This is a genomic window from Arthrobacter sp. LjRoot14, from assembly GCF_964253905.1.
In the GTDB taxonomy this organism is placed as follows: Bacteria; Actinomycetota; Actinomycetes; order Actinomycetales; family Micrococcaceae; genus Arthrobacter.
This window is the reverse complement of the sequence record NZ_CAXURL020000001.1, coordinates 4100319-4155988: the sequence shown is the minus strand read 5'-3', so window position 1 is coordinate 4155988 and position 55670 is coordinate 4100319. Positions and strand designations below refer to the sequence as shown.

At 65.6% G+C, this 55670-nt stretch carries 56 protein-coding genes (2 of these 56 cut by a window edge); 35 read left to right on the top strand and 21 right to left on the bottom strand.

Annotated elements, in window-relative coordinates; all coding sequences use genetic code 11:
- Positions 1–85 carry the 3' portion of a GOLPH3/VPS74 family protein gene (locus tag ACSQ12_RS18900; RefSeq protein WP_436066470.1) on the top strand. Its footprint begins 689 nt before the window's first position, so the window shows 85 of its 774 coding nt (coding positions 690–774); its start codon lies beyond the left edge, outside the window; the stop codon is at positions 83–85.
- A 50-nt stretch (positions 86–135) separates the two neighbouring features.
- Here ACSQ12_RS18900 and ACSQ12_RS18895 read toward each other — a convergent pair whose 3' ends face one another.
- Together ACSQ12_RS18895 and ACSQ12_RS18890 are read right to left on the bottom strand one after the other, a co-directional pair.
- The gene (locus ACSQ12_RS18895; protein WP_436066469.1) at positions 136–873 is read right to left on the bottom strand and encodes a VOC family protein; all 738 of its coding nucleotides are present in this window, start codon (positions 871–873) and stop codon (positions 136–138) included.
- Positions 874–918: 45 nt separating this feature from the next.
- On the bottom strand, positions 919–1458 hold the full coding sequence (locus ACSQ12_RS18890) for a TspO/MBR family protein (RefSeq protein ID WP_436066468.1): 540 nt from the start codon (positions 1456–1458) through the stop codon (positions 919–921).
- Between the two features lie 154 nt (positions 1459–1612).
- Between ACSQ12_RS18890 and ACSQ12_RS18885 the strand changes: the two genes are divergently transcribed.
- The 6 genes from ACSQ12_RS18885 to ACSQ12_RS18860 all read left to right on the top strand — a co-directional run bounded on the left by ACSQ12_RS18885 (position 1613) and on the right by ACSQ12_RS18860 (position 7042).
- Complete coding sequence (locus tag ACSQ12_RS18885) at positions 1613–1909, top strand: hypothetical protein (RefSeq protein ID WP_436066467.1); 297 nt, start codon at positions 1613–1615, stop codon at positions 1907–1909.
- A 182-nt stretch (positions 1910–2091) separates the two neighbouring features.
- Entirely contained in the window at positions 2092–3120 is a 1029-nt protein-coding gene (locus ACSQ12_RS18880; RefSeq protein ID WP_436066466.1) for a TerC family protein, read from the top strand.
- The gene (locus tag ACSQ12_RS18875) at positions 3117–3452 is read left to right on the top strand and encodes a helix-turn-helix transcriptional regulator (protein WP_436066465.1); all 336 of its coding nucleotides are present in this window, start codon (positions 3117–3119) and stop codon (positions 3450–3452) included. The genes ACSQ12_RS18880 and ACSQ12_RS18875 overlap by 4 nt, the downstream gene beginning before the upstream one ends.
- Positions 3453–3620: 168 nt before the next feature.
- On the top strand, positions 3621–4496 hold the full coding sequence (locus ACSQ12_RS18870; protein WP_436066464.1) for an aminoglycoside phosphotransferase family protein: 876 nt from the start codon (positions 3621–3623) through the stop codon (positions 4494–4496).
- A 72-nt stretch (positions 4497–4568) separates the two neighbouring features.
- Positions 4569–6125 carry a DUF222 domain-containing protein gene (locus ACSQ12_RS18865; protein WP_436066463.1) on the top strand — a complete coding sequence of 519 codons (1557 nt, stop codon included), beginning with the start codon at positions 4569–4571 and terminating at the stop codon, positions 6123–6125.
- A gap of 113 nt (positions 6126–6238) precedes the next feature.
- Positions 6239–7042 carry a hypothetical protein gene (locus ACSQ12_RS18860; protein ID WP_436066462.1) on the top strand — a complete coding sequence of 268 codons (804 nt, stop codon included), beginning with the start codon at positions 6239–6241 and terminating at the stop codon, positions 7040–7042.
- Positions 7043–7139: 97 nt separating this feature from the next.
- On the opposite strand, the gene ACSQ12_RS18855 is transcribed toward ACSQ12_RS18860, so the two are convergent.
- The gene (locus ACSQ12_RS18855; protein ID WP_436066461.1) at positions 7140–7451 is read right to left on the bottom strand and encodes a putative quinol monooxygenase; all 312 of its coding nucleotides are present in this window, start codon (positions 7449–7451) and stop codon (positions 7140–7142) included.
- Positions 7452–7460: 9 nt separating this feature from the next.
- Positions 7461–8495, bottom strand: a complete 1035-nt coding sequence (locus ACSQ12_RS18850) for a LacI family DNA-binding transcriptional regulator (protein ID WP_436066460.1) — start codon at positions 8493–8495, stop codon at positions 7461–7463.
- 248 nt (positions 8496–8743) lie between these two features.
- Between ACSQ12_RS18850 and ACSQ12_RS18845 the strand changes: the two genes are divergently transcribed.
- The 4 genes from ACSQ12_RS18845 to ACSQ12_RS18830 all read left to right on the top strand — a co-directional run bounded on the left by ACSQ12_RS18845 (position 8744) and on the right by ACSQ12_RS18830 (position 14138).
- Positions 8744–10096 (top strand): NAD(P)H-dependent oxidoreductase, encoded by a 1353-nt coding sequence (locus ACSQ12_RS18845; protein WP_436066459.1) that lies wholly within the window; start codon positions 8744–8746, stop codon positions 10094–10096.
- 93 nt (positions 10097–10189) lie between these two features.
- Positions 10190–11221, top strand: coding sequence for a DctP family TRAP transporter solute-binding subunit (locus ACSQ12_RS18840; protein WP_043484304.1), 1032 nt, complete (start codon positions 10190–10192; stop codon positions 11219–11221).
- Between the two features lie 84 nt (positions 11222–11305).
- Positions 11306–13225 carry a TRAP transporter large permease gene (locus ACSQ12_RS18835; protein WP_436066458.1) on the top strand — a complete coding sequence of 640 codons (1920 nt, stop codon included), beginning with the start codon at positions 11306–11308 and terminating at the stop codon, positions 13223–13225.
- Between the two features lie 34 nt (positions 13226–13259).
- Entirely contained in the window at positions 13260–14138 is an 879-nt protein-coding gene (locus ACSQ12_RS18830; RefSeq protein WP_436066457.1) for an NAD(P)-dependent oxidoreductase, read from the top strand.
- A gap of 92 nt (positions 14139–14230) precedes the next feature.
- Here ACSQ12_RS18830 and ACSQ12_RS18825 read toward each other — a convergent pair whose 3' ends face one another.
- The 3 genes from ACSQ12_RS18825 to ACSQ12_RS18815 all read right to left on the bottom strand — a co-directional run bounded on the left by ACSQ12_RS18825 (position 14231) and on the right by ACSQ12_RS18815 (position 17455).
- Positions 14231–14515, bottom strand: a complete 285-nt coding sequence (locus ACSQ12_RS18825) for a DUF427 domain-containing protein (protein WP_390251365.1) — start codon at positions 14513–14515, stop codon at positions 14231–14233.
- Between the two features lie 165 nt (positions 14516–14680).
- Positions 14681–15910 carry an amidohydrolase family protein gene (locus tag ACSQ12_RS18820; RefSeq protein WP_436066456.1) on the bottom strand — a complete coding sequence of 410 codons (1230 nt, stop codon included), beginning with the start codon at positions 15908–15910 and terminating at the stop codon, positions 14681–14683.
- A gap of 87 nt (positions 15911–15997) precedes the next feature.
- Positions 15998–17455 (bottom strand): DUF3100 domain-containing protein, encoded by a 1458-nt coding sequence (locus ACSQ12_RS18815; protein ID WP_436066455.1) that lies wholly within the window; start codon positions 17453–17455, stop codon positions 15998–16000.
- A 164-nt stretch (positions 17456–17619) separates the two neighbouring features.
- On the opposite strand from ACSQ12_RS18815, the gene ACSQ12_RS18810 reads away from it, so the two are divergent.
- The 4 genes from ACSQ12_RS18810 to ACSQ12_RS18795 all read left to right on the top strand — a co-directional run bounded on the left by ACSQ12_RS18810 (position 17620) and on the right by ACSQ12_RS18795 (position 22422).
- Positions 17620–19107, top strand: coding sequence for an amidohydrolase family protein (locus ACSQ12_RS18810; protein ID WP_436066454.1), 1488 nt, complete (start codon positions 17620–17622; stop codon positions 19105–19107).
- Between the two features lie 191 nt (positions 19108–19298).
- Positions 19299–20636, top strand: a complete 1338-nt coding sequence (locus tag ACSQ12_RS18805) for an amidohydrolase family protein (RefSeq protein WP_436066453.1) — start codon at positions 19299–19301, stop codon at positions 20634–20636.
- Between the two features lie 86 nt (positions 20637–20722).
- Positions 20723–21709, top strand: coding sequence for an ornithine cyclodeaminase family protein (locus tag ACSQ12_RS18800; protein ID WP_436066452.1), 987 nt, complete (start codon positions 20723–20725; stop codon positions 21707–21709).
- Positions 21710–21753: 44 nt separating this feature from the next.
- Positions 21754–22422: a GntR family transcriptional regulator gene (locus ACSQ12_RS18795; protein ID WP_436066451.1), complete on the top strand. Its 669-nt coding sequence runs from the start codon at positions 21754–21756 to the stop codon at positions 22420–22422.
- 151 nt (positions 22423–22573) lie between these two features.
- Here ACSQ12_RS18795 and ACSQ12_RS18790 read toward each other — a convergent pair whose 3' ends face one another.
- From ACSQ12_RS18790 to ACSQ12_RS18760, 7 genes are all read right to left on the bottom strand, one after another.
- Positions 22574–23947 carry a DUF3100 domain-containing protein gene (locus ACSQ12_RS18790; protein ID WP_209742313.1) on the bottom strand — a complete coding sequence of 458 codons (1374 nt, stop codon included), beginning with the start codon at positions 23945–23947 and terminating at the stop codon, positions 22574–22576.
- On the bottom strand, positions 23944–25170 hold the full coding sequence (locus ACSQ12_RS18785) for an amidohydrolase (RefSeq protein WP_436066450.1): 1227 nt from the start codon (positions 25168–25170) through the stop codon (positions 23944–23946). The genes ACSQ12_RS18790 and ACSQ12_RS18785 overlap by 4 nt, the downstream gene beginning before the upstream one ends.
- 28 nt (positions 25171–25198) lie before the next feature.
- Positions 25199–26746, bottom strand: a complete 1548-nt coding sequence (locus ACSQ12_RS18780) for an aldehyde dehydrogenase family protein (RefSeq protein ID WP_436066449.1) — start codon at positions 26744–26746, stop codon at positions 25199–25201.
- Between the two features lie 32 nt (positions 26747–26778).
- Positions 26779–27696: an NAD(P)-dependent oxidoreductase gene (locus ACSQ12_RS18775; protein WP_436066448.1), complete on the bottom strand. Its 918-nt coding sequence runs from the start codon at positions 27694–27696 to the stop codon at positions 26779–26781.
- A 58-nt stretch (positions 27697–27754) separates the two neighbouring features.
- On the bottom strand, positions 27755–28654 hold the full coding sequence (locus ACSQ12_RS18770) for a MurR/RpiR family transcriptional regulator (protein WP_436066447.1): 900 nt from the start codon (positions 28652–28654) through the stop codon (positions 27755–27757).
- A 236-nt stretch (positions 28655–28890) separates the two neighbouring features.
- Positions 28891–29136 (bottom strand): CDGSH iron-sulfur domain-containing protein, encoded by a 246-nt coding sequence (locus tag ACSQ12_RS18765; protein ID WP_209742318.1) that lies wholly within the window; start codon positions 29134–29136, stop codon positions 28891–28893.
- A gap of 20 nt (positions 29137–29156) precedes the next feature.
- Positions 29157–30212, bottom strand: a complete 1056-nt coding sequence (locus tag ACSQ12_RS18760; RefSeq protein ID WP_436066446.1) for an iron-containing redox enzyme family protein — start codon at positions 30210–30212, stop codon at positions 29157–29159.
- Between the two features lie 288 nt (positions 30213–30500).
- Between ACSQ12_RS18760 and ACSQ12_RS18755 the strand changes: the two genes are divergently transcribed.
- The gene (locus ACSQ12_RS18755) at positions 30501–31169 is read left to right on the top strand and encodes a GOLPH3/VPS74 family protein (protein ID WP_436066445.1); all 669 of its coding nucleotides are present in this window, start codon (positions 30501–30503) and stop codon (positions 31167–31169) included.
- A 69-nt stretch (positions 31170–31238) separates the two neighbouring features.
- Positions 31239–31655 (top strand): alpha/beta hydrolase, encoded by a 417-nt coding sequence (locus ACSQ12_RS18750; RefSeq protein ID WP_436066444.1) that lies wholly within the window; start codon positions 31239–31241, stop codon positions 31653–31655.
- A gap of 11 nt (positions 31656–31666) precedes the next feature.
- Here the strand turns inward: ACSQ12_RS18750 and ACSQ12_RS18745 are convergent, their stop codons facing one another.
- Together ACSQ12_RS18745 and ACSQ12_RS18740 are read right to left on the bottom strand one after the other, a co-directional pair.
- Positions 31667–32107, bottom strand: a complete 441-nt coding sequence (locus tag ACSQ12_RS18745; protein WP_436066443.1) for a hypothetical protein — start codon at positions 32105–32107, stop codon at positions 31667–31669.
- 382 nt (positions 32108–32489) lie between these two features.
- The gene (locus tag ACSQ12_RS18740; RefSeq protein ID WP_436066442.1) at positions 32490–33056 is read right to left on the bottom strand and encodes a hypothetical protein; all 567 of its coding nucleotides are present in this window, start codon (positions 33054–33056) and stop codon (positions 32490–32492) included.
- A gap of 261 nt (positions 33057–33317) precedes the next feature.
- Between ACSQ12_RS18740 and ACSQ12_RS18735 the strand changes: the two genes are divergently transcribed.
- Both ACSQ12_RS18735 and ACSQ12_RS18730 read left to right on the top strand, forming a co-directional pair.
- A complete protein-coding gene (locus ACSQ12_RS18735; protein WP_436066441.1) occupies positions 33318–34526 on the top strand; it encodes an aspartate transaminase in 1209 nt (402 codons plus the stop codon).
- 25 nt (positions 34527–34551) lie between these two features.
- Entirely contained in the window at positions 34552–35229 is a 678-nt protein-coding gene (locus ACSQ12_RS18730) for a 4-carboxy-4-hydroxy-2-oxoadipate aldolase/oxaloacetate decarboxylase (RefSeq protein WP_436066440.1), read from the top strand.
- Between the two features lie 151 nt (positions 35230–35380).
- Here the strand turns inward: ACSQ12_RS18730 and ACSQ12_RS18725 are convergent, their stop codons facing one another.
- Positions 35381–35611, bottom strand: coding sequence for a hypothetical protein (locus ACSQ12_RS18725; protein ID WP_436066439.1), 231 nt, complete (start codon positions 35609–35611; stop codon positions 35381–35383).
- 132 nt (positions 35612–35743) lie between these two features.
- Entirely contained in the window at positions 35744–36664 is a 921-nt protein-coding gene (gene nac / locus ACSQ12_RS18720; protein ID WP_436066438.1) for a nitrogen assimilation transcriptional regulator NAC, read from the bottom strand.
- A 319-nt stretch (positions 36665–36983) separates the two neighbouring features.
- Between nac and ACSQ12_RS18715 the strand changes: the two genes are divergently transcribed.
- The 13 genes from ACSQ12_RS18715 to ACSQ12_RS18655 all read left to right on the top strand — a co-directional run bounded on the left by ACSQ12_RS18715 (position 36984) and on the right by ACSQ12_RS18655 (position 50478).
- Positions 36984–38066, top strand: a complete 1083-nt coding sequence (locus ACSQ12_RS18715; RefSeq protein WP_436066437.1) for an ABC transporter substrate-binding protein — start codon at positions 36984–36986, stop codon at positions 38064–38066.
- 48 nt (positions 38067–38114) lie between these two features.
- Entirely contained in the window at positions 38115–39239 is a 1125-nt protein-coding gene (locus ACSQ12_RS18710; RefSeq protein ID WP_436066436.1) for an ABC transporter ATP-binding protein, read from the top strand.
- Entirely contained in the window at positions 39236–40156 is a 921-nt protein-coding gene (locus ACSQ12_RS18705; protein ID WP_436066435.1) for an ABC transporter permease, read from the top strand. The genes ACSQ12_RS18710 and ACSQ12_RS18705 overlap by 4 nt, the downstream gene beginning before the upstream one ends.
- A 2-nt stretch (positions 40157–40158) precedes the next feature.
- The gene (locus ACSQ12_RS18700; protein WP_052500618.1) at positions 40159–40974 is read left to right on the top strand and encodes an ABC transporter permease; all 816 of its coding nucleotides are present in this window, start codon (positions 40159–40161) and stop codon (positions 40972–40974) included.
- A gap of 135 nt (positions 40975–41109) precedes the next feature.
- Entirely contained in the window at positions 41110–41898 is a 789-nt protein-coding gene (locus tag ACSQ12_RS18695; RefSeq protein WP_436066434.1) for a LamB/YcsF family protein, read from the top strand.
- A 1-nt stretch (position 41899) separates the two neighbouring features.
- The gene (locus tag ACSQ12_RS18690; protein WP_043484276.1) at positions 41900–42625 is read left to right on the top strand and encodes a 5-oxoprolinase subunit B family protein; all 726 of its coding nucleotides are present in this window, start codon (positions 41900–41902) and stop codon (positions 42623–42625) included.
- Entirely contained in the window at positions 42622–43635 is a 1014-nt protein-coding gene (locus ACSQ12_RS18685) for a biotin-dependent carboxyltransferase family protein (protein ID WP_436066433.1), read from the top strand. The genes ACSQ12_RS18690 and ACSQ12_RS18685 overlap by 4 nt, the downstream gene beginning before the upstream one ends.
- 51 nt (positions 43636–43686) lie before the next feature.
- Positions 43687–45027 carry an MFS transporter gene (locus ACSQ12_RS18680; protein ID WP_043484272.1) on the top strand — a complete coding sequence of 447 codons (1341 nt, stop codon included), beginning with the start codon at positions 43687–43689 and terminating at the stop codon, positions 45025–45027.
- A gap of 70 nt (positions 45028–45097) precedes the next feature.
- Positions 45098–45847, top strand: a complete 750-nt coding sequence (locus ACSQ12_RS18675; protein WP_043484270.1) for an SDR family oxidoreductase — start codon at positions 45098–45100, stop codon at positions 45845–45847.
- Positions 45848–45893: 46 nt separating this feature from the next.
- Complete coding sequence (locus ACSQ12_RS18670; protein ID WP_436066432.1) at positions 45894–46838, top strand: 2-hydroxyacid dehydrogenase; 945 nt, start codon at positions 45894–45896, stop codon at positions 46836–46838.
- Positions 46835–47605: an SDR family oxidoreductase gene (locus ACSQ12_RS18665; protein ID WP_436066431.1), complete on the top strand. Its 771-nt coding sequence runs from the start codon at positions 46835–46837 to the stop codon at positions 47603–47605. The genes ACSQ12_RS18670 and ACSQ12_RS18665 overlap by 4 nt, the downstream gene beginning before the upstream one ends.
- The gene (locus ACSQ12_RS18660) at positions 47605–48681 is read left to right on the top strand and encodes an L-idonate 5-dehydrogenase (protein WP_436066430.1); all 1077 of its coding nucleotides are present in this window, start codon (positions 47605–47607) and stop codon (positions 48679–48681) included. The genes ACSQ12_RS18665 and ACSQ12_RS18660 overlap by 1 nt, the downstream gene beginning before the upstream one ends.
- Positions 48682–48903: 222 nt before the next feature.
- A complete protein-coding gene (locus tag ACSQ12_RS18655; RefSeq protein ID WP_436066429.1) occupies positions 48904–50478 on the top strand; it encodes an S-layer homology domain-containing protein in 1575 nt (524 codons plus the stop codon).
- A 21-nt stretch (positions 50479–50499) separates the two neighbouring features.
- Here ACSQ12_RS18655 and ACSQ12_RS18650 read toward each other — a convergent pair whose 3' ends face one another.
- The 3 genes from ACSQ12_RS18650 to ACSQ12_RS18640 all read right to left on the bottom strand — a co-directional run bounded on the left by ACSQ12_RS18650 (position 50500) and on the right by ACSQ12_RS18640 (position 52330).
- Positions 50500–50883, bottom strand: a complete 384-nt coding sequence (locus tag ACSQ12_RS18650) for an RNA-binding S4 domain-containing protein (protein ID WP_011693407.1) — start codon at positions 50881–50883, stop codon at positions 50500–50502.
- A gap of 60 nt (positions 50884–50943) precedes the next feature.
- Complete coding sequence (locus tag ACSQ12_RS18645) at positions 50944–51243, bottom strand: DUF4193 domain-containing protein (protein ID WP_209742338.1); 300 nt, start codon at positions 51241–51243, stop codon at positions 50944–50946.
- A 163-nt stretch (positions 51244–51406) separates the two neighbouring features.
- A complete protein-coding gene (locus ACSQ12_RS18640; protein WP_436066428.1) occupies positions 51407–52330 on the bottom strand; it encodes an AraC family transcriptional regulator in 924 nt (307 codons plus the stop codon).
- A 288-nt stretch (positions 52331–52618) separates the two neighbouring features.
- Between ACSQ12_RS18640 and ACSQ12_RS18635 the strand changes: the two genes are divergently transcribed.
- The 3 genes in view from ACSQ12_RS18635 to ACSQ12_RS18625 are tightly spaced (at most 26 nt apart) and all read left to right on the top strand, a layout consistent with a single transcriptional unit that may run on beyond the window.
- Positions 52619–53965 carry an ABC transporter substrate-binding protein gene (locus ACSQ12_RS18635; RefSeq protein ID WP_436066427.1) on the top strand — a complete coding sequence of 449 codons (1347 nt, stop codon included), beginning with the start codon at positions 52619–52621 and terminating at the stop codon, positions 53963–53965.
- A gap of 26 nt (positions 53966–53991) precedes the next feature.
- Positions 53992–54960, top strand: a complete 969-nt coding sequence (locus tag ACSQ12_RS18630) for a carbohydrate ABC transporter permease (RefSeq protein ID WP_436066426.1) — start codon at positions 53992–53994, stop codon at positions 54958–54960.
- Positions 54957–55670, top strand: the 5' portion of a protein-coding gene (locus ACSQ12_RS18625) for a carbohydrate ABC transporter permease (RefSeq protein WP_436066425.1). 204 nt of this gene lie beyond the right edge of the window; 714 of the gene's 918 nt are visible here — the first part of the coding sequence; the start codon lies at positions 54957–54959; its stop codon lies off the right edge, out of view. The genes ACSQ12_RS18630 and ACSQ12_RS18625 overlap by 4 nt, the downstream gene beginning before the upstream one ends.

Below are 55670 nucleotides of genomic sequence, written 5' to 3'. Positions count from 1 at the left end.
GGCCAGGGACTATTGGCCCACCCGCGCTGTGGAGGACGAACTCCGATTGATCCGATTGGCGGAGGAAGAAGCCGCCACGTTGTGAGGCTGGCTGCGGACGACGGCGGGAAGCGCCGCCAGCCGAGCCGCCTCGCGTCACCGCGGGGCGAGGACGCAGAACTCGTTGCCCTCCGAGTCGGCGAGGCACACCCATGGCACGTCGCCCTGGCCGACGTCGGCGTCAGTGGCGCCCAGAGCCCGCAGCCGGGCCACCTCTGCTGCCTGATCATCGCCGGGGTACGGCATCAGGTCGAGATGGACGCGGCCGCAGACGGTCTTCAAAACGGGAGTCCTAAGGAACTCGAGATACGGCCCCACACCCTTGGCCGAACGCAGCCTGGCATGATCGTCAGTCACCTCGTGCAGCGTCCAGTCCATCGCCTCGCTCCAGAACCTGGCCATGGCCCGCGGGTCCGCACAGTTGACCACCACCGCGGCAATAGGCCCGGTGTCCCGGTAGATCGACCGTGGCTCCAGCACCCGGAACAGATTGCCCTCCGGGTCGGCCAATGCCGTCCACGGCACATCACCCTGGCCCACGTCGGCGGGCGTCGCTCCAAGCTCCTTCAGCCGCGCGACCAGCTCCGTCTGGTGGGCCGCGGAGGTGGTGGCGAGATCGAGGTGCGCCCTGTAGTTGATCGTGTCGGGGTCGGGGACGGTGACCACATCCACGCAGACGGCGACGGGGTCCGGCCAGACGAAGCCCACGGGTTCAACGTTGGTCACTCCGGGCCCTTCGCTGGAAACACCCCAGCCGAGCGCCTCCGCCCAAAACCGGCCGAGCGCTGCGTCATCCCGGGCCTTGAAATTCACCTGAACGAGTTGCAGTGCCATACCGCCAGACCCTACAACAGCCAACGTCCGAAACGGGAGGCGGCCTTAGTTGTTCAGGGCGGCGTACAGGTTCAGGCTCCCCGAGAACACCAGCCACGAAACGTAGGGCAGCATCAGTACCCCCGCCGTTGTACTGATCGGCCCGAAGTGCAGCACCGCGAGGGTCGCAATCACGGCGTGGGCTGCGATCACCAGCAGGGCCAGCCACAGGGCGGTGGTGCCCATCATCGGATACATGCCGAAGAACATGAGGGGCCACGACAAGTTCAGCAGCATCAGGCCGCCATAGACCTTGAGCGCATCCCGGCGTGGGAAGCGCTGTTGCCGCCACACCAGCCACGCCGCCACCGCCATGGCCGCGTACAGCACCAGCCAGGCGGAGCCGAACATCCACCCCGGCGGGGTCCACGGCGCCTTGTCCGCGGCCGCATACCAGGCACTGTTCATCCTGATCGGCAGGGAGCCCAGCAGGGACACCGCCCAGGACGCCGCCAGGAAACCGAGGAGGGCCGCAATCTGCCGCTTCCGCGGCCGTGTGCCGGGGGCGGGAGTGCCCGGGGCGCTTTGTTCAACGTTCAAGAGCACTGACTTACTGTGAACAACAGCGGGCCTTCCCGTCAAACCACGACGGCGGGACCGCCCGCCGTCGTCCCCCCGCCGTCGTACTTCGCTGGCCTTTCACAGCCTGCCCATAGGCAAACGGTGCCTCGTTCCCATGCGCGCAGACCACGATGAGGGTATGAGTGCATGGAGAAGGAGAACAGTTCCCGGGCTGGCTGCCGTCGCGGCGTTTTTACTGGTCGCAGCCGGCGTGGCCGGCATCGATGAAATGGCCAACGCAAAAATACCCGGCGTGGCCTCCGAAACCGTCCAGGCAACCGCCTTGAACACCGAACCGGGGCTTGAGCATCTCCTTCTGGCCGGCCTGAATCAGGGGACCCTTCCCGGTGGTTTCCCGAATGACGACGTGCGGGACGACAAGTACGACGACGACTATCTGGAAACCCTCCACGTCCAGCCGCGTCCCCCGGCCTGAGAAGCACCAGCTCACCCATTGCCGCGACAGGTGAAATATGTTTCACTATTTCGTACGGAGGGGAGTATCCCCTGAATGTTCCGTCGTCAGTCCGGCCGTCCCTGAACGGCCCGGCGGGACAGGTCCCAGAGGACCGGGAAAGACCTCCAGTTGGTTGAACTGACTGGAAGCGGGTTTGTCTCATGAACGTTCCCCTATGGGCCTGGTTGGCCGTCCTTGGCTTTATTGTCCTCATGCTGGCCGTGGACCTTTTCGCGCACCGTAAGGCGCATGTGATCGGCGTCCGGGAAGCGGCCGTGTGGTCTGCTGTCTGGGTTGCCTTCGGAGTTGGTTTCGGTGCCCTGGTGTGGCGGATCTACGGGGCCGAACTCGGCCAGCAGTACTTCGCCGGCTACTTGATTGAGAAGTCCCTCGCCGTGGACAACGTGTTCATCTGGGCCATCATCTTCACGTACTTCGCGGTGCCCCGGGAGTACCAGCACCGCGTCCTGTTCTTCGGAGTGCTGGGCGCCCTGGTGTTCCGGGGCATCTTCATCGCGGCCGGCTCCGCGATCATCGCCAGCGCCGGATGGGTGCTGTACATCTTCGCGGCCTTCCTGCTCTACACCGGCGTCCAGATGATCCGCCACCGCAACGAACACCTGGACCCGGAGAAATCCAAAGCACTGGCGCTCTTCCGTCGGCGGGTGCCCATGACCGGGAACTTCCACGGCCAGCGCTTCATGGTCCGCAAGAACGGTGCCCTCCTCGCCACCCCGTTGCTGGCCGTCCTGGTCCTGGTGGAGGTCACGGACATCATCTTCGCAGTGGACTCCATCCCGGCGATCTTCGCCGTCACCGACGAAGTATTCCTCGTCTTCACCGCCAACGCCTTCGCCATCCTGGGACTCCGGGCCATGTACTTCCTCCTGGCCGACCTGATCCACCGGTTCATTTACCTCAAGATCGGCCTCGCACTGGTCCTGATCTGGGTAGGCATCAAGATGCTCCTCAAGATCGACATCTACTACATCCCCACCCCGGTGTCCCTGGCGGTCATCGCCACGATCCTCGGCGTATCCATCGGGGCAAGCCTCTGGGCCACCCGTGGGCAGGGACGCCACGCGCTCCCCGCGCCGGCGAACCCGCCCTTCGGAACCGCCTCGGACGAGGAGATTGAAGCACTGGAACCCCTGTGGCGTCGTCCCGGCAAGAAACCGGTCCGGACGTGAATCCGGAGGAAGTATCCCTACCCGGCCCGCCCGCCTCCGGGCGGGCCGGGTGGACCTTCCTCACCAACCACGGGCACGTGCTGCTGGCGGTGGCGTCGGACCCCGAAATCCGCGTGGCGGACATCGCCGGCCGGGTGGGCATCACGACGCGGGCAGCCCTCCAGATCCTCAAGGACCTCGAAAGCGGCGGATACCTGCGCCGCACCCGGGTGGGACGCCGCACCTTCTACACCATTGAGCCGCACCAGCATTTCCGGCATCCCACCGAGGCAGCCCGCGAAATCGACGGGCTGATCCGGCTGTTCTCCGATCCGGCACCGCAAGAACGCTGACCGTTATCAAACGCAAGCGGACGACGGCGGGACGTCCCGCCGTCGTCCGCTTGGCATGGCCGCCCCAAGGCGGACCGCACCGTCCGTACCTGACAATGGAAAGGACCGGACGCCTCGCCGGAAAATGTAAATGCAGGAACACGGAAGGGGGAAACCTGAATGGCGGGAATGCCACCAGCCACGCTGGGAGTGAGTGACGCCGTCGTCCAGCGCCTGGTCCGGGACCAGCGGCCCGACCTCGGCGACCGTCCGTTGGCGCGGGTGGCGAATGGCTGGGACAACGCGACGTTCCGGCTCGGCGACGACCTGGCCGTCCGGCTGCCGCGCCGGGAGGAGGCCGTTCCGCTGATACTGCATGAGCAGCGCTACCTTCCCGAGATAGCCCGCCGCTCCCCGGTAGCGGTTCCTGTTCCCATCCATGCCGGCCGGCCGACGTCGGACTTTCCGTGGCCGTGGAGCATCGTGCGGTGGGTCCCCGGAGCCGCCGCTGCCGACGCCGGCCTTGCAGACCGCGGGCGCGCCGCCGAGGGCCTGGCCGATTTCCTCCTGTCCCTCCACGTGCCGGCCGACACCGGCGTCCCGGTGAATCCTTTCCGCGGCGTCCCGCTGACGGACCGTGACTCTGCGGTGGTGGAACGGCTCGCGGACCGCGGACGCTACCCGCAGGCGGCAGCACTGAGGGATGTGTGGGCAATGGCCTGTGCCGCTGAAGCCTGGGATGGCCCGGCGATGATGCTCCACGGGGACCTCCACCCGGGCAATATCCTGCTGGCGGACGACGGCTCGCTGGCCGGCGTCATCGATTTCGGCGACGTCGGGGCAGGAGACCCGGCTGTCGATCTCGCCGTGGGATGGCTGATGTTCGACGGCGGCGCCCGCCAACGCTTCATGGACGCCTTTGGCCCCGCAGCGGACAGCGACACCTGGCTTAGGGCCCGCGGCTGGGCTCTCATCCTTTCCACCGCCATGTTGAGCAACTCGGACGACAATCCGCGGATGTTCGCCGTCGGAGAGTTCGGGATCAGGCAGATTCTGGAAGGCTGACTCTGCCTGCGGCTTTGAAGCGGGGTTGATTGTCCGGGGTTTTTTGTCGGTGCCTGCTGGCATGCTGTGGGTATGGACGGCAAGGCAGTGGCGGAGACGTTGGAGGGCATGGCGGCCTCCCTTTCTGCGCTGGCTGCGTTCGCCGGTCGCGTGGCCGGAAGCGCGGCCCCGAGTCCCAATCCTCTTCGGGACGAAGCGGACGCGTGCCTGGACGGCATGGCTGAGGCGGGCAGCATGGAAGCCATGCTGGCCGCGGTGAAAGTGCACTTCGCCGCCGGGTACGCGGCCGCTGCCGCGGCCTTGGCGGCCCCGGTCGTTTCCCCGCAGGAGCGCACGGCCCGGGACATGGCAGTGACGGCAGAAGTGGCGTGTGTGCTGACGGTGAGTGAAAGATCGGCCGCCGCACTCCTGGATGAGGCAGTCACCCTGACCACCCGGTTGCCCCTGACGCTGTCCGCGCTGCGGGCCGGGGGCATTTCGTGGCAGCACGCGCGGGTGATGTGTGATGAAACATCCGGTCTTGACCCGGTCGCGGCTGCTGCCCTGGAGGGGCATTTCCTGGACCCCGAAGCTCCTTTTGCTGCGCGGGGCTGCCCGGCCGGGGAGCTGGTGCCGGGCAGGTTCCGGACCAAGGCGCGGAGCTGGCGTGAGCGGCACCATCCGGTAAGTATCGAAGCGCGCCACAGCAAGGGCGTGGAGGACCGTCGGCTGGACTATGCCCCGGACCGGGACGGCATGGCCTGGCTCTCGGCCTACGTGAGTGCGGACGTGGCGGCCGGTGTGTGGGCCCGTGCCACGGAAGCGGCCCGTGCCCTGCAGGGGCCGGCCGAATCCCGGACCCTGACCCAGCTCCGCGCGGACGTCGCCGCTGACTGGCTCATCGCCGGCGTCACCGAGGGTGTTCCGTCGCCGAAAGCACAGGTGTTGGTGACCGTGCCGGTGTTCTCGCTCCTGGGCGCCGGGACGGAACCGGCCACCCTGGACGGGTACGGTCCGGTTCCGCCGGGCATGGCCCGCCGGCTTGTCGCCGATGGCGCCGGATCGTTCCTGCGTGTGCTGACCGATCCACGCAGCGGGGCGCCGCTGGAAATCGGACGCAGCAGCTACCGGGTTCCGAAAGCGATGCGCCAATGGCTGCGGCTTCGGGACGGCCGGTGCCCCTTTCCCGGCTGCACCAACCACTCCCTGGACAACGAAGCGGACCACCTGCTGGCATGGTCCGACGGTGGCGGCACCGGCATCACCAACCTGGGCCAGCCATGCCGGAAGCACCACCGGCTCAAACACACCACAGCCTGGCGGCCGATCGGCGCCACCCGGGACCAGCCACCGGCCTGGATCTCACCCGCAGGACGCTCCTACCCCAGCGAACAACAGGACTGGGAACCACCCCACTGGCCCGACGCACAAACCGCCGCCCACGGCCCCGCGGACCACGACGGCCACACAAGCGAGGACCCCGGGTGGGAACCGGAACGGGAACCACCCGACTGGCCCGACGTCACCGACCACGCAGTCGGCCCCGCGGACCACGACGGCCACACAGGCGAGGACCCCGGTCCCGGAGAGACCGGGCCACCACTACCCGTGGACCCCTTCCCTGAATGGGCGCTATTCACCGCGGCGTAGGATCGGCCCTGCTCGGCCCGCGTCCGGGTGCCCGCTGCCCGTGCCTGCGTTCGGCGGCCAGGGGTGGACCTTATACTCAAGTGTCCAATCCGGACGGCCTTATTGGGGGAGACATGGACGACGGAACTACTGTGCCTGGACGGGAACCACAGGGATTACCGCCGGTGTACCTGGAAGTGCCGCACGAATCCGGTGTCCAGGGTGCAGGGACCTCCAGACGGCTGAACACCGGGCTCACTGAGGTTGAAGCCCTCATCGTCTCTGAACCAGCCCCGGTCCAGTACGCCACCACGTCGCAGAAACGCATCCGGAATATCTTGGGCGTCACGTGGATCCTGTTGTGCATTTCCGGAGGCGCGATGTGGTCCGTTTACAGCGACGCGGCAGACGGACCCTACACCGGGGAAGCGGACTGGGCGCTTGTAGTGCTGGGAATCATCGTGCCGTTCGCCGTCGTCTTCAGCTTCTACCCGCACTGGCAGGACTGGCGGCACAAAAAGCGGAACAAAATGCTCCACAGGGCGTGGCTTGCCCGGTTCGTCGCATCGTGGCCGCTGCGCGAAAAGCTGGCAAACGTGGAGGGCATCCCGGATGTGTGGCAGCGCATCACCGTGGGCACCATGGCTGACACGCTCGCGGCTGATCGCGAGGCCATACTGCAGCAGGCCGGCGCATCCGGGGACGTTCCCGCCCGCCTGCTAGGCGACGCCCTTACCGCAGTGGGCACCTATGCCCGGGCCGCTACCCTGGAGCCCGACTTGCAGGCGGCGGCCCAGCAGGCTGTCGACCGGTTTAGCGAATTCGCCGGGCGACGGCGGGAACACACCCCGCTTTCAGGCCCGCCGTCCGTGCCCGGTCAACAGCTGCGGCGGCGCCGCCACGGACCCTTCGACGACGCCGGCAGGCTGCCGGACTAGCGCCCGACGTCCGGATTCAGCAACGTCCCCCGGGTAAAACGCAAGCGGTCGACGGCGGGAAGTCCCGCCGTCGACCGCTGTTCGTTTCGGTTGCTTCTTAGAGTGCGCCCTGCCGGGAAGTCCCGGCCGGGATCGGCACCAGGCGGGTCACCTCCACGGGTTCTGCCAGGAGCCCCTCGAGCGAAGCGTTGAGCCGTTTGACGGCATCGCCGGCGCCGTGGGCATCGAGCAGCTCGGCGCTTTCCCACTTTTCAATCATGACGATCTGCCCGTTGGGCGCTTCATGGATGGCGTACAGCAGGCACCCGGGTTCCTGATGCACTTCGGCGATGGCGGGGGAAAGGGCGGCGGCTACCTTGCTGAAGGCCCCTTCCTTGGGTGTGAACACGGCGGTAACAATGACGGTCATGAAATTTCCTTAGCTGATAGGGGAGAGGGCGAGAGGTGAGCAACTGCTGCGTGGGACAAAGTCGGCCTTAACTTCAATCGTGCGGGGGGCCGCAGGGAGCCGTCCCTGCATCCTTCCCAGAACCAGCTCCAACGAGTGCACCGCGAGCATGTCGATCGGCTGACGGATCACGCTCAACGGCGGGTTGGTCAGTTCTGTCCAGGGGTTGTCGTCAAAGACAATGACCGACAGGTCGTCAGGTATCCGCACGCCGATCTGGACAAGGCGTCGGACGGAGCTCAGAACCTGGGCTGTGTTGGCCACAATGAGCGCCGTGGGGCGGTCCGGCAGGGCCAGAAGAGACCCGACGGCGTCACCCCCGCCGTCTCCCCGGAACGCTACATCCCGGATGAGCTGGGGGTCCACGCTGATCGAAAAGTTGTTGTGCGCGGCTTTGTAGCCCTCGATTCTGGACCGCCCCGTCGAGGTGCTGACGGGCCCGGTAATGAGGCCAATACGCCTGTGTCCGAGGCCGAGCATGTGTTCGGTGGCGCGTCGGGCCGAATCTACGTTTTCGATGCTCACCAGGTCCACGTCTTCGAGTTCCGGAATGGTGCGGTCGACGAAGACCACATTCACACCCAGGGACTGGAGACGTCCCCACTTCTCAATGTTTGCTCCGGTGGGCGTGGCAATGACTCCTCCGACTGAGCGGTCAAGGAGTGTGTCCAGGCTGTCGGCTTCAAGGTGGGGGTCTTCCTGGGTGGTCATCACCATCACCTGCACGCCGTGGCTGCGGGCCTCCCAGACGACGCGGTCGGCCAGCTGCGCAAAAAAGGGGTTGGCCAGGTCTGCTACCACCAGGCCAATTGTGGGGGTATGGCCGACGCTGAGTTCACGGGCGGCGGCGCGGGGCCGGTACCCGAGTTCGTCAATGACCCGCAACACCGTTTCGCGCTTGGCCGGCGCGACCGGGCCTGAGTCAGGGTTCAGTACCCGGGACACCACCGAGACTGAAACTCCGGCCGCCGACGCGACATCGCGAATTGTTGGCGCCTTCTTCACTTCTCCTCCTCGGTGAGGCTCCTGGCCCGGCATGCGATCACCACGAGCTGTTCATTAGCCCTGGGATGCTCCCTGAGAAACCTTCGTTTGCGTTCCGGTGTGACTGTTGACACAGCCTATCACCGACTGGTACAAAAGTGGAACCGGTTCCACTCCGGTCCTAAAATTCCAGTTTGCGACGAAGAAGTTGCTCCGCCCCTTCGGTGGAGGGCCCTTCTCGACGCGGAACGCCAATCAGAGAGATCCCCATGAACCTCCACAAGCTTCTTAGCGACCGCGAGCAGGATGGCCGTCCGATCCGAGTCGGACTCATCGGAGCCGGCCGCTACGGCACCATGTACCTGGCTCAGGCAAACAACATCCCGGGCATCCACGTGGTGGCGATCGCCGACATCAACGTCAAGCGCGCTGAAGGGGCGTTCGAGCTTGTGGGTTGGCCAAAGAGCCAGATCGCACCGGACATCGCCACCGCCCTCAGGGACCGCACCACGACCATCGTGGCCAACGCGGACGAACTGTTCGACGTGGACATCGACGTCATTGTCGAAGCGACGGGCAACCCCATCGTCGGGGTGAAGCATGCACTGCGCGCCATTGAGACGAAGAAGCACATCATCATGGTCACGGTGGAGGCCGACGCTCTGGCGGGTCCTGCCCTGGCCAGGCGGGCAGAAGCCGCCGGCGTGGTCTATTCGATGGCTTACGGTGACCAGCCCGCCCTCATTATGGAGCTCGTGGACTGGGCGCGGACCAGCGGCTTCGACGTTGTCTGTGCCGGCAAGGGCGCAAAGTTCCTTGAGCACTACCACGAGATGAATCCTGACAACGTCTGGGAGAACTGGGAGTTCTCCAAGGAACTCACCGATTCGGGGCAGCTGAACCCGAACATGCACACCTCCTTCCGTGACGGTACAAAGGCCTCCATCGAGATGGCTGCCGTTGCCAACGGCGCCGGACTGGTGCCTTCCGACACTGGGCTGACTTTTACGCCGGGGGACGTCGAAGAGATCGCCACTATCTGCCGTCCGGCCGACGCCGGGGGAGTCCTGGCCCACGAAGGAACCGTTGAGGTCATGTCCAGCGTCAAGCGCGACGGCACGTGGATCCCGCACAACACCCAAGAAGGCGTGTTCGTGGTGGTCAAGGCCACCAACGCCTACGTTTCCGGCTGCTTCACTGAGTACCCCTGGCACCCGGACCCCACCGGCCAGTACGCCGCGCTCTACCGTCCGTACCACTACGTGGGCCTCGAATTGAACATGTCCATCGCCAACGCAGCTCTCCGCGGGATCTCCACAGGTTCGCCGATCGGGTTCTTCGGCGACGTCGTCGCGACCGCGAAGAAGGACCTCAAGGCCGGCGAATTCCTCGACGGCGAAGGCGGGTACACGGTCTGGGGCCAGCTGGTTTCTGCCAAGCACTCCGTCGCAACCGGCGCCCTCCCTGTTGCTTTGGCCCACCACGTGGAACTGCGGAACGACATCGCCAAGGGCAGCATCGTGGGCTGGGACGACGTCATCATGGACGACTCCCTGGCCCAGGCCCTGGAGGTTCGCCGGGAAACCGAAGCGCTCGTCGCGGAATTCGCCCTCAACGCCTGACCCTCCCGCACCAAACCGGGCGCGGCAATGAACTTCGGCCGACGACGTTCACGCCTCCGGAACAAGACTCCTTCCAATGAAGAAAGGCATCACATGAAATCCAAGACCCGCGCCCTCACCGGAGTGCTGGCATGCACCCTCGCAGCCTCAGTCCTCGCCGGATGTGCCTCCGGGGCCTCCGGCGGGACTGGAGCACCGGTGGCCAAGATCCAGCTCTCCATCCCCGATCCGCTCACGTCCTCCGTCGGGGTCTCGGCCCAGCATTTCGCCGACCAGGTCAAGAAGACATCCAACGGGTCCGTGACCGTCACCGTAGTTCCCAACGGAACGAGCTTCAGCGGAGACCAGAACGCGGCTGTCACACGCCTGCAGGGCGGTTCCCTCGATGCACTCATCCTGTCGACCTCCGTCTACGCCGCCGTCGTACCTGAAATGAACGCCATCAGCATTCCGTTCCTCTTCAAAGACACCACCGAGGAAGCGGCGTTCCTGGCAGGAAAGCCGGGCCAGGCGCTGAAGGAAAAGCTTGCCGCCAAAGACACAGTCGCGCTTTCCTTCCTCACCCGGACCGGCCGGGAGATTACGAACTCGGTTCGCCCCATCGAACAGCCCTCGGATCTAAAGGGTCTGAAGATCAGGGTCCCCGGCAACCCGTTGTGGACCGACTACTTCAGCAAGCTCGGCGCCAGCCCCACCACCATGGCATTCTCTGAGGTCTTCACCGGTCTGCAGACCGGAACGATCAACGGCCAGGAAAACCCGATTGAGGTGCCGTGGACCAACAAGTTCTCAGAAGTCCAGAAGTACATTTCGATGACCAACCACATCAACGACGCCTGGGTACTCGCCCTCTCCTCGAAGAAGTGGGACACCCTCACCGATGAACAAAAGAAGGCCCTCACGGACGCCTCTGAGGAAACCGCCACCTTCAAGACCGGTTACGACGCCGAGCAGTCCAAGAAGCAGCTCGAGGAACTCACCGCCAAGGGCATGAAATCCAACGAGCTCAGCGCATCCGGCCTGGAGGAATTCAAAGCGGCTTCCAAGAGCCTTTACCCGACCTTCTCCCAGCTGATCGGCAAGGACTTCTTCGACCAGGCCATCGCTTTCACCACCACCAAGTAGCCCCGCCGGCCCGGGGAGCCGAATGCTCCCCGGGCCATCCGCAAGGAAAAGCCCCCACTCTCAATGTCGACAGTCTGGAAGCCCATGAAAAACATCACTACGCCCGAGGAACTCGAGGAGGTCCTCCCCTCGGACGCGGAAGAGATACTCCACCACGGCCATGTCCCCCCGCGTTGGAGCGGTGCCCTGTGGCTCGACAAAACGCTTGAATGGGTCGTGGGCGCTGCCATCCTCGCGGAGCTCGTCGTGATCCTGCTGAACATCATGGTCAGGGTAGTCACCGGCGATTCCGTGCTCTGGACCCAGGAAGTCTCCGAAATTGCGCTGCTGACCATCGCTTTCATCGGCGGCGCCATCGCGTACCCCAAGGGCGCGCACATGTCCGTCCAGGCCCTCATCATGCGCCTCCCCGCCACTTGGAAGCCTTACCTGGCCGCCCTGGTCGACTGGCTGGTCTTCGTCATGAGCGCAGGGGCATTTGCGCTGTTCGTTCCCACCCTTGTCCAGCAGATCGAGGAAAAGACCCCGATCCTGCAGCTCCCCGTCTTCTGGGTCTCACTGCCCTTCTCCGTCGGCATGGTGCTGATCGCCTGGTTCGCCCTCCTCAAGCTGTGGCGCCAGGACCGCCGGCCGGCACTCATTGCTGCGGGAATCGCTGCCGGACTGATTGTCCTCGTCCTTGTGGCCCAGCCGCTTTTCTACTACGCCACCCCCAACGTCCTTCTCGGCGTCGTCCTCCTGCTGTTGTTCATGCTGCTGTTCCTAGGCCTGCCCATCGCATTCGTCCTTGCACTGGCATCCGGGATCTACCTGTACCTGGGCGGCATTTCCGAGGTCAGCGCCATCCCCATTGGAATGGCGTCCGGGGCCAAGGGCTTCGTCCTTCTGGCGATTCCGTTCTTTATCCTTGCCGGTACGGTCATGAACTCCGCCGGCCTGACCCTCCCGCTGGCCAAGCTCGTCGATGCCCTGATCGGGCACCTGCGCGGCGGCCTGCTCCAGGTGGTTGTCGTCACCATGTACATCTTCTCCGGCATCTCCGGCTCCAAGGTGGCCGACGTCGCAGCAGTGGGCACCACCATGCGCGGCATGCTCGAAGAACGCAAATACCCCCGCGGCGAGGTCGTCGCGGTCCTGTCGGCCTCGGCCATCATGGGCGAAACCATCCCGCCGAGCATCGTGCTGCTGATCCTCGGATCCATCACCACCATCTCCACCACCACGCTGTTCCTGGCCGGCTTCGTTCCCGCTGCTTTCCTGGCCCTCTGTGTCATGGCACTCGTCTTCTTCCGCGCCCGCAAACAGGGCGGCGTCGCCAGCCCCAAATCCAGCTGGCGTGAACGCGGCTCGGCAACCTTCTTCGCAATTCCGACTCTTCTGCTCCCTGTCGGCATGGTGGTGGGCATCCTCAGCGGATTCGCCACACCCACCGAAGTGTCGTCAGTGGCCGTCGCCTACGCCTTCATCCTCGCCGCCGCCTACCGCCGAGGCAGCAAGAGGCTATTGGGTGACACTCTGCGGGAAACGACGACGACGGCGGGAATGGTGCTGTTCATCATCGCGGCGGCGTCCCCGCTGGCCCAGACCCTCGCGCTTGCCGGTGTCTCCCAGCAGATCCACGACCTCATGTCAGGGCTCGGCGACTCACCGCTGCTCTTTATGCTGTTCACCATTGTCCTGCTGATCATCATGGGCCAGCTCCTTGAAGGCCTCCCCGCGGTACTGATCTTCGCGCCCCTGCTCCTGCCGATCGCCGTCGACTTCGGCGTCAACCCCGTGCAGTACGCCATGGTCCTGATCATCTCCATGGGCATCGGCTCGTTCGCACCACCGGCCGGCGTCGGCTTCTACGTCGCCTGCGCCACCGCACACGAAACAGTCGAGAAGAGCCTCAAACACTTCTGGCCCTACCTTATTGCCGTGTTCCTCGGGCTCCTCGTTCTTGCGGCGGTTCCCTGGTTCAGTACCTTCCTTCCCGCCCTCGCCGGGCTGATCCCCTTCTAGGCACATGACAACACCGACAACTATTGATAAGAAAGTGCCCGGCTTCCGGGGCTCCGTGGCCCTCATCGGCACGGGGCCCATGGGGGCCCCGATCGCGCGGAACATCCTCGCCGGCCACGTTCCCCTTACTCTCTGGAACCGCACACCGGAAAAAGCCCTTGCGATTGGAGGAGGAACCGTCGTAGCAACCCCGGCCGCGGCCGCAAGCGAAGTTGTGCTGACTGTGTTGCCCGACCTCCCCCAGGTTGCGGCTCTGCTTCCCGGCGAGGACGGCCTGCTGAAAGGATGGAAGACCGCCGGCATCGAGCATCCCGTCCTGGTGATTCACGGAACGGTGTCACCGGTGGCGGTCGCAGAATTCGCCGACGACTGCCTGCGCCACTGGGGGGTGACCGTCGTGGACGCACCCCTAAGCGGGGGAACCATCGGCGCCGAAGAGGGCCGGCTGAGCATCATGGTCGGCGGACCGCCCGAGGCCGTGGAAGGACTCACACCGCTCTTCGGGCTGTACAGTTCCACGGTGGTCCGGTTCGGCCGCACCGGCGCGGGGTCAACAATGAAGGCGTGCAACCAGATCGTCGTCGCCGGCACGGTAACGGCGCTGGCCGAAGCGATGGCCCTCGCAAGCACCGCCGGTCTGGATCTTGAGAAGGTGCAGGCCATCCTGGCCGGCGGCCTTGCCAGCTCAGAGGTCCTACGGCAAAAGGGACATCGCTGGATCGAGCAGGACTTCGAAGGTGGCGGTTCTGCGAAGAACCAGCTCAAAGACCTCAACTTCATAGCCGAGATTGCCGCGGCACGCGGGATAAACCTACCGTTGGCTGCGTGCCTCCAGAGTTCCTTCGAAGAGATGATCGCGGCCGGCGACGGTGACATGGACCATGCAGGGATCTACCGGACCATACTCTCGTAGCCTCCGGACAGGGGAACGGCGCCAAACGCAAACGGACGACGGCGGGAGGTCCCGCCGTCGTCCGCCGTCGTCCGCTGTCGAACAGGAGCCGGCTAGTCCTCGACGGTCACGCCGCGCCAGAACGCGATCCGGCCCTCGATCTGCTTCGCGCGAGGCTTTGGCTCCGGGTAGAACCAGGCTGCGTCCACGTTCAGCTTCCCGTCCACCTCCAGCGTGTGGTAGCTGGCCTGCCCCTTCCACGGGCACACGGAATACATGTCACTGTCCTTCAGGTACCCCGCATTCACTGCGTCGCGGGGGAAGTAATGGTTGCCCTCCACCACCACCGTGTCTGCGGATTCGGCGATGACTTTTCCGTTCCAGATAGCCCTGACCATGTGGTTCCGTCCTGTAGGTGCCGCCGTCGTCAGCGGACGGCACGTCGTAGGTATCCCAACGGCCCGGGCGGCAGAGTTGTTCCCCGGCAGTGAGCGGACGACGGCGGGAAGTCCCGCCGTCGACCGCCCCACCCTTTCTCCCGGTGATCACCACCCGTGATCTACCTACGCGGCGGGGTTCGGAAGAACAACCAGCCCGTCGGCGACGAGCCTGCCGTCGTGGATGACGGCGCGGTCGGTGCCGCGGTCCATGACGGTGCTCGTGACGGTTTCGCCGTCGACCAGGACGATATCGGCCCGGTCGCCTGGGGCCAGGCCCGGCCGGTCGTCGGGGCTGGTGACCCGCGGGACGGTGCGGTCCATGATGGACGCGCCTCCTATGGTGGCGATCGCTGCGCAGTGCTCAATCAGCCGGTCCTTGCGCAGCCGGTGCGTGAAGGCCAGCTGCCACGTGCGGTCGAGCATGTCGCAATTGCCATACGGGCTCCAGTAATCCCGTTGACCGTCCTCGCCCAGACCCACACGGATCCCGGCCTCCGTCATTCGGGCCAGGTCGAACTGGGTGCCGCCACTTGCCGGGGCCACGGTCGCCCAGGCGACGTCCAGCTCGGCCATCTGCTCCACGATCCGGGCGGTCACATCGGGGTGGACGTTGGCCAGATCGTAGGCGTGGGAAAGTGAGACGCGTCCCTGCATGCCCAGCGCGCGGGTGCGTTCGAAGACAAGTTCCGCGCTGAAGACCCCCAGCTGGCCAGGCTCGTGCAGGTGAATATCCACGTCGACCCCGTACTTCTCAGCCAGCCCGAAGACGATGTCCAGGTGGCGAACCGGGTCGCGGTCCAGCTGGCAGGGATCAATGCCGCCGATGGTCGTCGCCCCCGCACGGAGGGCGTCCTCAAGGAGCGGGACAGCGCCATCCTCGAGGAGGAGGCCTGCCTGGGGGAAAGCCATGACCTCGACATCGGCGGCGTGGGTGAAACGCTCCTTGGCCGCCATGACTGCTTCGAAGCGCTCAAGTTTGCAGTCCACATCGATCTGCGCGTAGGACCGGACGCGTGTGGTGCCCCGCGCAATCATCCGTTCCAGCGTTCCTGCCACCACATCCACGTACGGGATGGGCGTGTCACGCCAGTTTTCCCGATCGTTGCACATCATGTTCCACACTCCGGGAGAGGCGGTGTGCTCCCGGAACGGCAGTCCGATCCGGGTCGAGTCGAGGTGGACGTGCACGTCCGTGAAAGCGGGGAAGGCGATGCGGCCGCGTCCGTCGACTACCTCGCCGGCGGCGGCTGGCACATCGCCGGTCCCCGCGGGATGAACGGCCGCAATCCGCCCTTCGTGAATCTCGAGGTCTACGTTGTCCCCGCCCCAGGGGCGGACGTTAGTGATGAGCATGATTCATTCCTTTCAGGTGGGCTGGGGACGACGGCGGGGAAGGCGCCGGTACCGTGGCACCGGCGCCTTCCCTCACCGCACCACGGACTAGAAGTGGAAGGCAACCTGTGCAATCGCTGCCGCGGCGACGAAACTCGCCGTGAACGTCATCAGGGCGACGATGATGATCTTCCAGCTCAGTGAGCGCAGCGCCTTCACGTCCCGGCCCAGTGACATGCCGACCAGGGCGATCATGGGCAGGCCCGCGAAGAGGACGCTGATGTGCTGGGTGGCGGAGGCGACGAAGGGACCGATGGGCAGGAACGTCGCGGAGGCAATGGTGGCCAGCGCCAGCACCCAGATGCTGGACGGGACAACCGGGACGAGCTTCGCTAGCACCAGTGCGATGGCTGTGAGAGCCAGAAGAATAAGGATGCCGACGACGTCCAACGGTTGTGCTGAACCGGTGCCGAGGGCGTTCAGCAGGAAACCGGCCACTCCGGTCGCTGCGAATGCGATCAGCCACGTCCTGGGTGTCCGGACAACTGTGGGATCCGCTTCGATTCCGTTGACGTCCACGGTGTCGTTGCCAGACGCCTCTCCGGAGTTGGTCAATGCCCCTCCCGGGAGCGCCGCGCCCGTGCTGCCCGCCCGGGCACCGACTGCGGCGCCAGCGGGAACACTGTTGCGGACACGGCGGCCGAGGTCGTCCCGGCCGAAGACGCGGGACCACATCTTGTAGAGCTTCTGGCACATCGGCAACGCGATAAAGACCCCGGCGTAGAAGCCGACGATGTTGGTCACGAGGTTGGACAGCGCTGCGAGGGCCATGATCTCCCCGGCCATCTCGGGGTAGAGGATGGACAGGGCGCCGACGCCCCCGAGCATCATGGAAGCTGAACCCAGTCCCAGGCCCAGCGCGAGGGCGCGGGGATCAAAGAAGTCCAGTCCGCCGAGAAGACCGGCGAGCAGGGAGATGAACACGGCGCCGAATACACTGCCCAGCACCCACACTGCGAAGACACCGCGGTACTCGGGGGAGCGGACGCCGAAGCGCTGGATGGCGAAGGCAAGGTATGACTCACGGTCGATCGACCAGGTGGCGCCGATTGCAGTGCGGCCCAATCCAAGGGCGACTGCCACCGGGAGGGCCAGGATCACGGTGCCGACCACGTGCCCGACCTCCTGGAGGAGTATCGCGGGGCCAATGTCGGTGAACTTCGTCAGCGACGGGCCAATTTGGGTCCCGAGTCCTGCCAGGAAGAAAACGATGGATACATCCATCAGGTGCGTGGACACTGCACGGGCACGCCCTCCGATCGGCTTCCACTTCTGGACCCCGAGGAATCCGCCGATGAGCACGGTCCACAGGATGGGCATGAGGACGATTGCGGCCGGACCGAGCTGCAACTTGTGGGTGCCGATTGTAATGGCCACGGCACAGACGGCCGTGGAGAGCGCGATCATCCCGAGCCACAGGGCGGGCCGGGCACGGAAAGGACGGGAGGGCGGCGCGTCCACTAAGGCGGATACCGGGCCGCCTGTGGTCTTCGTTTCGTTGGGCATGGCGCAGGCCTTTCCAAGAAGGAGTTGGGGATCAGGACAAAGGCGTCTCGCATTTGCGGAAGCAAGCTTTGGTATACCAAGTGACTGTATACTCGTACCCATTGAGAGGCAAGTCACATTTTTCAAACGCCGGTAATACCCGGCCGCTGCCCCAAGGAGGCACCTTGTACACGAAGATCTCGGCCCGGTACGTTCTGGGGTTCGACGGAACGCGGCACATGCTCATCGCGGACGGCGAAGTCGTCTTCGAAGGAGATTCCATCATCTTCGTGGGCCGCAACTATGAGGGCCCGGTCGATGAGGAACGCGACTTTGGCCAGAGCCTGGTGATGCCTGGACTGATCGACCTGGATGCCCTCGCCGACATCGACCACCTCATCCTGGACTCGTGGCCCTCGCCTGATGTCGCCGCCGGCCACCTGTGGTCGGACGATTACTTCGCCAATCGCCGCCGGGATGTGTTCACGCCGCCGGAACGCGCCACTATCCGCGAATTCGCCCTTGCCCAGCTCGCCCTGCACGGGATTACCACCTACATGCCCATCGCCTCCGAGATCCACAGTTCCTGGGCCGAAGGCTTCGACGAACTGGTGGCCATGGCAGAAACCAGCCGACGGATCGGACTGCGGGGCTACCTCGGCCCCGCCTACCGTTCCGGGGTCCACGTCACCACCGCCGCAGGCAGCCGCGAGGTCCACTTCGACGAGGCCCTGGGGCTTGCGGGCCTGAGCGACGCTGAGCGTTTCATCGACCACGCCGCCGGCCTCGAAGACCCCCTCGTCACTGGGGTATTGCTGCCGTGCCGCATCGAGACGCTGTCCGAAAACCTCATGCGGGAGACGGCGAGGATCGCCCGGGACCGGGACGCAATTGTCCGGCTCCATTGCCTCCAGTCGCCCCTCGAGGACGAGCTCCTGCAGCGTTCAGCCGGACGCGGTGTCCTGGAACTGCTCGAATCCACCGGCCTGTTCGGCACCCGCCTTCTCATTCCGCACGGGGTGGTGATCAACGGCAAGGACCCCGCAGCGTCGGCTCCCGGAGGTCCGCTGGACGTGCTGGCCCGGCACGGCGTCAGCATTGTCCACTGCCCGCTGACCTCGTTCCGCTACCAGAAGCAGCTTGTTTCGTTCGACCGTTTCCGCGAGGCCGGAATCAACTTGTGCCTGGGTACTGACTCCTTCCCGCCGGACCTGGTGCGGGGCATGGACGTCGGCATGCACCTGACCCGGATGGCTGAGGGGAGGCCCGACGCCGGGACCCTCGCTGACTACTTCGATGCCGCGACCCTCGGCGGCGCGCGGGCTCTTGGCCGGAACGACCTGGGGAGGTTGGCGCCCGGCATGCAGGCCGACATCACGGTGGTCTCCCTGGGCCACTTCGGCGACGGTGTGGTCGAGGACCCGCTGCGCACCCTGGTGCTCAACGGCACGGCGCGGCAGGTGACCGATACTTTCGTGGCCGGCCGCCCCGTGGTGGTTGGCGGTGTCCTGCCCGGCGTTGACCTTGACGCGCTACGGGCTGAGGGGCAGCGGCTGTTCCAAGGGATGCGGGCTGCCTACTCGGAGCGGGACGTCCGGCGCCGTGCTTCCGATGAGCTGTTTCCACCCACCTATCCGCACGCCGAAATTGCCAGTCCGGTTGTTGTCCCCTAGCAACTGGAGCCACAAACTCCCAACCCGTCAGGCCTTGGCTTGGTATACCAAACACGGTATGGTGTAAGCATGCGAGGGCTTCCGGCGCATCCTGGCGAAAGCTCGTCCGCCCTCAGTAGAACCACGACTTTGACCTGCTGACATCGGCGCCCGCAGTGTTGCGGCGCGGCCCATTCCATTGGAGAAAAACAATGTGCCTGCATGATCACACCCCTGCCGCCGTGCCTCCCGCTGCGGTTCCGCGCCGCGGCATCCTCGCCGGGGCGGCTGCCCTGGCCGGAATCTCAGTGGCAAGCCTTGCTGCCCAGCTTGGAAGTGCCCCGGCCGCTAAGGCGGAGGGCAATGCGTCCAGTCCCGGCTACCCCGGCCGGCCCGCTTCACCACAGCCCATGATCATCGAGGGCGGCACCATAGTGGATCCCAGGACAGGCGACGCCGTAGCAGACGGGATCCTTGTGCTGGAAGGCGGCAAGGTCACCGCCGTCGGCAGCCGGGAGGAAACACGGCGTGCCGTGGCCGCGCTTGCAGGACGCGCCCGCACCGTGAATGCCGCCGGGCGCTTTGTCCTCCCCGGCCTCATCGACGTGCATGTCCATGCCAACGCGCTGGCCGATGCGCGTGCCATCCTGCAGGGCGGCGCGACCAGCGTCAGGAGCGGCTCGAGCAGCTTCTACCAGGACGTCGCCCTCGCCGCCCTGCCCGCCTGGGCCGCCGGCGCCTCGCCCCGGATGAGCCCGGCAGGGCTGTTCATTTCACCCGAACTTGGGGACTCGCTCCTTGCAGACCCGGACCTTGCACCTCTCGCATCCCTGTCCGGGGGAGTCACCGAACCATCGGACCTTGCCTACCTCACGCGCATCAACCTGAAACGCGGCGCCCAGGTGATCAAGACCCGGGCCAACCCCCGGGCGGGGCTGCCGGAACAGGATCCCCGAGAACTCGTCTACACCTACGATCAGCTCTCTGCCGTGGTCAAGGCCGCAGGCAAGGCAGGGGTGCTGTGCCATGCCTACAGCGCGGAAGGGATCGACGGAGCAGTCCGGGCCGGTGTTCGGAGCATCGAGCACGGCGTCTTCGTCACCGAGGAGACCATTTCCCGGATGGCCCGCCGAGGGACTTACTTCACGCCCACCATGGATGCCATTACGGGCATGGCGGGCTCGCCCAATCCCATCCTCGCCGCCCGCGGCAAGGAATACACACCCATTATCAAAGCCGCCGTCAAAGCTGCCCATGAAGCCGGTGTGACCATCGTTGCCGGGACGGACTCTTTCGGATCCGACGTAACCCCGATTGGCACGGAAGTCCGTCTTCTTGCCGAGGCAGGGCTGTCTCCGCTGGAGGCGCTCAGGGCCGCGACGGTGAACGCCGCCGCCCTGCTCGGCTGGGGTGAAAGCGCGGGCCGTCTGGTGCGCGGTTCCTTCGCCGACGCCGTCATTGTGGACTCTGATCCTTTGACCAGCGCCTCGGCCACGGAACAAATCCGGGCTGTGGTGGCACAGGGGGTCCTTGTCCGGAACGAGCTCTGATCCAGAGCCAAGGGATAGCGGCGACGCTGTCCCCTCCCGCCTTCCCCTGCCCGAGCGCTTGACCGCACCCATTTAGAAAGCCGCCCATGACCCTGATCCTTAAGGCCTCCGAGCTCCAGGCCCTGGCCGATATGCCCGCGACGATTGCCGCCGTCGAACGCGTTTTTGCCGGCCTCAGCCGGGGCACCGCTGTCCAGCCGGCGCCGGACTCCCTCCTCCTGCCCTCGTCGGACGCGAGGTTCCTGCCGATGGCAGCACTGTCCGGCGCCGAGGAACTGGCATCCGTGAAACTGCTGGCGGACATCCCCGCGAATCGGGAGTCCAGCCTCCCCACGCAACGGTCCACGATCATGCTCGTCTCCCAGCTGACCGGCGAAACCCTGGCCATCCTGGACGGCAAAGTACCCACACGGGTCCGGACTGCCGCCGCCAGCGCCGTGGCGACGAAGCTGCTCGCCAGGCCCGGCAGCACCACCCTGGGGCTGGTCGGGGCAGGTGCCCTGGCGGTGGCCCATGTGGAAGCCATGTTGTCCGTCCTTCCGATCGAACACGTGGTGGTGTGGTCACGTTCCGCGGACACGGTCGCCGCCTTCTGCGCCGAAATATCCCATCACGGCCTGAACATCACGCGGGCTGCCAGCGTCCGGGAAGTGGTGGAGGCTGCCGATGTGCTGTGCACCCTCACGCCGGCCGTTGAGCCTCTGGTTAAAGGTGAGTGGTTCACGCCCGGGCTGCACGTCAACGCCGTCGGATCCCGTCCCCGCGCTGACCACCGGGAGATAGATTCGGCGGGTATGGTGAGGGCGAGGGTCTTCGTGGACAGCCTGGCCACGGCCAGGGCAAAATCCGGCGGGCTCATCATCCCGGTGGCCGAAGGCGTGATGGGCTTTGAGGACGTGGAAGCCGAACTTGGTGACGTGGCTGCCGGGACACGACCAGGCCGCGTCAGTGCTGAGGACGTAACCTTGTTCAATTCGGTAGGTATCGGTCTGCAGGACCTTGCCATCGGGCGGCTCCTGTACGACGCTGCGCTCAGCAAGGGGGTTGGCACCCGCGTGGCTTTGAATAACTGAGAAGCTGCGGAAGCGCGACGCTGCAGCAATAACGGGAGGCATGAATGACGGTCCAAGCGGAATCTCCCGCGTCCTCCTCGGACACGGCCCGGGCGCGGATCCGGGAACTGATCATTTCAGGCGACTTCGCGCCGGGGTCCCGGCTCAGGGAACGTGAGCTGTCCCAGACGCTGGCCGTTTCCCGGGTACCCGTCAGGGAAGCCCTCCAGCAGCTCGAAGCCGAAGGCTTCATTGACACGTCTCCCCGGCGTGGTGCCACCGTCAAGCAGATCACCCTGCGCGACGTCAACGAACTCTTTGATGTGCGGCTCAGCCTGGAAGTCCTGGCCGCACGCCTCGCCGCCCAGGCCGCGGCAAGGGGGCAGTCCTCGTTGCGGCTGCAGCACATGATGGACCAGGCGGAAGAAGCAACCCTGCGCCACGACCACGAGCAGATACCGCTCAGCAATACGGCACTACACGCAGAGATTGTGGCGATGGGGGGCAACTCGCTGCTGGAGTACTCCATGAAGCCGCTGCTGGGCCGGATGCAGTGGCTGTTCACCTTGACCGGACACCGTGACCCGCAGGTGCAGTGCGCTGAGCACCTGAGCCTGTGCAAGGCCATCTACGACGGCAAGGCGGAACTGGCAGCGGCGTTGGCCTTCGCGCATGTGGAGCTGGGCCGCGAGCCGTCGCTCCAAGGACTGGCCGGGCGCCTGCCCGAGAGCTGACCGGACAAGCGGGCCGGACACAACGGACGACGGCGGGAGGTCCCGCCGTCGTCCGCTCACTTATGCCGAAAAGCCCGGGACGGGGAGTTTTTGTCCAGATAACGAGAGTTGGAGGCCTCGTAAGCCGCTGTATCTGGACAAAAACTCCGTATCAGTGCCAGAGCCCCAGAGCGAACTCTGCAATCACGGTGGAGAGCAGGAAGGAGGCCGTGATGGCCACCAGGCCCACAGGGATGATCTTCCAGCCGATGTTCTTCAGCAACGGGATGTCCTTGCCGAGGGACAGGCCCGCCAGCGTCAGCATGACCGTGGCGATGGACAGGAAGTCCACCGTCTTGACGGCGGCGTTGAGCGCCTCTGCCCCGAAGAACCAGGGGCTGGAGATGTACGCGCCGATGGTGGTGATGAAGACGATCGCCGAGATCTTCCGGGTGACCTTCGCCAGGGCAATGCTGACCAGCACCAGGGCGAGCATGATGGCGTACCCGGCCACGATGGTCAGGCTGAACCCCTTGGCCGCTACCGAAGCCGTGGCAATACCGAGGACCGTCAGGACTGACAGGGACAGCCACAGCGGGAGCTTGATGGCGGCCGAGGATTCGGCGACGCGCTCGCGGAACAGGCGGTTTTCCTCGGCCTGTGCTGCCTCGCGGTCGATGTCGGCGGCGCTGCGCTCGGCGGGGGCGCCTGCCGTGACGGCAGCGGCTTCGCGGGCTGTCTGCTTCCGGGTGAGCGCCTTGTAAAAGCGGTCGGCCAGCGGCAGGGCAATGTAGATGCCGACGTAGACGCCCAGGACGGTGGTGATCAGGTTGGACACCGCTGCCATGCCCAGGATGGCTTCCTGGTCAGCCGGGTAGGCGGCGACGATGCTGGCCGCGGAGGCCGCCATCATGGACCCGGAACCCACACCGGCGCCCATCGCCAGGGCCAGCGGATCGAAGATCTTCCAGTTGGCCACCAGCGAGGTGAGGAGGGTGATGAACACGGCCCCGAACAGGGTGCCGAAAACGTACATGGCCAGCACGCCGCGGTACTGGTCCGAATCCGGCCCGTACTTTTCCGAGACCATGGCGAACGACGGTTCGCGGTCCAGGGAGAAGGTGGCACCCACGGTTGCCTTGCCCATCCGGAGCAGCACAGCCAGTGGGAGTGCCAGCACGATGGTTCCCAGCAGGTGGCCTACTTCCTGGAGGAGCAGCGCCGGCCCGGCCTTGATGAGGCTGGGAAGGCTGGGTCCGATGTTGAAGGCCAGCCGGGCCACCAGCAGCAGCACGGCGACGCCCACCAGGGCGGCCGCAACGCGCTGGAGGTCAAGGCCCAGCGGCTTGAATTTCTGGATGGAGACGAGCAGGCCCACAATGAGGCCCCACACCATGGGGAAGATGATGATGGCGCCGATTCCGACGTCGATCTTGGCCTGGCCGATGAACTGGACCGCGACGGCGATCACCAGGGCCAGGGCGGCAATGGGGATGGTCAGCTTGGTGCCGGCCTTATCTATCCGCGCTGTTTTGGTGGTGCTCATGATGTGCCTTCCTGGGTGAAAGTACGACGGCGGTATGCCGCTTTGATGAAGCGTTCTCTTTGGGCGGGGGTTGAGGCTGCAGCGGCGACGGTCCAGGCCAGCGCGGTGGCTGCCTCGAACATCACCCCGTACGCTTCGGGGGAGTCGGCAAGCGCGGCGAACGCATGCGAGTGGATGGGGACGTCGGCACCCGGGATGCTCAGCCACGGATGCAGCGACGGGATGACCTGGGAGATGTTGCCCATGTCGGTGGAGCCGCCGCTGAGGCCCAACGAACGGGAGATGTCCTTGCCGAACACCTCCATCGCATCGGCCCAGTGCGCAGCCAGGGCATCGTCCTGGAGGAGGGGCTCGTAGAGGGGTTCTGCCTCCTCGATGACCAGCGTTGTTCCGGTGGCCAGCGCCGCACCCTCGAAACAGCGGCGGACGCGCTGGTGCAGCGCATCGTATTCCGGCAGCGTGAAGGCCCGGCATTCAAACTGGACCACCGCGCGTTCCGGAATGATGTTGGTGACGTGTCCGGCCTCCTCAACGAAGCAGGCGATGCGGTGGTCAGCTGGGATCTGCTGGCGGAGCAGTCCGATGGCCACCTGGCTCAGCACGGCCGCGTCCGCGGCGTTCACGCCCAGGTGCGGCGCCGCTGCCGCGTGTGCGGCCTTGCCCGTGAAGGTCGCCTTGTACCGGCCCACGGCCTGCGCGCTGGTGCCGGCGGGGTTGTAGGTCAGCCCGTCCTGGACGGGATGGACCATCAAAGCGAGACCGACGCCGTCGAACGCTCCCCGCTCCAGCATGAGCGCCTTGCCGCCGCCATGCTCCTCGGCCGGGGTTCCGATGGCCTTCAGCGTGATGCCCAGCTCATCCACGTACGGTTGCAGGGCCAGCGCGGCGGCCACTGATGCGCCTGCGATCAGGTTGTGCCCGCAGGCGTGCCCGATGTCCGGGAGCGCATCGTATTCCACGCACAGCGCTACGGTCAGTTCGCCGCTGCCCGCGCTCGCGGTGAACGCTGTGGGGAGCCCGCCGGTGCCGCGTTCCACCTCGAAGCCGCCTTCGGCCAGCAGTGCCGCTGCCGCCTCGGCGGAACGGACCTCCTCGAAGGAGATCTCCTTGAGGTCGTGGATTTCCCGTGCCATGGCCTGGACGAGGGGTTTCCAGTTTTCGACGCCGTCCGCAAGGGCGGTGCGGAGCGTCGCCAACGCGGGGCTGATGTCTGTCAGTTCCATGAGTATCTGCCTGTTCTCGTAGGACGCTTTAGTAGGACAGGGACGGGAAGGGGGAGCCTGCCGCCCGCGTGGGCACCCAGACCGCCTTCGTCTGGGTGTACTCGTCCAGGACGCCCGGGCCGGACGAGCGGCCGTGGCCGGAATCGCCGAAGCCGCCGAACGGAACGGCCACGTGGATGGTCTTGTAGGAGTTGATCCAGAAGGTGCCGGCCTTCACCTCCCGGGCAATGTGGTGCGCGCGGGAAATGTCGGACGTCCACACCGCCCCGGCCAGGCCGAAGTTGGTGTTGTTGGCCCGGGCAATGGCCTCTGCTTCGGTGTCGAACGCGTCCGCGCCCACCACCGGGCCGAACACCTCCGTGGTTTCCAGGCGGTTCGCGGGCGTGACGCCGTCGAGCAGGGTGGGCATGACCCAGTGCCCGCCGGACAGCGCGGACCCCGCGAGGGCGTCCGGAAGCGCCGCCCCGGTGACCCGGCGGCCGCCGTCGTGCATTCCCGCCTCGATGAGGGTGTTGACCGTGGCGAACTGCCGGGCTGTGATGATCGGACCCACCTCGGTGTCCGCGCTGAGCGGATCGCCCACCCGCAGCCGCGCCGCACGGTCGGCCACCAGCTCAATGAACTGCGCGTGCACGCTCCGCTCCACCAGGAGCCGAGACCCGGCCACGCATGACTGCCCCGCGCCGGAGAAGATCGCCGAGATGGCGCCGTCGGCGGCGCGGTCCAGGTCGGCGTCGGCGAACACAATGTTCGCGCTTTTGCCGCCGAGCTCCAGCAGGGCGGGAATCCCGGCCTGCGCAGCCGCAACAGCCACGCGCCGACCGGTGGGGACGGAACCGATGAAGCTGATCTTGCCCACGCGCCGGTCCGTGGTGAGGGCCGCGCCCACGGTCTGGCCCAGCCCTGCCGCCACGTTGAAAACGCCTGCCGGCAGCCCCGCTTCGTGCGCCAGCTGGGCGAGCCGGACCGAGGATGCCGGAGTGAATTCGCTGGGCTTGATGATCACGGCATTGCCGGCGGCCAGCGGGGCAGCGGAGTTCCAGCCCGCCGTGAACAGCGGAGCGTTCCAAGGCGTGATGGCGACGACGACGCCCCATGGGACGCGTTCGGTGTAGGTGTGCCACGGGCCGGGAACCGGGATGGTGAGGCCCGTCAGTTTGTCCGCCCAGCCCGCGTAGTAGCCGAACATCTCGGCCACCTTGGCGGCTTCGACGCGGGCGTCGCGGATGGGTTTGCCGGTGGTGGCGGACTCGAGGATGGCAAGTTCCTCGCTGTGTGCTTCCGCGACGCGGCTGACGTTGCGCAGGATGGCTGCCCGTTCGAAGCCGTTCATCTTGCCCCAGGCTGCCGCGCCCGCCGTCGAGCTTTCCAGGATGGCGTTGGCGCCCTCGGTGCCGGGGTCCGCGTACGTGGCAAAAGCTTCGCCGGTGGCCGCCGCCGTGAGCGTGATGCCCTCGCCGCTGCCGGCGACAACGCGGCCGTCAAAGAAGGCGCCGAGGCCGGCCGGAAAGGCTGCGTCCAGGACGGTCCGGGCGGTGGCCGCCGAGGAGGAGGTAGGTGCTGTGGTGATGCTCAAGGTGTTGGTCCTTTGGGGGTGGGATCCGGGGATCAGGAGACGGGTGTGGTGCCGTTTGTGGTGGACGGCGCGCCGGCTGGCGTGATGGCGGGGGCGACGGTCCTGGCGATTTCGGTGAAGTCGGCGCGCGGGCCGAGGGCGGCCAGAGCGTCCTGCCACTGGCCGGCCACGGCTGCAAGGAGGGCCGGGCTTTCGCCGATCTGGGCGGCGACCTCCACGGCGAGGGCGGCATCGCGGGCCATCAAGCCGAGCGAGAAGCCGGAATCGTGGGTGCCGCTGAGCACCCAGTTGGGGTACATGTTGGCCGAGACTTTGCTGCCGCCGGAGGCTTCGCTGATGCTGGCCGCCGCCCTGGCGGGATCGATGCCGTAGGCCTTGGCCACTCCGAGCGCCTCACCCACGGAGACCAGGTTGGCCGCTGCCAGGACGTTGTTGAGGAGCTTGACCACGTTGCCGCTGCCGGGGCCGCCGATGTGGCTGTACTTGCCGCCGGTGAGGGCGAGCAGGACGGGTTCGGCAGCCTTTAGGGCGGCGTCCGTTGCGCCGACGAAGGCGCTCAGCGAGCCCGTTGCCGCACCGTCGCGGCCACCCGAGACCGGAGCGTCCACGAAGGCCGCGCCCTGTGCGTCGGCAAGGTCTGCCATCTTCTTGCTGGTGGCGGGTTCGGAGGTGGTGGTGTCAATGATCGCCACGGTCCCCGGTACGGCCAGGAGCCGGGGAACCGTGGTTTCCACGATGCTGGCTGCGGGCAGTGAGAGGACGGCGTAGGGGGTTCCGGCAACGTCCTCAAGGCTGGCGGTGGTGGCGATTCCTCCTTGGGCCGCGGCGGTCCGGGCGGCCTCGGAGGGGTCGAAGCCGGTGACGTCCCAGCCGGCTTTGTGCAGCGTGGCAGCCATGGCTCCGCCCATGGCTCCAAGGCCAATGACGGCTATGCGGGTGCTGGTGTTCATGAACTACTCCTGGAGTATGCGCGGGGCGCGTGGCGTGTGCAGGGAGGTGCAGGGAGGGTCAGTCGAGATAGATGTCCAGGTCTTTCCAGAGCTGCTGGGTGCGGCGGATGGCGGCACGGCTGCGTTCGGGATGCGCCGCCTCCATGCCCGCGAGCAGGCCGTAGACCACTGAGTTTGCCGCGGTGACGGACTGGAAGAAGGAGATGCCTTCCGAGGCCACCACGAGGAGGTGGTCGGCGGCAGCGGCCAGGCGGCCGCGGCGCATGTCGCTGATGGCGATGACCGTGGCGCCTGCCTGCTTGGCGGCTTCGGCGGTGACGATGATCTGCCGGATGGAACGCCACATGTTGATGACCACCAGGACGTCCCCTTCACCAAGGGTGTTGGTGCTGGAGGCCAGGTGGACGCCGGCGCGGTTCTCCAACGTGATGGGGTAGCCCATGGTGGAACCCAGGTGGGCCATCACGCTGGCGGGGCCGGCGAAAGAGCCAAGCCCGACGACAGTGATGGACTTGGCGGCGGCCATGGCCGCAATGGCGGCCTCGGCGTCGTCTCCTGTATTGGAGTCCAGCGTCAGGCGGAGGTTCTCGATGTCGTGGTTGAGCGCGTCGTGGAGGGGGCTGCGGTGTTCGCCATGCTCAGTCAGGGTGTCCTCGGTGGAGATCATAACGAGGTACCGCGAGCGGAGTTCCCGCTGGAGATCGGGCCAGCCGCGGTAGCCCAGGTGCTGGGCGGTGCGGACTACCGTGGAGTTGTTGACGTCGGCCCGCTGGGCGATCTCGGCGATGTCCGCATAGGAGGAGAGCTGCGGATTGCGGGCGATGACATCCACCACCCGGGTCTGCGCCTTGGAGAGCGCAACGTCCGGAAGGGCGTCGCCGAGCCACGCCCGGGAGACGTTCCCGGTGCCGCTCGCGCCTGCTCCGCTGGCTTCAAGATCGACCGCGTTGGTGTTCAAGTCCGGACCTCTTCTGTAACGCGCATCACTCTGCAAGGCTGATTGCATCAAATGTACTATGCAATTTCGTTTGCGAACAGGTTTTTTGGTTTCCGGCTTGTAAATCCTCGTTGTGGTGGCCTTTTGGCTGCTGCGGCGCAAACAGCAACGGACGACGGCGGGAAGTCCCGCCGTCGTCCGTTAACGTTTTGGAGCCAGCTTCTGGAGTCGGCGCCGATGTCCGCGCTGAAGCCTTGCTAGGGCCCGGTATCTGCCGGCGCTGGGTCTGCCGGCGCGGCAGGGTCGGTGCGGAACTTGATCAGCTTGTGTGTCCCGTCGCAGTAGGGTTTGATCGCTGACGCCCCGCACCGGCAGAGCGCCACCGTGCGGCGCTGCCTTGGCACGGGCTCTCCGGAAGGCGTGACAATTTCGAAGTCACCACGGACCAGCAGGGGCCCGTCCGGGCAGACGACGATCGAACTTTCAGCGGGCTCCTGGTTCATGTGCCCTTCCTGGTGCGTGGTCATGCGGCCGCGGGGAGGCCGGTGCGGAGCGAGGTCCGCCCGTTCTCCCAGGCCTCGAGGATGCGAATGGTGAGCCTGGCGTCCACGGCAATCGCCGCCGTCGCCCCGAACAGCACGTCGGGGAGCAGGTCCGGTTCTTCCTCCACCAGACCTCCCGCGAGATCCCGGCCTGCGATCTGCTCGTGGACGGCGTCCGCCTCCACGTGCTCATCGAAGTAGGCCGTCGCTGCCGCGTCGAAATCATGGCGGCGGAAACCGTTGCCGTAGAGCTGGTTGGGCCGGGAGGACGTCATTTCGTAGATCGCCAGATGCCCGGAAATGGCGCCGCGGAGGCGGCGGTTCAATCCGAAGAGGGACATCATGTTTACCGAAGCGAGGGCGATCGCAGGCACTGCATCGACGTAGGCGCCGTACCGGTCATCGAGATCGAGGGCGCGCATGGTCCTGGCGAAGAGGGTGCTGTGCATCCGGTCCGCGCGGCCGCCGCCGTATTCGTCGGCCTGGATCTCCACCAGGGCGGCTTTGGCGCGGCCGGAGAGGCGGGGAATGGCCCACGTGTGCGGGTCGGCTTCCTTGAGCTGATAGAGGGATTTGTGGATGAGGAATTCCCGGAGCTGGTCGAGGCTGGCCTTCTTCGCGACGTGTTTCGAAAGGCTGGGCCCGGTGTCCGCAGCCGCGAGGGTAAACAGGGCGGTGGCCACGGCGTCGCTGACGGGACTTCCGGTAGCGACCGGGGGAGCCTCGGGGGCCTCGTTCCGCGCTGCCGTCCGCAAGGCCTTCTCGAACGGCTGCTCCAGCAGCCGCCGGGCGGCGATCAGGCCCGGAATCCATTCCCAGCCGTCATCCACGCCGTCCAGCCCGCCATAGTGCAGCTCGTAGAGACAGAACAGCGCCAACTGGAGGTCCTCGTCCTCGATGACGTCCCCGGTCTCGGCCAGCTGTGCGGAGACGAGTACCTGCAGGCCGGTAAGTGCTGCTGCGTCCGCGTCGGGCTGGCCGGCGAGGAGTGCGAGCAGGGCGGCGCTGACCGGCCCCCGTGGTTCGGGGATGTTCATGGTTCTCCTAGGGATTCTCGTTCCAGGCGGGCGCTGCTGCGGACGGGCTCAGGGCCGGTTCCGGTTGCGGGGGTTGACGGCAGGGTTCTGTTTCGCCCGCCGGGCGCGCATGACGCGGCTGATGATGGTGGGGAGGAAGGCAATGAGGAGTTTCTTCATGGCGGTGGTTCCCTTCGTAGCGATGGATACTAAGCATACTTGCTATTGCCCTCGCGCGGTCCGGTGTCGGGACGCGGGGCCTTTACGGGACTCATTGTGGTAGCCGCCTAACTGCGCCACCATGATCGTATGGATGCACAAACACCTCAGGCGGAGGAACCGAAGGCCACGGAGCTGAGCCTTCCCCAGGCCTTCCTCCTCCTGGCTACGAACGACACTGACGGCGCCCCCGAAGTGCCGGCCTACATACTCCGGACCACAGTGGCAGGGGCAATATTGGCCGAGCTGGAACTGCTCGGTGCCATCGGGCTGCAGGGGAAGTACGTGAGGGCTACCGGCACCGTGCCGCAAACGGACTTCCAGCACCAGTTGGAGCTCATTCGTCACAAGTCGCGGCCTCACACTCCCAAGCGGTGGGTCTCCATGCTGGAGGGCCGGGCAGAGGTGCAGCGTGCCTATGAGGCTATGGCGTCGAAAGGCATTGTGGACCGGGTCGGCGAAAAGCACCTGGGCCTGTTCAAGTCCGTGCGTTATCCGGAGAAGGACCACGGTCCGGAGGCCGCGCTCTTGAAGAAGATCCATGACGCACTCGGACTCAAGCCGTCAGCGGCGGCGCCAGCCGACGCCAGGACCACAGCCCTCATCGCCCTGCTTGAGGCGGCCGGACTGCTCGACAAAATGTTCTTGGAGGCTGATCGGGACCTGCCCCGAAAGCTGGCGAAGGACTACTGGCCTGCCCGTGCAGTGGCGGACGAACTGCGAATGATCAGGATGGCGGAAGCAGAGGCTATGACCTAGGGCGGAGCTGGCGGGCATACCGCGATCGCGCTGGCACTCGCGCGTCCCGCGGCTGTCCGGCGCCTCATTGTGGCCTCCACCTTTGCGAGCCGCGACGCGGTGCCGGACGAGTTCTGGGACGGCATGGCGAACGCCACGCTCGACGACATGCCCGACACCTACAAGGACGCCGACCGCCTGCTCAACCCCGAGCCCGGCCACCTAGAACGGCTCTTCGAGCTGGACCACCGGCGCATCACGGACTTCCCCGGTTGGTCCGACGACGAACTGGGCACCATCACCGCGCCCACGCTGGTGGTGTGCGGCGACCGGGACATCGTCACCGCCGCGTACGCCGACCGGATGGCTGGTGCCATCCCCGGCGCCCGCCTGCTGGTGGTCCCCGGCGGCCATGGCGACTACCTCGGCGAGCAGGCCGCCAGCGGCGGGGACCTGCGGACATTGCACGCCACCGTCCCGTTCCTGCTGCGGTTCCTCGACGGGTAGCGCTTAACGACTCAGTCCTGTTCGTCGCCGCTTGGATTGGCGAGCGTTATTTCGGTGTTGATAATGACCACGGAGCACTGGAATTGCGCGCTGCAGGTTCGAAGGTAGACCGAAGCCGCGGCGGCACCTTCGTTGAACGCCATCAAATTTGGAATGACCCGTATGGTGACTGTTTGGGCCTGCTTGGTGCAGCTGAGCTGATCACTTCCGCCGCCGCCGGCGAGCCGTCCGTCGCTGACTCTCTGAGTAACTTGAACCACGGGTATTGCGATGATCAAGGCGGGGTCGGTATCGCACACGAAGGTGACGGGAACATCCACGGCGGCGCCGTCGGCGACGAGGATTCCCGGGCCCGCGCTCACGAGCGTGGCGGGGGCTGCTTGTGCCGGGGTGGCTATGGTCATGAGGGTTGCTGCAAGAGCGGCGGCGAGGCAGCTTCTGGTGCCTGACATCAGGTTCTCCCTTGAATGGAAGCGTGGCGTCCTGCGTTCCGCCTGGTCCAGTGCGGTGACCGGGCGCCTTGTATGTACGGGGCGTGGCCCCTGACGACAGCGCCGTTCCGGGGCCGCCTGATGCGGCTTAAAGTCCGGTTTGCCGTACATTACTCACGACCTGCCTGCGTGACAATAGCCTCCCCAAAGCAGACGACAACACAAGCGGACGACGGCGGGAGGTTCGTAGTATTAAACCGGTGCGGGCCGGAAACGGCGGAGAACAACCTGAATTAGTGCGCTGGCCGTGTTGGGCGCATGGCTCCCGGGAGTCATACCAGTGGTTCAGGTGGCCCGCACTCAGTGCAAGACGAACGACGGCGGGAAGTCCCGCCGTCGTGGTCTAAGCAGGAATGAGACCCGGATCGGGCGCAAGCCCCCAGGTCATCTTCCGGATCGCCTCGCTCGGGAGCCCGCTCAGTGCCGCAAGCTCGTAATCGTCCATGGTTCCCAGCCTGCGCGCCGCGGCCAGGAGCTTCAACCGCCGCCCCTCCAGGGCTGCCTTCGACTCCTCCAGCTCGGCCAGCTCGGACTTCAACCCGCTAATCAGGGCAAGCTGCTGCTCAGCCGTCAGCCCGGACGGTGCCAGGTCGTCAGAGGACAATCCGATGGTCCGCACTGCCCAGCGGGAAAGGCCGGCGGCCTTTGCAAGGCCTGTCATCTTCAGGCCGTCACACAGTGCCTGGGCGACGTGCTGGTTCAGGCGGACCGAAAGCGCCCGCATGCTGGAGGCATTGAAGGAAATCCGTTGCCGGTCCTCTTTGAGGAGCTGCCGGAGCTGTTCCGTCTGGACGGCTGCCGCTTCAGGCTTCCGCCGTCCCCGGTAACGGTAGTAACCGCCGTCGACCGGGTTCGGAACAGCTGGGCGCAGGACAGGGCTGTGCAATACAGGGCTGGGCAGAACGGCCAAATGCACTCCTCGGTTGGGGGACACGTCAGTTGGCGCCGGCGGAAAGAACCGCCAATCGGGCCAGCGTACATAAAACGCTAGACACAGCGGTCCGCCCGCGGAAATACCAATACTGCGTGGAGCCATAACCGAAAAATGTGGGCACAGGCCATAAGAGACGCTTATCCGTCCACGCACTTTAGGTCTTATCCAGACGCGCCAGGATTCCCTAGGGTCGAAGGAAGCGAGTACCGCTCCCTCCTGAATCCGTAGGAAGAGACCATGCCTAAATTTGAACCTGCATCACGGGTGTCCCGCATCAAGTCCTCCGCCAGCGTGGCCGCCGCTGCCCGTGTGCGTGAGCTGAAGGCAGAAGGGCGCCGGATCCTGGACCTGACGGTCGGCGAGCCTGACTTCGACACCCCGGAGCACATCAAGGCGGCCGCCATTGAGGCGATCACCCGCGGGGAGACCAAATACACCTCCGTCACCGGAACCCCCGCCCTGCAGAAGGCGATCCTCCAGACCCTGGAGTTGCGCACCGGAATCCACTACACCCCGGCCGAGATCACCATTGGCGGCGGCGCCAAGCAGGTGATCTTCACAGCCTTCATGGCCAGCCTGGACGCCGGCGACGAAGTAGTGGTGCCCGCGCCGTACTGGGTCTCGTACCCGGACATGGTGCTCGCGAACGAGGGCACGCCCGTGGTGGTTGCCTGCAGCGAGGAGACAGGATTCAAGCTCACCCCCGAGGCGCTGGCCGGAGCCCTCACCGAGCGGACCAAATGGGTCATCCTGAACACACCGTCGAACCCCACCGGCGCCGTCTATTCCGCGGCGGAACTGCGCGCGCTCGCGGACGTCCTGGCCGGCTTCCCGCACGTGAACATCCTGACGGACGAGATCTATGACCAGATCTACTTCGGCACCGGCAAGCTCTCCAGCCTGGTGGAGGTGGCCCCGGAACTGAAGGACCGAATCCTGGCGGTCAACGGTGTGTCCAAGGCCTACGCCATGACCGGCTGGCGCCTGGGCTACGCGGCGGGACCCGCCCCGCTCATCGCCGCGATCAACAAACTCCAGTCGCAGATCTCCTCCTGCCCGTCCTCCGTCAGCCAGGCCGCCGCTGCCGCCGCGCTCACGGGCAACCAGCGCTTCGTGCAGGAAAGCCGCGAAACCTACCGCGGCCGGCGCGATGTGGCAGTCGCCGCGCTGAACGCCGTCGACGGACTGTCATGCACGACGCCGGAAGGCGCCTTTTACGCGTACGTCAACTGTGCGGGGGTCATCGGCAAGACGACCGCCGAGGGGCAAAGCATCGCCAACGACGAGGACTTCACCCTTTACCTCCTCGAAGCGGCCTCCGTTGCCGTGATCCAGGGATCGGCCTACGGACTGGGCCCCTACTTCCGTGTCTCCTACGCCACCAGCCTCGACGTCATCGAAGAGTCCATCGCGGCCATCGACAAGGCCGTCCGGGCCCTCAACTGATCCACACCCACCGAAGGAAAACGCCGTGATCCACGTAAGAACCACCATCGAACGACCCGAAGCCGACGCCGTTAGCCGCCTCGCCAAGTTCTCATCCGCCACCATCCACGAGGCACAGGGACGCAAAGGCGCCCTCAGCTCCAGGATCAAGCCCATCGACCGAAGCATGTCCTTCTGCGGCCCCGCCGTCACTGTGCGCTGCGCACCCAGGGACAACCTCATGCTGCAGGTGGCCATCCACTATGCCGAGGCCGGAGACGTCATCCTTGCCGCGGCAGGGGAGTACGAGGAAGCCGGGACATTCGGCGACGTCCTCGGCAATGCCATGAAGGCCAAGGGCCTCGCCGGCCTGGTGACCGACTCGGGCGTCCGAGACACCCAGGACCTCATCGAACTAGGACTGCCCGTCTTCTCCGGCAGCGTCTCCATCAAAGGCACCGTCAAGGAAACCATCGGTCCCATCAACCACCCGGTGGTCTTCGGCGACGAAATCATCTACCCCGGCGACGTGCTCCGCGGCGACGCGGACGGCGTGGTGGTGGTGCGGAAGGATGAGATCGAGGAAGTTATCCGCCTCTCGCAGGAACGCGACGACGCCGAGCGCGAACTCATCGGCCTCTACCAGGCCGGCGGAACCACCATCGAGCTGTGCAACCTCACCGAGGTGCTCAAAGCCAAGGGCCTGCTCGTCGAAGAGGCCTAGCCGCTCGCACAAGCCGCGGCAGCACCGCCGTCGTACGGGAAACCCCGTGCGGCGGCGTCCGCATATGCAGAGGCGCCGGCCGCGGCAAGCGGAATGGGGAGGGATCGACGTCCGTTGCAGGACATCGAACCCTCCCATTTGCAATAGTTTCCTACCGGGCCGGAAGGAAATGGGTGGGCGGGCCAAACACGGCATCCTCCAGATACCAGACAGTGGACCCTCCGCTGCTGGCCGGCATGATGCTGCCTTCGAAAACAAAGACAGGGGCAACCGAGCGGTCCTCAGGGCGCCAAAAACCGTTTGCGGGGCAGTGGAAGCCCGTTTTGGCCATCAGCCCGGGGTTTGTCTCGGAATTCCTGCGTCTGGCGCTGATTTTTTTCACGGCTCGCTCCCAATTAATTCTCCATAAATGCAACCGCCGCAATTAATCGGCCTACGTACAATTTTAGGATCAGGAGCTCACGGATACTAAGACGAATGATGAGTGCCCTAATAAGCGGATGCTATGGCAGGGCTATCTCGCATATTTATTGCTAAGCATTTCCTGGAGCATTTCCTTCAGCACCAGTAGAACCGCCGACGCCGCCTCGGAAAGCGGATCATGGTCGGGGGTGCACAGCGCGATCTTGCACTGCAGCGCCGGATCCACAATCCGCAGGACGTGGAAGTCCTCCTCGTGGAAGAGTGCGTCAGCCGCTGACTTGGGCATGATCGTGGCCCCCAGGTCGGCCCGCAGCAGGCGCGCCAGGGACGGCACGGACTCCACTTCACCCACCAGCTTGAGGGTGAGCCCCTTGTTGGTGAAACCGGCCTCCACGGCCTGTCGAAGCGTGTGGATCTTCTCGGGCAGGAACAGTCCGTGGCGGGCCACGTCCTCCAGTGAAATTTCGCCATTCCCGGGTTCAACCGGGAATCTGCCCGCGTTGACCACAAAGTGCAGGTCTTCGACGATCATGGTGGTGAACTGGACGCCGCGGATAGGGCCCGGCTCGTAAATGAGGGCCATGTCCAAGCGGCCATTCTTGATTGCTTCACTCAAGACGCCGCCATAGATTTCCGTGACATGCAGGACAATATCCGGGTACCGGCGGCCCACTTCGCTAATGATCTTGGGCGTCAGGCTGGACGCCATGCTGTAGGGCGCGATCGCGATGGATACGCGCCCGGACGGTGCGGCGCCCGACGCGGCTACGTCCTGGCGTGCCTGCTCCACCAGCCGCAGGATCGACTGGGCATGCCGGTACAGGGTGTGCCCCGCGGCCGTGGGCTTAACTCCCTGCTTGCTGCGGATCAGGAGCCGCTGCTTGAGATCCGTTTCCAGTGCCGATACCTGCTGGCTTAGGGCAGGCTGTGCCACATGCAGCGCCGCCGCCGCCTTGGTGATGCTTCCCGAATCCACAATCTGGACGAAGTACGCAAGCTTCCGCGTGTCCATGGCCGTCTTCTCTCTTCGCGGCGTCCTGAACCCGGGAAAGGTCATAACCGGATGCTATGGAGGGATACGCAACAGGTCTTTGTGTGATCCACATCTCTGACACTAGGTTGAACCCAGAACGCTATTTCATTCATCGAACATTCTACCCCTCCGGTGGATATGCAAATTAACGATGACCCCAGACGCATTTTGCATGCTAACGGGTTTTACCGGAATAGACGTTTTCTTTTACATTTCCGAAATGTGCACTCCTTAGCGTCGGAACATCAGGATCCGCCGCCAACAGCCCGGATTCTTCTTTATGAGAAAGAGATGACAAATGCGAGCAACCATCAAAGGCAAGATCACAGCAGTCGCCGCGCTGTCCGCTGCGGCGCTGGTACTCTCCGGCTGCGGGGGCGGCGCCGGAGCAGCCAGCAACGACAGCGCCACGTCAGGCGAAGTGAACCTGATTGCCTACTCGGGCGTATGGCAGGACCAGTACACCGCCGCAGTCATCGAACCGTTCAAGGCCAAGTACCCGGACATCAAGATCAACTACGCCTCCAAGCGGTCCTCGGCTGAGATGCTCAGCGCCCTGCAGGGCCAGAAGACCAACCCGGCAACCGACGTTGCCATCATGGACAACTCCGTTTCCACCACCGGCAACAAGCAGGGCCTCTTCGAGAAGGTGGACGCCGCCGGCGTCCCGAACCTCGCGAACGTCCCGGAAAAGTTCCGCGACAAGGACGGGTACGGACCGGTGGCCATGCTCGACGCCGTGGGCCTGGTCTACGACACTGCCACCTTCCCCCAGGCTCCCGACAGCTGGGACGTGCTGTGGGACCCCGCGTACGCCGGAAAGATCAACGTCAACGCCCCGCCGTCTTTGCTGGGCCTGTCCCTGACGGCCATCACCGCCAAAATGGCGGGGGAGGACTACACCAAGGGCATCGATGCCGCAGTGACCCGCCTCAAGGAGATGGCCCCGGGCGTGCAGACCTTCGCACCCAACCCGGACGAATACCAGAACGTCATCACGGGCCAGACCGTCCTGGGCCTCGGCCAGAATGCCCGCGGCCAGTTCTACAGCGACCAGAGCAACAAGAAGATGGGCGTCACCTTCCCCAAGGAAGGCACCGTTTACCAGATCAACACCATCAACGTGGTCAAGGATGCACCGCACTCCGCCGCAGCCAAGACTTTCGTGGACTACGCCCTGTCTGCCGAGGCGCAGACCGCGTTCGCCAAAGCACTCTTCTACGCCCCTTCCGTCAGCAATGCAGAACTGCCGGCAGACGTGAAAGCCCGCGTGGTCCCCACCGACGGGTCACTGAACATCGTCCCGCTGGATGTGGAATTCCTGTCCTCCGCCCGGGACAAGTGGACCGACATCTGGAAGCGCCAGATCATCACCAAGTAACCGCGAGCCGGTGCCCCTCCCCAACTTCACTTCAGGAGAACTGAAACCGTGACTGAACCAAAACTGTCGATCGTAGATCTGACCAAAAGATATGCAGCAGGTCTTGAACCCGCCGTCGACCGCCTGAACATGGAAGTTGAGGAGGGGCACCTGGTGGCGCTCCTCGGCCCGTCCGGCTGCGGCAAGACCACCACCCTGCGGATGGTGGCCGGCCTCATGGACCCGACGGCCGGCTCCATTGTGGTGGACGGCAAGGAAATCACCCACACGCCGGTCAACAAGCGCGGGATGGGCATGGTGTTCCAGTCCTACGCCCTCTTCCCGCACATGAACGTGGAGCAAAACGTGGCCTTCGGCCTGGAAATGCGCCAGACGCCGAAATCCGAGCAAAAAGCCCGTGTTGCGGCGGCGCTGGACATGGTCCAGCTCGGCCACCTCGGAAAGCGGCAGACCAAGGAACTCTCCGGGGGCCAGCAGCAGCGCATCGCCCTGGCCCGGGCCCTCGTTGTGGAGCCCACGCTTCTCCTTCTCGACGAACCACTGTCCAACCTGGACGCCAAGCTCCGCGAAACCATGCGCACCGAGATCAGGTCCATCCAGCAGCGCACCAGGGCCACCACACTCTTCGTCACACATGACCAGGACGAGGCCCTGGACATGGCCGACCGGATCGCCGTGATGAACGGCGGCCTGATCGAACAGTTCGGTTCGCCCACCGACGTCTACGAACGCCCCCGCACGCACTTCGTGGCCAACTTCATCGGCCAGGCCAACTTCCTCACCGCCCGGGTGGGCGCCGAAACCGGAGGGGCCAGCCTTGCCGGCGAAAGCTACTACAAGGTGGACGTCGAAGGCCTGGGCCAGTTCGGCGCCGTCGGCGCAGCGGGCCTGTCAGGCAGCACCCATGAAATGGTGATCCGCCCGCACCGGCTCACCGTGGCCCTGCGCCCCGGAGCGGACCAGGCACCCGTCGCGGGAACCATCGAACGGGTGAGCTACACCGGCGACGCCCTGGCCGTGGCCGTCCGCGTGGGCGACCAGCAGCTGCAGGCCCAGCTGCTGACCTCCAGCGGCGACCTGCCCCGCACCGGGGACGCCGCGTACCTGTCATGGGCGCCCGAGGACGCGTATCTCCTGCCCGCGACTGCATCCGCGGAAAGGCTGGCGGCATGACGCTCCTGCAAACGCCAATTGCCGCGGAAAAGCGGACAGACCGGGACGAGGGCCTGCTCGAAAAAGCCACCGAACGGCGCAACCGGCGCACCTACCTCGCCCTGCTCCTGCCCGGGCTCCTGGGCCTGCTGGTCAGCTTCGTGTTCCCGCTGGCCTACATGATCCGGATGTCCTTCAACAAGGGCGCCCCGGACGGCGTCATCGTGGAGACGTTCACGCTGGACACCTACATCCAGCCGCTGACCGACCCGTACTACTGGCGCGTCACCCTGGACACCTTCCAGATGGGCGTGACCGTGGGCATCCTCTGCGTCCTGGTGTCCTACCCGGTGGCCCTCTTCCTGGCCCGCAGCACCAGCAAGTACCGCGGCCTGCTCATCGCCATCGCCATCGCCCCGCTGCTGACCTCGGCCGTGGTGCGCACCTACGGGTGGATGGTGATCCTCGGAACCAACGGACTCATCAACTCCTCCCTCGAGGGCCTGGGCCTGATCGACACGCCCCTGAAGCTCACCAACAACATGACCGGTGTGACCATCGGGCTGGTGGAGATCTTCATGCCCTACGCGATCCTGGCCATGATCTCGGGCTCCGGCCGCCTCAGCCCCCAGCTCGAGGAAGCCGCCGGCTCCCTGGGCGCCAGCAAGTTCAAGGTCTTCACCCGGGTCACACTCCCGCTGAGCCTGCCCGGCCTCCTGACAGCGTTCCTGCTGGTCTTTGTGCTTGCCATCAGCACCTTCATCACCCCGCGGCTCCTGGGCGGAGGCAGCGTGCAGGTCCTGGCCACCGAAATCTACGACCAGACCACCGGCCTGCTCAACTGGCCCTTCGCCGCCGCCCTGTCCGTCATCCTGCTGGTGCTTTTCGGCCTGATCATTGCCGTCTACCAGCGCCTCACCAAAAAGATCGGAGGCTGACCGTGAGCGACGTCCGGATATTCAAGCCGCGCTTCAACCCCGCCAAGCCGGCCTTCGGGCTGCTGGTGTTCCTGCTGTACCTGTTCCTTCTGGCACCCCTGCTGATAGTCTGCGTCGTTTCCTTCGCCTCCAACCAGTACCTGTCCTTCCCGCCGGAAGGGCTGACCCTGAAGTGGTACGAGATGCTCCCGCAGGAGAGTACGTTCATGGAAGGCATGAAGGTCAGCCTCATCGTGGCCGTCATCGTCACCCTCATTGTCCTGGCACTCGGTGTGCCGGCCGCGCTGGCGCTGGACCGGTTCGATTTCAAGGCCAAGGCAGCCGTGCAGTCGTTCTTCCTTTCGCCGCTGCTGATTCCCAGCATCGTGCTGGCCCTGGGCATGGTGCTGCTGTTCGGCCCGCTGGGGCTCACCAACACCTATGCCGGCATCATCATCGGCCACGTGGCCATCACCATCCCGTTCGTCATCCGCACCACCCTGATGAGCCTGGCCACCACTGACACGTCCTGTGAAGCGGCCGCACGCGTCCTCGGTGCGGACTCGTGGACGGTCTTCCGCCGGGTGACGCTGCCCATCATCCAGCCGGGCGTGATCGCCGGTGGCGTCATTGCGTTCATCGTCTCCTTCGATGAAGCCGTCATCTCGCTCTTCGTGGCCGAATCCGGCCTGCCCACCCTGCCCGTGCAGGTGCTCAGGTACGTGGAAAACTCGGCAGACGCCGCCGTGGCGGCCCTGTCAGTCATCCTCATCCTGATATCCCTCGCGGTTGTAGTGGTGGTGGAACGCGTCATGGGGCTGCGCAAAGCCCTCCGCTGAGCGCTCCCGTCATAACCGCCAGCTATCCCGTGACACCGATTACGTCTTTGTGTGATCAAACTCGCGGTGTCAGACTTTTTTGCAGAAGCCGGTCAAAACGGCACACCGAACCACACCCACCCAGGAAGGCACTCAATGGGACCCATCGTTGATCTCGTCGCAGATCTCGGAGAAGGCTTCGGCGCCTACTCAATGGGCGACGACGCGGCCCTGCTCGAAGTGGTTTCCAGCGCCAACATCGCCTGCGGCTTCCATGCCGGAGACCCGGACATCATGCACGCGACCGTGGCCGAATGCGTCCGCCGCGGCGTCAGCATCGGGGCGCACCCGAGCTTCCCCGACCTCCGCGGCTTCGGCCGCCGCGCCATGGACCTGACCGCGGATGAGGTCCGCAACGACGTCGTCTACCAGTTCGGCGCACTGAGCGCCTTCGCCGCCTATCACGGCGCCGGCGTCGCCCACCTTGCACCGCACGGGCGCCTCGGGAACCTCGTGGCCACCCGCGCCGACTACGCCGAGGCAGTGGCCGACGCCGCCGCCCGCATCAACCCGGACCTCATCGTCCTGGCCCAGGACGGCGAGCTGGCTGCCGCGGCGGCCGCGCGGCGGCTCCCGGTGGCCATCGTGGGCATCGCAGACCGCGCCTACGAGGCGGGCGGCACACTGGTGCCGCGCAGCCGCCCCGGCGCGGTCATCCATGATCCTTCAGCCATCGTGGACCGCACCGTCCGGATGGTCTGCGAAGGGCTTATTTCCACCGTCGCAGGCACCGACCTGCCCATCGTTGCCGACACGGTCCTGTTGCACGGAGACACTCCCGGCGCGGTGCAGCTGGCCCGGCAGGTACGCGCCGAACTCGAAAGCGCCGGAGTGACAATTGCCCCGCTGGCACAGGTCCTCGGCGCCAAAGTGAAGGCCGCCTGACATGGCAGCCACCCCAACCCCAACTCCGGTGGAGGTTTACGAATCAGGGGACGCCGCACTGCGCGTCGTCGCTTCGTCCCCGGACACGGAAGCCAACTGGACCACCGTGCATGCCCTCGCCGAATGGCTTGAGGAAGCCGGAGCCGACGGCGTCCACGGCGCTGTGCCGACGTACGACTCACTGCTCGTGGAATTCGACCCCGGGGTCACCTCGGCACGCCAGGTCCGAGCCTTTGTGCTGATGGGCCTGCGCCAGCTCGATTTTGTTGGTGCGCCGTCCCGGGCTCCCCGCACGTTCGAGGTCCCCGTGGTCTACGGCGGGGAGTACGGTCCGGACCTGGAGCGGGTTGCCGCCCATGAGCAGCTGTCGATCCAGGAGGTCATTGCCCTCCATACGGCCAAGTCTTACGTGATCCGCTGCCTCGGTGCCCCGGCCGGCTCGCCCATGATGGACGGGCCCGATTTCCCGCTCCCGGTCCCGCGGCTCAAGGACCCCCGCCTGTCCGTCCCGGCAGGTGCCGTTTCCGTCGCGGGCCGGCAGGCAGTCATCGCCCCTGCGGCGGCACCCGGCGGATGGTGCGTCATCGGCCAGACACCCCTGGCCGTTCTCGACGCCGCCAGCGAACCGCTCGTCCCCTACGTTCCCGGCGACGTGGTCAGGTTCCATCAGATCCAGCCCGAAGAGTTCGCCAGCTTCGCCGGCCTGAAACTGGAGGCGGCACGATGAACGGCTCGTTGATCATCCAGCAGCCCGGCAACTCGGTGGTCACCGACCTGGGGCGCTTCCGGGGACCCCGGTTCGGGCTGCCCGTGAACGGCGCCCTGGACCAGTTCTCCGCCCGCGCAGCGAACATCCTCGCCGCCAACGCCGACAACGCGCCGCTGCTGGAGGTCACCGCCCTGGACTTCCGGATGCGCGCCACCACGGACGTCCTCATCGCCGTCACCGGAGCACCCCTGCACCTCACGGTGGGCGGGCGCGAATGCCCGCAGTGGGAACCGGTGTCCGTCCGGGCCGGTGAAACGGTGGCGCTGCGCCGGATCACCGGCGGCCTGCGGGCCTACGTTGCCGTTCACGGCTCGGTGGAGGCGCCCGTCCTTCTCGGCAGCTGCGCCCCGGACACCGTCGTCGGATTCGGCCTGCGGCTGTCCGAAGGCACCGAACTGAAGACCTCACGAAGCGTCGGACCGATCCGGCAGCCGTACTTCGACCTGCCGCTGTTCCGGCTGGGACTGACCCGGCCCGAATTCAGCAGCCGGGTGGTTGTGGAAGTCACGGACGGTCCGGACGTGGACGAGTTCGGGGACACCGCCGACCTTCTCTACAACACCGAATACACCGTCAGCGGCCGGAGCAACCACATCGGCCTGCGCCTCGGCGGCGCGCTTCCCGAACGCCAGTCCACAGCGGAAGTGCTGTCCCGCGGCGTTCCGGTGGGGGCTATCGAAGTGCCGTCCCGGGAGGAACTCCTGGTGCTGCACCGCGGACGCGGAGTCACCGCCGGCTATCCCGTGCTCGCGGTGGTTACCAGCCGCTCACTGGACGTCCTTGCCCAGGCCAGGCCCGGGCACACCATTACTTTCCGAAAGACCACCGTCCCGGAAGCAACGGCCCAGCATCGGGCCGCGCTGCGGGAACTGGAAACCCTCCGTTCCACTGTCAGCACCGTCTTCTCCCTCCTGGGCATCGGCAGGCAGCCCGGCTGGCCGGAACTCGTACCGGCAGCAGGCAGCTGAGAAACACCGATGGCCCCGTCTTTTCGCACAAGATTTAAGTTAGGAACGAACATGTCAACATCAATGCGCGAGACCGCCCCGCGGCAGGACCGGCTCAGTGCCGGGCAAACCCGGAAAGTCATTACCGCCGGGTGCGTGGGGATTTTTGTCGAACTCTATGACAACGGCATCTTCGCTTTCATGGCCGGCACCCTTGCCCTCGTCTTCCTGGCACCCGGCAACCCGGACAACGCCCTGTTGTTCGTCTTTGCGGGATACGCCGTGTCATTCTTCGTGCGGCCGCTCGGCGCCGTGGTCTGCGGATACTTGGGCGACCGGATAGGGCGGCAGAAGCTCCTGGTCTTCGTCATCCTGCTGATCAGTGTGGCGACGGCGGGCATCGGCCTGCTGCCCGCCTACGCGGCCATCGGCGTCGCGGCCCCCGTGCTCCTGGTGTTGCTCCGCATGCTGCAGGGCTTCTCCGTTGGCGGCGAAGCCGCCGGCGCCATGACCTTCCTCGCCGAGCACGCACCCGAAGGCAAGCGCGGCGTGATCACGTCCTACGCCCAGATCGCCTCCTTCGCCGCCCTGCTCACCGGCACGCTCGTCGCGTTCTCCATGTCTCCCTGGCTCACCCAGGCAGCGATCGACGGCGGCGGCTTCGGCGCGTTCGCCTGGCGCATCCCGTTCCTGGTGGCCATACCCATGGGCATCATCGGCTGGTACATCCGCAAGGCGATCAGCGACACCCCCAACTTTGAAAAGCTCAAGGAAGAAGGCGGGCTGTCCGAGAACCCGCTGAAGGAAGCGTTTGCGTCGGCCGAACACCGCCGGGCAATGCTGCTGGCCCTCTTCATCCCGCTCATGAACGGCTCCGGCTACTACGTCCTGTTCTCGTACATGCCCACATTCCTCAAGGGCAAGCAGCTCAACTTCACCATCGGCGAAGCCCTCCTGGTCACTGCCTGCAGCCTGGTGGTCATCTGCATCGCCATCCCCTTCATGGGCGCCCTCTCGGACCGCATCGGCCGCAAGAAAGTCATCGCCGGCTCCGCAATCGCCATGGCCGTCCTCGGCATTCCCTCCTACGCCCTCATCGCCACCGGCCAGATGGCACTGGCCATCCTCGGCGCCTGCATCATGGCCGTCGTCTTCGCCGGCCACACCGCAGTGATCCACATCCTGATCGTGGAACTCTTCCCCACCCGGGTCCGATACTCGGCCTACGGACTGGGCTACAACATCTCGTCTGCACTCTTCGGCGGTACGGCACCGCTGCTGATGACCTGGCTGATCTCATCCACCGGCAACATCTACATGCCAGCGTTCTACGCAGTCATCACCGCACTGGGCACCCTTGCCGCCGTCAGCACGGTCAAGGACCGGGCGCACCTGCCGCTCCGCGACGCCTAACCACCCGCCTCATCACTGCACCCTCAGTACTGCACTTTCAGCACTGCACGCAATCCACCAGGAGACTTCCATGCCTTTTTCAGATTATTCAACTGCCGTCGTCACGGGCGCGTCCACCGGAATGGGTGCCGCAATCGCCGGCCGCCTGGCCAAGCGGGGACTAACCGTCCACGCCTTGGCCCGCAACGAGGAGCGCCTCAACGAACTGGCCGACAAAACCGGCGCGGTCCCGCACGTCGTCGACCTGACCGACACGGCGGCGCTGGCTGCCGCCGTCGGCAATCTTGAAGTGGACATCCTGGTGAACTGCGCCGGAGTTTCCCGCCCGGGGAACATCCTGGACTCCAGCGAGAGCGACATCGACGAACTGGTGGACGTCAACCTGCGCGGCCTGCTGCAGCTGACCAGGCTGATCCTGCCGGGCATGGTGGAACGCGACCGCGGGCACGTCATCAACATCAGCTCCATTGCCGGCCTGTACAACTTCTATGGCCACACCGTCTACCACGCCACCAAGGCGGCAGTGCACCAGGTCTCCCGGCAGTTGCGGAACGACACCGTGGGCAAGCGCATCCGCGTCACCGAAATCTGCCCCGGCCGCGTCGAAACGGAAATCTTCGGCCGCAACATGGGCGGTACTCCCGAGGCCATGGAAGAGGCGTGGAAGACGTACTACGAGGGCTACGAATCGCTGACCACGGACGACATCGTCAACGCCATGGACTACGCGATCGAAACACCCCGCCACGTCAACGTGGGCATGCTCGAACTCATGCCCACCTTCCAGGTCCCCGGCGGCCTCACCTTTGACCGGCGCTGACCGCCTGCGCCCGCTTCATTACACCCCACGATTGATAGGTCCTTCGATGCAAACAGTCCGCACCGTCAGCTTTCCCGACCCGCAACTGCTCGCCGATCTCTCGCCCCTCCCTGAAGGGCTGAGGGGAGTGGTCTGGGACCTGAAGACGGATCCCGACGGCGGGACGCCGGGTGAGATCGACGGCGTCATCCTCCCGTACATCGACGCGTCCGCCGTTTTGGGGTCCCTCGCCAAGGCGGAATGCCTGAAGTTCGTGCAGACGCAGTCCACCGGGTACGACGGCGTCATCGAGGCGGCCGGACCGGCGGCGGGCGTGGCCAACGCCTCCGGCGTCCACGCTGCCGCGACGGCGGAGCTGGCCGTGGGGCTGATCCTCGCGAAACTGCGCGGCATCGACCAGGCCGTCCGTGACCAGCAGTACGGCCTGTGGCGGCCGGAGCGGCGCCAGTCGCTGGCGGACCGGCGGGTGCTGCTGGTGGGAGTCGGCGGGATCGGACACGAGATCGCCCGCCGCCTGGAACCCTTCGAAGTCACCGTCACCCGGGTGGGGAGTGCAGCCCGCACTGACGAATACGGCGAAGTGCACGCCTCCGCGGAACTGCCCGCACTCGCCGCCACACACGACATCCTGGTCACGGTACTGCCCCTGAACCAGCAGACCCACCAGCTGATCGGCGAAGAGGTCCTCGCCGCCCTCCCGGACGGTGCCCTGGTGGTAAACGTGGGCCGCGGCTCCGTGGTGGACACGGCTGCCCTGACCAAGGAAGTCCTGTCCGGCCGCCTGCAGTGCGCGCTCGACGTCGTGGATCCCGAGCCGCTGCCGCAGGACCACCCGCTGTGGTCCACGCCCAACGCCCTGATCACGCCCCACATCGGCGGCAACGCGTCGGCGTTCCAGCCGAGGATCCTCAAGCTCCTGCGGCAGCAGCTCGAAGCCCTCGCAGCGGGACAGACACCCGCCAACCTGGTGCAGGCCGGTCCTTTTGCATGAGTGCACTTTTTGACCTGACGGGGCGCGTTGCCCTGGTGACCGGTTCGAGCAGGGGGATCGGCAACGCGCTGGCGAGGGCCCTGGCTGATACCGGCGCCACCGTGGTGCTGAACGGCATCAACCGGGAACGGCTCAAATCCGCCGAAGCCGCGATGGCCGCCGACTATCCGCCGGGGCGGGTACACAGCTGCGCCTTCGACGTCACCAGCGACGCCGAGGCCGCGCGCGGCGTCGCCTGGGTGGAAGAGAACGTGGGGCCGCTGGAGATCCTGGTGAACAACGCCGGGATCCAGCACCGGGTGCCCATGCTGGAGCTGGATGTGAAGGACTGGGAACGCGTCATCTCCACGGACCTGACCAGCGCCTTCCTGGTGGGGCGGGAAGCGGCCCGGCACATGATCCCGCGCGGCCGGGGCAAGATCATCAACATCTGCTCGGTGCAGACCGACCTGGCCCGGCCCACCATCGCCCCGTACATCGCGGCCAAGGGCGGACTGCGGAACCTGACCCGGGCCATGACCGCGGAATGGGCGGCGTCCGGCCTGCAGATCAACGGGATCGCACCGGGCTACATCCACACCGAGATGACCCAGAACCTGGTGGACGATGAGCAGTTCAACGCCTGGATCCTGGGACGCACCCCGGCCCACCGCTGGGGGACCGTGCAGGACCTCGCCGGCCCGGCCGTCTGGCTGGCCTCCGACGGTTCCAACTTCGTGAACGGCCAGACCATCTTCATCGACGGCGGAATGACGGTGGTGGTCTGATGTCCAACAGCGAAGACCTGCCTGCCGCAGCCCTTCCCGTCTCTGGTCCTGCCGTGGTGGCCCACGCGGCCGGTGACCTCCGGATCGAAGACGTACCTGTGCCGCCCCCGGGTTCCGACGAAGCGGTGGTGGAAGTGGCCTTCGGCGGCATCTGCGGCTCCGACCTCCATTACTGGCTCCACGGAGCGGCCGGTGAATCCATCCTGAAGGCGCCCCTGGTCCTGGGCCACGAGATTTCCGGGACTGTGGTCCGCGCCGCGGCGAACGGCACCGGTCCGGCCACGGGGACTGCCGTTGCCGTCCACCCCGCCACCCCCGGCCCGGGTACCGCACGGTATCCCGAGGACCGGCCCAATCTGTCGCCGGGCTGCACCTATCTGGGCAGTGCCGCCCGTTTCCCGCACACTGACGGGGCCTTCAGCCGCTACGTGAACCTGCCGGCGCGGATGCTGCGCGCGCTGCCGGAGGGCATTGACCTGCGCACGGCCGCGCTGATCGAGCCCGCCTCCGTTGCATGGCACGCAGTGTCCCGGGCCGGGGACGTCGCGGGGAAGACTGCCCTCGTGATCGGCAGCGGCCCCATCGGCGCGCTTGCCGTCGCGGTCCTGAGACGGGCCGGCGCAGGCCGGATCGTCGCCGTCGACATGCACGCCAGGCCGCTGGAAATCGCTACGGCCGCAGGCGCGGACGAGGTTCTCGCCGCCGACGACGCGGAAGCGATCGCCGCCGTCGAGGCTGACGTCGTGATTGAATCCTCCGGCAACCACCACGGTCTTGCCTCCGCCATCAAGGGCGCTGTCCGCGGCGGCAAGGTGGTGATGGTGGGCCTGCTGCCGTCCGGACCCCAACCCGTCCTGATCTCCCTGGCCATCACCCGCGAACTGGAACTCCTGGGCTCCTTCCGCTTCAACGACGAAATCGACGACGTCATCGCGGCCCTCGCCGACGGCTCCCTGCACGTCGACCCGGTGATTACGCATGAGTACCAGGTGGAGTCCGCCCTCGAGGCTTTCGGCGTCGCCCGGAACTCCGCGGAATCCGGGAAGGTGCTCCTGAGCTTCGGGCCCGCCGCATGATCGTTTGCATCATTCGGCGGAACAGTCCCGGCTCAGGCCTGTTTCCCAGGACGGCGGCCCTGTAGCCTACCCTCGGGGCTACGGAAGCCCCGCCGGAGTTACGGGGCCGGAAGTTCACGCGGGCCCGGCGCTTCGGCCTTTCCTTGGGGGACGGAAATGATACGACGTAGTGTTCGGGGCACGATTGCCGGCGTGGCGGCGGCACTAGTTTGCCTGACGGCAGTGGCTCTCCCCTCTGACGCAGCAGGGACACTGCCGTCGATTACCCCGGCGCCAACCGGGAACACGATTACCGGTTGCGGCCTGCCGACGGCGCCGCCGATCCTTGAAACACCGGTGACGGAGGGGGACCCAGGGGCGGTCACGATCAACAAGGACGGGTCCCGCCTCTACGTCTCACGCGTTCGTACGGGAAGCGACGGCGGCGGAATTATCTCGGTCTACGACACTGAGACACTGACCGAAATGGCGGCCATGCCAGTACCCGGCCACTATCCCTATGCCGGCAAAGTCACGCTCAATCCGTCCGGAACGAAGGGCTACTTGCCCACCAATGCGATGACGGTTCAGGTCTTTGACACGACCACAAACACCATGACGACCTCGATTCCGGTGCCTCAATCGCCGGGGGCGATCAAATTCAACCATGACGGAACCCGGGCGTATGTTGCGGATTACAACAATGCCATTACCGTGCTGGACACCCTCACGGAAACGGTCATCGATCGGTGGGAATACGACTCTGACTACGGCACATTTAGTGACCTCGAGCTTGACCCCACCGGCACCTATGCCTACGTCGCAGGTGCCCGAATGCACACGATCTACATTGTGGACCTGGCCTCGGGCTCCATCGTGGACGACATTCCCTTGGGCGGCCCGGCCGGGAAAATGGCTATAACCGAGGACGGCAGCACCCTGTACGCGATGGACCACTACAATCAACGGACCGTGGTCGTCGACATGGTGTCCCGCACCGTCGAGTCAAGCTTCCCCGTGGTTGGCGAAACCCTGGCCCTGAGCCGGTCGGGAAACCGCGTTTACATCCCCATGCCAAACCTGCGGCACATCGGCGTCGTAGACCTGACCACCAACGCCCTGATCTGTTCGCACTGGTTTCTGCCCTCCCACCTTGCCAGCCCCAGTGACGTCGCCCTTAGCCCGGACGGCCGGACAATGTATGCCGTGCATACGGGCTTTTCCAACCGGATCACGGCGCTGAACGTGGCCGGAGAACGAAACCCCAGCTTTGCTGATGTTCCTGCCGGGTCGTTGTATCACCGCGAAATCAGTTGGCTGGCGGCCGCCGGCATCACCACGGGATATGACGACCAGACCTTCCGCCCGCTGGAACCTGTCCGCCGTGACGCCATGGCTGCCTTTCTGTACCGGTTCCACGGATCACCGGACTTCGTCCCGCCCGTGACCTCACCCTTCACGGACGTCCGCCCCACAGACAAGTTCTATAAGGAGATCACCTGGCTCGCAGACACGAAGATCTCCGAAGGGTGGCCTGACGGTACCTACCGTCCGCTCGAACCGGTGAACCGTGACGCCATGGCCGCATTCATGTACCGGGTGGTGGACGATGTGCGCTTCATTAGCCCCGAGGCCAGCCCCTTTGCGGATGTACAGCCCGATGACCAGTTCTACCGCGAAATATCCTATTTAGCGGCCAGAGGGGTCTCCACGGGATGGAGCGACGGTACTTTTCGGCCGTTACAGCCGGTGAACCGGGATGCCATGGCTGCCTTCCTCTTCAGGCTCAACCCTCTGGCCTCCTTCTTGATGAGGTAGCCGGCAGGCTGCTTCCCAGTCTTAGGCCGGGCCGCGCAGGCGTTCCATTTCGCGGCGGTCCTTTTTGGTGGGCCGCCCGGTTCCGCGGTCGCGTTGCGGAAGACCGAGTGCGGGCGCCACCGGCCTGGGCGGGGTGTGGTCGGTGAAGCAGTGGGCGGCCGCCTCGGCGCCGACGCGCTTGGCGATCAGCCGCCGGACCTCAAGGATCCGTTCGTAACCCGGCTGGCGGACCCGGACGGTGTCGCCCGGAACCAGCGATTGCGAGGCCTTGGCGGGGTTTCCGTTGAGCCGGACGTGCCCGGCACGGCAGGCGGCAGTGGCCGCGGAGCGGGTCTTGTAGGCGCGAATGGCCCACAGCCAGGCATCAATACGGACTGTGGCGGGGGCTGACGGAAGGCTGCTCATGACTGCAGCCGAGTATAGCGGGACACGATCGACCAACGACCGTCCCGCAGCAGGCGGGGCCTAGCCTTCGCAATCCTTGCAGTACTTCATGCCGTCCTTTTCGCGGGCCAGCTGGCTGCGGTGGTGGACCAGGAAGCACGACATGCAGGTGAACTCGTCCTTCTGGACAGGGATGATCTGCACCAGGAGTTCTTCATGGGACAGGTCAGCTCCCGGGAGCTCGAAGGAGTCGGCCAGGTCGGACTCGTCCACGTCGATCTGGGACGTTTGCGTGGCAGACCGCTCTGGTTTGAGAACGTCGGCCGCTTCGTTTGCCTCGTCCTCGGTGGACACCCTGGGCGCGTCATAGTCGGTTGCCATGTGCCGGTCTCTCCTTGGAGCGGGCGAAGACGGCGTCTGCGTACCGTCTGAAGAAAACACATCTTAGCCACTCCGGCGGGAACATAAAAGGGCTTGCGCTGCGGCACCAAACGCAAGCGGAAGACGGCGGGAAGTCCCGCCGTCTTGCGCTTGCGGAGGGCGGTCAGCTTTGTAGCCGTTGCCGGTAGTGCCGGGGAGTTTCGCCGGCGTCGTTGAGGAAATGCCGGTTGAAGTTGGACAGGTTGGAGAAGCCGACTTCGTAGCAGATCTCGGAAATCGCTTTGTCGCTGCGCTCCAGCAGCCGCCGTGCGTGCGCCAGCCGGAGCTTGCGGACCAGGTCGCTGAAGTTCTGGCCGGTGGCGCGTTTGAAGTATTTCGAGAAGGTGGGCTCAGGCATTCCCACCAGGGCTGCGGCCTCGGACATCTTGACGTTTCCGGCGTGGTTGGTGAACACGTACTCCAGGATGATGTCCACCACTGCCGCGGCCTGGCCGTCCAGCTGCGGCCGGAACCACTCATCGGCGAGGTACCGGCGTTCTTCAGCGGGCGCATGGGCAAGGACCGCAAACAGTTCAAAGAGGTGGTGGAGCCGTTCCAGTCCGGTGGAGGCGCCCATTGCCTCGATGGACTCGGCAGCCTTCCCGGCTGAGCGGCCCAGGAACTCGATCCCGCGGGCGGACTGCTCCAGCAGGGGCCTGACCTCGGCCATCTCCGGCACCAGGGCGGCGGTCTGCTCGACCCATTTTCCGTCGAACTGGATGACGGCGTCGCGGTTCACCAGCACTTCACCGGGCTCAAGGTCGCTGACCCAGTCGTGGGGCAGCCCGGAGCCGACGAGGGAGACGTGGCCGGCCTCGAAGGTGCCGATGTGGTCTCCGACGATGAACTTTCCGGTGCCCTTCCGGATCAAGTGGATCTCGTACTCGGGATGGTAGTTCCACCGCGCCACGGGGCTGGGGTAGTCGTGCTGGTGCCACCGGACCGAGTGGTTGGGGTCGGGCGGAATGACTTCCCTGTTGGCCCGCATCCCCAGCAGCCTCTCGGCCAACCTGGCTGTGGCTCCTTCGGCGGGGTCGGCGGCACTCATGGTGGGTCCTCCGTGGGATGGGCGGTTATGAAAAATGGACAGCTCGCAGGCGTCTCTTCCTTAGATTAGCCCCTGCCGGAGGCGACCAGGCGGGAACCCGCGGGAAAATAAGTATCAGAAACCGGCAACCACGGCGCTAGTTGTGCCCTGCCCCGCACGCCTAAAGTTGAGGAACATCAGCGCGGCACATCGGATCCCCGATCGTAAACCCCGCCCCAGTCCGGTACACCGACGCAGCAGTCGGGGTGCGGCGGCTGTGCACCCCCATGAAGAACAAAGGAGTCCTTAATGCGCCCAAAAATGCGTACTGCGACCCTGGCCGCCGGCGCCTTGTGCGTGGCCCTGAGTGCCTCGGCCTGTGCAGGTGCTGGCGGAGGCAATTCCGCCGGCGACCCGAACACCATCAATGTCCTGATGGTGAACAACCCCCAGATGGAGGACCTGCAGCGGCTTACCGCGGAGAACTTCACCAAGGAAACCGGCGTCAAGGTCAACTACACGATCCTGCCGGAGAACGACGTCCGCGCCAAGATCAGCCAGGAGTTCTCCAGCCAGGCCGGCCAGTACGATGTGGCCTCGCTGTCCAACTACGAGATTCCGTTCTACTCCGCCAACGGCTGGCTCGCTCCACTGGACAAAGTGGCTGCGGACCCGGGGTTTGAACAGGACGACATCCTGCCCGCCTACACGGCATCCCTCACCGGCACCGACGGCAAGCTCTACGGCGAACCCTTCTACGGCGAATCGTCCTTCCTGATGTACCGGAAAGACATCCTGGACGCCAAGGGCCTCACCATGCCGGAGAAGCCCACTTGGAACGAGGTCGCGGACATAGCGGCGAAAGTGGACGGCGCGGCCCCCGGGATGAAGGGTATCTGCCTGCGCGGCCAACCGGGCTGGGGCCAGGTCTTCGCGCCGCTGACCACTGCGGTGAACACCTTCGGCGGCACCTGGTTCGACAAGGACTGGAACGCCCAGGTCAACTCCCCGGAATTCACCGAGGCAGTCGAGTTCTACACCAAGCTGGTCCGCGAGCACGGTGAATTGGGCGCCGCCCAGGCCGGCTTCACCGAGTGCCTGAACAACATGAGCCAAAGCAAAGTGGCCATGTGGTACGACGCCACCTCCGCCGCCGGGGCCCTTGAAGCAGACGCGTCACCCGTGAAGGGCAAGATCGGCTATGCCCAGGCCCCGGTCAAGGAAACCAAGTCCTCCGGCTGGTTGTGGACCTGGTCCTGGGCCATGCAGGCAGCCTCGAAGAAGCAAGACGCTGCCGGGAAGTTCATCGCCTGGGCCAGCTCCAAGGAATACGAGGAACTCGTGGCGGCCAAGCTCGGCTGGGCCAAGGTTCCCTCCGGCAAGCGCATCTCCACCTACGAGAACGCCGAATTCCAGAAGGCTGCGCCATTCTTCAAGGCCGAACGCTTCGCCATTGAGAACGCCGACCCGAAGAACCCCGGCGCGCAGGAACGCCCGGCCGTCGGCATCCAGTTTGTGGGCATTCCCGAGTTCGCGGCGCTGGGCACCAACGTCTCCCAGGGGGTCAGCTCCGCCATCGCCGGCCAGGGTTCTGTGGCTGACGCGCTGGCCAAGGGCCAGGAAGCTGCACAAAAAGTCGGCAATAAGTACAAGTAGCAACAACCCAACAGCAGGAGAACCTCATGACTACCGCAACGGCGCGTATCTCCCGATCGGGACGCAGCGCAGCCACCCCATCCAAGGACGCCAAATCACGTGAGCGTGCGCTGGCCTGGGCACGGCGCGCGCCGCTGCTGCCGGCCCTGATCTTCCTCATCGTCGTCACCCAGCTTCCGTTCGTGGTGACGTTGATCATCTCGTTCCTGAACTGGAACAGCCTGAGCCCGGACAAGACAGCCTTCGCCGGGTTGGAAAACTACGCCACGGTCCTCACGGATCCGGACCTGCGCCAGGCGATCTTCACCACCATCCTGCTCACGGTCTCGGTGGTCCTGGTGAGCCTGCTGATCGGCCTGGGCCTGGCCCTGCTGCTGGACAAGAAGTTCATCGGCCGCGGGCTGGCACGGACCCTGCTGATCGCCCCGTTCCTGGTGGTGCCCGTAGCCGCGGCGCTGATCTGGAAGCACGCCCTCCTCAACCCCACCTACGGGTTGATCAACGGCATCCTGACCTGGGTCTGGTCCCTCTTTGGCAGCGCCTCGGCGCCCCAGCTGGATCTCCTGTCCCAGGCGCCCATGATGGCCGTCATCGTCTCGCTGGTCTGGCAGTGGACGCCGTTCATGATGCTCATCCTGCTGGCCGGCCTGCAGTCACGGCCGATGGACACCGTGGAAGCCGCACAGATGGACGGCGCCACGTCGTGGGCCATCTTCCGGCACCTCACGCTGCCGCACCTGCGCCAATACCTGGAGCTGGGCGGCCTGCTCGGCGCGATCTACATCGTGCAGAACTTCGACGCCGTCTTCACCCTCACCGCAGGCGGACTGGGCACGGCCAACCTGCCCTACGCGATCTACCAGACGTTCTACTTCGCCAACGAATACGGCCTGGCGTCCGCCGCCGGCGTCGTGGTGGTCATCGGCACCATCATCGTGGCGACCTTTGCGCTCCGCACCGTTTTCTCGCTCTTCAAGAAGGAGGCAGCACGATGAGCACCCTCACTCCGGCCGCATCACGCAAGGCAGCACCCGTCCGCCCCACGTCAAACACCGCTTCAGGCCGGCGCGGCAAGTCACGCATGGACCCCACCCGCAACAACACCGCCGCCGGACTCGCGGCCTGGCTGCTCGCCCTGCTCTTCGCCGCCCCGGTCGTGTGGATGATCCTGACCTCCTTCCACTCCGAAGCCGATGCAGCGACGAATCCGCCCTCCGTCGCCGCGAACCTCACCCTGGACGCGTACCGGGAGTTCTTCGGGGAAACGTCCGGCGTCAGCCCGTGGCCTTCGCTGATCAACTCCGCCACCGCCTCGATCCTGTCCACGGTCCTCGTCCTGGTCCTGGCCATCCCCGCGGCCTATGCGCTCTCCATCCGGCCGGTCAAGAAGTGGACCGACGTGATGTTCTTCTTCCTCTCCACCAAGATGATGCCCGTGGTGGCCGCGATCCTGCCGCTCTACCTCTTCGCCAGGACCGTCGGAGCCCTGGACAACATCTGGTTCCTGATCCTGATGTACACCTCCATGAACCTCCCCATCGCGGTCTGGATGATGCGCTCATTCCTTGCGGAAGTACCGGTCGAGATGCTCGAAGCTGCCCAGATCGACGGTGCCAGCCTCCTCCTGACCCTCCGCAAGATCATCGCCCCCGTCGCGATGCCCGGCATTGCCGCCACCGCCCTGATCTGCTTTATCTTCAGCTGG

What these genes read in the sequence shown, in the direction of transcription:
- ACSQ12_RS18640 (WP_436066428.1), bottom strand. Translation starts at nt 52,330, where the DNA reads ATGAGTGCCGCCGACCCCGCCGAAGGAGCCACAGCCAGGTTGGCCGAG.
- ACSQ12_RS18630 (WP_436066426.1), top strand. Translation starts at nt 53,992, where the DNA reads ATGACTACCGCAACGGCGCGTATCTCCCGATCGGGACGCAGCGCAGCC.
- ACSQ12_RS18815 (WP_436066455.1), bottom strand. Translation starts at nt 17,455, where the DNA reads ATGCCCAACGAAACGAAGACCACAGGCGGCCCGGTATCCGCCTTAGTG.
- ACSQ12_RS18840 (WP_043484304.1), top strand. Translation starts at nt 10,190, where the DNA reads ATGAAATCCAAGACCCGCGCCCTCACCGGAGTGCTGGCATGCACCCTC.
- ACSQ12_RS18705 (WP_436066435.1), top strand. Translation starts at nt 39,236, where the DNA reads ATGACGCTCCTGCAAACGCCAATTGCCGCGGAAAAGCGGACAGACCGG.
- ACSQ12_RS18635 (WP_436066427.1), top strand. Translation starts at nt 52,619, where the DNA reads ATGCGCCCAAAAATGCGTACTGCGACCCTGGCCGCCGGCGCCTTGTGC.
- ACSQ12_RS18865 (WP_436066463.1), top strand. Translation starts at nt 4,569, where the DNA reads ATGGACGGCAAGGCAGTGGCGGAGACGTTGGAGGGCATGGCGGCCTCC.
- ACSQ12_RS18860 (WP_436066462.1), top strand. Translation starts at nt 6,239, where the DNA reads ATGGACGACGGAACTACTGTGCCTGGACGGGAACCACAGGGATTACCG.
- ACSQ12_RS18665 (WP_436066431.1), top strand. Translation starts at nt 46,835, where the DNA reads ATGAGTGCACTTTTTGACCTGACGGGGCGCGTTGCCCTGGTGACCGGT.
- ACSQ12_RS18880 (WP_436066466.1), top strand. Translation starts at nt 2,092, where the DNA reads ATGAACGTTCCCCTATGGGCCTGGTTGGCCGTCCTTGGCTTTATTGTC.
- ACSQ12_RS18745 (WP_436066443.1), bottom strand. Translation starts at nt 32,107, where the DNA reads ATGTCAGGCACCAGAAGCTGCCTCGCCGCCGCTCTTGCAGCAACCCTC.
- ACSQ12_RS18685 (WP_436066433.1), top strand. Translation starts at nt 42,622, where the DNA reads ATGAACGGCTCGTTGATCATCCAGCAGCCCGGCAACTCGGTGGTCACC.
- ACSQ12_RS18735 (WP_436066441.1), top strand. Translation starts at nt 33,318, where the DNA reads ATGCCTAAATTTGAACCTGCATCACGGGTGTCCCGCATCAAGTCCTCC.
- ACSQ12_RS18835 (WP_436066458.1), top strand. Translation starts at nt 11,306, where the DNA reads ATGAAAAACATCACTACGCCCGAGGAACTCGAGGAGGTCCTCCCCTCG.
- ACSQ12_RS18675 (WP_043484270.1), top strand. Translation starts at nt 45,098, where the DNA reads ATGCCTTTTTCAGATTATTCAACTGCCGTCGTCACGGGCGCGTCCACC.
- ACSQ12_RS18820 (WP_436066456.1), bottom strand. Translation starts at nt 15,910, where the DNA reads ATGCTCATCACTAACGTCCGCCCCTGGGGCGGGGACAACGTAGACCTC.
- ACSQ12_RS18755 (WP_436066445.1), top strand. Translation starts at nt 30,501, where the DNA reads ATGGATGCACAAACACCTCAGGCGGAGGAACCGAAGGCCACGGAGCTG.
- ACSQ12_RS18785 (WP_436066450.1), bottom strand. Translation starts at nt 25,170, where the DNA reads ATGGAACTGACAGACATCAGCCCCGCGTTGGCGACGCTCCGCACCGCC.
- ACSQ12_RS18870 (WP_436066464.1), top strand. Translation starts at nt 3,621, where the DNA reads ATGCCACCAGCCACGCTGGGAGTGAGTGACGCCGTCGTCCAGCGCCTG.
- ACSQ12_RS18895 (WP_436066469.1), bottom strand. Translation starts at nt 873, where the DNA reads ATGGCACTGCAACTCGTTCAGGTGAATTTCAAGGCCCGGGATGACGCA.
- ACSQ12_RS18690 (WP_043484276.1), top strand. Translation starts at nt 41,900, where the DNA reads ATGGCAGCCACCCCAACCCCAACTCCGGTGGAGGTTTACGAATCAGGG.
- ACSQ12_RS18845 (WP_436066459.1), top strand. Translation starts at nt 8,744, where the DNA reads ATGAACCTCCACAAGCTTCTTAGCGACCGCGAGCAGGATGGCCGTCCG.
- ACSQ12_RS18760 (WP_436066446.1), bottom strand. Translation starts at nt 30,212, where the DNA reads ATGAACATCCCCGAACCACGGGGGCCGGTCAGCGCCGCCCTGCTCGCA.
- nac (WP_436066438.1), bottom strand. Translation starts at nt 36,664, where the DNA reads ATGGACACGCGGAAGCTTGCGTACTTCGTCCAGATTGTGGATTCGGGA.
- ACSQ12_RS18645 (WP_209742338.1), bottom strand. Translation starts at nt 51,243, where the DNA reads ATGGCAACCGACTATGACGCGCCCAGGGTGTCCACCGAGGACGAGGCA.
- ACSQ12_RS18790 (WP_209742313.1), bottom strand. Translation starts at nt 23,947, where the DNA reads ATGAGCACCACCAAAACAGCGCGGATAGATAAGGCCGGCACCAAGCTG.
- ACSQ12_RS18715 (WP_436066437.1), top strand. Translation starts at nt 36,984, where the DNA reads ATGCGAGCAACCATCAAAGGCAAGATCACAGCAGTCGCCGCGCTGTCC.
- ACSQ12_RS18825 (WP_390251365.1), bottom strand. Translation starts at nt 14,515, where the DNA reads ATGGTCAGGGCTATCTGGAACGGAAAAGTCATCGCCGAATCCGCAGAC.
- ACSQ12_RS18765 (WP_209742318.1), bottom strand. Translation starts at nt 29,136, where the DNA reads ATGAACCAGGAGCCCGCTGAAAGTTCGATCGTCGTCTGCCCGGACGGG.
- ACSQ12_RS18805 (WP_436066453.1), top strand. Translation starts at nt 19,299, where the DNA reads ATGTGCCTGCATGATCACACCCCTGCCGCCGTGCCTCCCGCTGCGGTT.
- ACSQ12_RS18670 (WP_436066432.1), top strand. Translation starts at nt 45,894, where the DNA reads ATGCAAACAGTCCGCACCGTCAGCTTTCCCGACCCGCAACTGCTCGCC.
- ACSQ12_RS18650 (WP_011693407.1), bottom strand. Translation starts at nt 50,883, where the DNA reads ATGAGCAGCCTTCCGTCAGCCCCCGCCACAGTCCGTATTGATGCCTGG.
- ACSQ12_RS18695 (WP_436066434.1), top strand. Translation starts at nt 41,110, where the DNA reads ATGGGACCCATCGTTGATCTCGTCGCAGATCTCGGAGAAGGCTTCGGC.
- ACSQ12_RS18795 (WP_436066451.1), top strand. Translation starts at nt 21,754, where the DNA reads ATGACGGTCCAAGCGGAATCTCCCGCGTCCTCCTCGGACACGGCCCGG.
- ACSQ12_RS18680 (WP_043484272.1), top strand. Translation starts at nt 43,687, where the DNA reads ATGTCAACATCAATGCGCGAGACCGCCCCGCGGCAGGACCGGCTCAGT.
- ACSQ12_RS18775 (WP_436066448.1), bottom strand. Translation starts at nt 27,696, where the DNA reads ATGAACACCAGCACCCGCATAGCCGTCATTGGCCTTGGAGCCATGGGC.
- ACSQ12_RS18660 (WP_436066430.1), top strand. Translation starts at nt 47,605, where the DNA reads ATGTCCAACAGCGAAGACCTGCCTGCCGCAGCCCTTCCCGTCTCTGGT.
- ACSQ12_RS18800 (WP_436066452.1), top strand. Translation starts at nt 20,723, where the DNA reads ATGACCCTGATCCTTAAGGCCTCCGAGCTCCAGGCCCTGGCCGATATG.
- ACSQ12_RS18855 (WP_436066461.1), bottom strand. Translation starts at nt 7,451, where the DNA reads ATGACCGTCATTGTTACCGCCGTGTTCACACCCAAGGAAGGGGCCTTC.
- ACSQ12_RS18885 (WP_436066467.1), top strand. Translation starts at nt 1,613, where the DNA reads ATGAGTGCATGGAGAAGGAGAACAGTTCCCGGGCTGGCTGCCGTCGCG.